Origin of the sequence: Shewanella sp. 10N.286.54.B9, assembly GCF_041468565.1 — a bacterium.
Taxonomy (GTDB): domain Bacteria; phylum Pseudomonadota; class Gammaproteobacteria; order Enterobacterales; family Shewanellaceae; genus Shewanella.
In genome coordinates this window covers 1-49,074 of the sequence record NZ_JBFRIY010000050.1, presented here as the reverse complement: position 1 = coordinate 49,074, position 49,074 = coordinate 1, and the positions used below count along the sequence as shown (strand labels likewise).

The 49,074-nt window shown below is 44.8% G+C and carries 36 protein-coding genes, 4 tRNA genes and 1 riboswitch; of the genes, 22 read left to right on the top strand and 18 right to left on the bottom strand.

Translation table 11 applies throughout. The annotated features are described in order from the left end of the window. The 11 genes from AB4135_RS17440 to AB4135_RS17390 all read left to right on the top strand — a co-directional run. Positions 1-3,204: choice-of-anchor K domain-containing protein (locus AB4135_RS17440; RefSeq protein ID WP_371994736.1), on the top strand; the 3,204-nt coding region annotated here is incomplete at its 5' end. Between the two features lie 89 nt (positions 3,205-3,293). After that, a complete protein-coding gene (locus AB4135_RS17435; protein ID WP_371994735.1) occupies positions 3,294-5,471 on the top strand; it encodes a type I secretion system permease/ATPase in 2,178 nt (725 codons plus the stop codon). After that, entirely contained in the window at positions 5,468-6,850 is a 1,383-nt protein-coding gene (locus AB4135_RS17430; RefSeq protein WP_371994734.1) for an HlyD family type I secretion periplasmic adaptor subunit, read from the top strand. Before AB4135_RS17435 ends, AB4135_RS17430 begins: the two co-directional genes overlap by 4 nt. 32 nt (positions 6,851-6,882) lie before the next feature. Beyond that, positions 6,883-8,292: a TolC family outer membrane protein gene (locus AB4135_RS17425; RefSeq protein ID WP_371994733.1), complete on the top strand. Its 1,410-nt coding sequence runs from the start codon at positions 6,883-6,885 to the stop codon at positions 8,290-8,292. Beyond that, positions 8,289-8,894, top strand: a complete 606-nt coding sequence (locus AB4135_RS17420) for an OmpA family protein (RefSeq protein ID WP_371994732.1) — start codon at positions 8,289-8,291, stop codon at positions 8,892-8,894. The genes AB4135_RS17425 and AB4135_RS17420 overlap by 4 nt, the downstream gene beginning before the upstream one ends. Positions 8,895-8,912: 18 nt before the next feature. After that, positions 8,913-9,626 carry a transglutaminase-like cysteine peptidase gene (locus AB4135_RS17415; RefSeq protein ID WP_220738537.1) on the top strand — a complete coding sequence of 238 codons (714 nt, stop codon included), beginning with the start codon at positions 8,913-8,915 and terminating at the stop codon, positions 9,624-9,626. 8 nt (positions 9,627-9,634) lie between these two features. Further along, positions 9,635-11,557, top strand: coding sequence for an EAL domain-containing protein (locus AB4135_RS17410; protein ID WP_371994731.1), 1,923 nt, complete (start codon positions 9,635-9,637; stop codon positions 11,555-11,557). Between the two features lie 409 nt (positions 11,558-11,966). Then, complete coding sequence (locus tag AB4135_RS17405; protein WP_371994730.1) at positions 11,967-12,839, top strand: MipA/OmpV family protein; 873 nt, start codon at positions 11,967-11,969, stop codon at positions 12,837-12,839. A gap of 7 nt (positions 12,840-12,846) precedes the next feature. Then, complete coding sequence (locus AB4135_RS17400; protein ID WP_371994729.1) at positions 12,847-13,236, top strand: DUF3019 domain-containing protein; 390 nt, start codon at positions 12,847-12,849, stop codon at positions 13,234-13,236. Between the two features lie 2 nt (positions 13,237-13,238). Further along, positions 13,239-13,934, top strand: coding sequence for a response regulator (locus AB4135_RS17395; RefSeq protein ID WP_371994728.1), 696 nt, complete (start codon positions 13,239-13,241; stop codon positions 13,932-13,934). A 35-nt stretch (positions 13,935-13,969) separates the two neighbouring features. Next, on the top strand, positions 13,970-15,253 hold the full coding sequence (locus AB4135_RS17390; protein WP_371994727.1) for an ATP-binding protein: 1,284 nt from the start codon (positions 13,970-13,972) through the stop codon (positions 15,251-15,253). A gap of 87 nt (positions 15,254-15,340) precedes the next feature. On the opposite strand, the gene AB4135_RS17385 is transcribed toward AB4135_RS17390, so the two are convergent. The 6 genes from AB4135_RS17385 to AB4135_RS17360 all read right to left on the bottom strand — a co-directional run bounded on the left by AB4135_RS17385 (position 15,341) and on the right by AB4135_RS17360 (position 17,613). Continuing rightward, the gene (locus tag AB4135_RS17385; protein ID WP_371994737.1) at positions 15,341-15,826 is read right to left on the bottom strand and encodes a CC0125/CC1285 family lipoprotein; all 486 of its coding nucleotides are present in this window, start codon (positions 15,824-15,826) and stop codon (positions 15,341-15,343) included. A 19-nt stretch (positions 15,827-15,845) separates the two neighbouring features. Continuing rightward, complete coding sequence (gene ompV / locus AB4135_RS17380; RefSeq protein ID WP_371994726.1) at positions 15,846-16,622, bottom strand: outer membrane protein OmpV; 777 nt, start codon at positions 16,620-16,622, stop codon at positions 15,846-15,848. A gap of 473 nt (positions 16,623-17,095) precedes the next feature. Beyond that, a tRNA-Pro gene (locus AB4135_RS17375) sits at positions 17,096-17,172 on the bottom strand. Between the two features lie 53 nt (positions 17,173-17,225). Next, positions 17,226-17,302 (bottom strand) — tRNA-Pro (locus tag AB4135_RS17370). Positions 17,303-17,420: 118 nt separating this feature from the next. Next, positions 17,421-17,496, bottom strand: a tRNA-His gene (locus tag AB4135_RS17365). 40 nt (positions 17,497-17,536) lie between these two features. Continuing rightward, positions 17,537-17,613, bottom strand: a tRNA-Arg gene (locus AB4135_RS17360). 215 nt (positions 17,614-17,828) lie between these two features. On the opposite strand from AB4135_RS17360, the gene AB4135_RS17355 reads away from it, so the two are divergent. Beyond that, positions 17,829-20,450, top strand: a complete 2,622-nt coding sequence (locus AB4135_RS17355; protein ID WP_371994725.1) for a diguanylate cyclase domain-containing protein — start codon at positions 17,829-17,831, stop codon at positions 20,448-20,450. Between the two features lie 36 nt (positions 20,451-20,486). Here AB4135_RS17355 and rep read toward each other — a convergent pair whose 3' ends face one another. Then, positions 20,487-22,499, bottom strand: a complete 2,013-nt coding sequence (gene rep, locus AB4135_RS17350) for a DNA helicase Rep (RefSeq protein WP_371994724.1) — start codon at positions 22,497-22,499, stop codon at positions 20,487-20,489. Positions 22,500-22,806: 307 nt separating this feature from the next. Between rep and AB4135_RS17345 the strand changes: the two genes are divergently transcribed. The 4 genes from AB4135_RS17345 (at position 22,807) to ubiK (ending at position 27,969) form a co-directional block, all read left to right on the top strand. Then, complete coding sequence (locus AB4135_RS17345) at positions 22,807-23,310, top strand: TetR/AcrR family transcriptional regulator (protein WP_371994723.1); 504 nt, start codon at positions 22,807-22,809, stop codon at positions 23,308-23,310. A gap of 15 nt (positions 23,311-23,325) precedes the next feature. Next, positions 23,326-24,444, top strand: a complete 1,119-nt coding sequence (locus AB4135_RS17340) for an efflux RND transporter periplasmic adaptor subunit (RefSeq protein WP_371994722.1) — start codon at positions 23,326-23,328, stop codon at positions 24,442-24,444. Between the two features lie 14 nt (positions 24,445-24,458). Then, entirely contained in the window at positions 24,459-27,539 is a 3,081-nt protein-coding gene (locus AB4135_RS17335; RefSeq protein WP_371994721.1) for a multidrug efflux RND transporter permease subunit, read from the top strand. Positions 27,540-27,714: 175 nt separating this feature from the next. Next, entirely contained in the window at positions 27,715-27,969 is a 255-nt protein-coding gene (gene ubiK, locus AB4135_RS17330; protein ID WP_248974853.1) for a ubiquinone biosynthesis accessory factor UbiK, read from the top strand. 62 nt (positions 27,970-28,031) lie between these two features. Here the strand turns inward: ubiK and AB4135_RS17325 are convergent, their stop codons facing one another. Further along, on the bottom strand, positions 28,032-28,883 hold the full coding sequence (locus AB4135_RS17325) for a DUF417 family protein (protein ID WP_371994720.1): 852 nt from the start codon (positions 28,881-28,883) through the stop codon (positions 28,032-28,034). Between the two features lie 207 nt (positions 28,884-29,090). Between AB4135_RS17325 and AB4135_RS17320 the strand changes: the two genes are divergently transcribed. From AB4135_RS17320 to AB4135_RS17310, 3 genes are all read left to right on the top strand, one after another. Continuing rightward, positions 29,091-29,873, top strand: a complete 783-nt coding sequence (locus AB4135_RS17320) for a phosphatase PAP2 family protein (protein WP_371994719.1) — start codon at positions 29,091-29,093, stop codon at positions 29,871-29,873. 81 nt (positions 29,874-29,954) lie between these two features. Further along, positions 29,955-30,440: an Lrp/AsnC family transcriptional regulator gene (locus AB4135_RS17315; RefSeq protein ID WP_371994718.1), complete on the top strand. Its 486-nt coding sequence runs from the start codon at positions 29,955-29,957 to the stop codon at positions 30,438-30,440. Positions 30,441-30,725: 285 nt separating this feature from the next. Further along, positions 30,726-32,084, top strand: a complete 1,359-nt coding sequence (locus AB4135_RS17310; protein ID WP_371994717.1) for a sodium-dependent transporter — start codon at positions 30,726-30,728, stop codon at positions 32,082-32,084. A gap of 538 nt (positions 32,085-32,622) precedes the next feature. Here AB4135_RS17310 and AB4135_RS17305 read toward each other — a convergent pair. The 7 genes from AB4135_RS17305 to ilvC all read right to left on the bottom strand — a co-directional run bounded on the left by AB4135_RS17305 (position 32,623) and on the right by ilvC (position 42,591). Beyond that, a complete protein-coding gene (locus tag AB4135_RS17305; protein ID WP_371994716.1) occupies positions 32,623-33,768 on the bottom strand; it encodes an alanine--glyoxylate aminotransferase family protein in 1,146 nt (381 codons plus the stop codon). A gap of 291 nt (positions 33,769-34,059) precedes the next feature. After that, complete coding sequence (gene ilvA, locus AB4135_RS17300) at positions 34,060-35,610, bottom strand: threonine ammonia-lyase, biosynthetic (RefSeq protein WP_371994715.1); 1,551 nt, start codon at positions 35,608-35,610, stop codon at positions 34,060-34,062. A 13-nt stretch (positions 35,611-35,623) separates the two neighbouring features. Then, positions 35,624-37,471: a dihydroxy-acid dehydratase gene (ilvD, locus tag AB4135_RS17295; RefSeq protein ID WP_371994714.1), complete on the bottom strand. Its 1,848-nt coding sequence runs from the start codon at positions 37,469-37,471 to the stop codon at positions 35,624-35,626. Positions 37,472-37,696: 225 nt separating this feature from the next. Beyond that, positions 37,697-38,626: a branched-chain amino acid transaminase gene (locus AB4135_RS17290; RefSeq protein ID WP_371994713.1), complete on the bottom strand. Its 930-nt coding sequence runs from the start codon at positions 38,624-38,626 to the stop codon at positions 37,697-37,699. Positions 38,627-38,630: 4 nt separating this feature from the next. Next, complete coding sequence (gene ilvM, locus AB4135_RS17285; RefSeq protein ID WP_371994712.1) at positions 38,631-38,897, bottom strand: acetolactate synthase 2 small subunit; 267 nt, start codon at positions 38,895-38,897, stop codon at positions 38,631-38,633. Then, the gene (ilvG, locus tag AB4135_RS17280; protein ID WP_371994711.1) at positions 38,894-40,567 is read right to left on the bottom strand and encodes an acetolactate synthase 2 catalytic subunit; all 1,674 of its coding nucleotides are present in this window, start codon (positions 40,565-40,567) and stop codon (positions 38,894-38,896) included. Before ilvG ends, ilvM begins: the two co-directional genes overlap by 4 nt. A gap of 542 nt (positions 40,568-41,109) precedes the next feature. Next, positions 41,110-42,591 carry a ketol-acid reductoisomerase gene (gene ilvC, locus AB4135_RS17275; RefSeq protein ID WP_371994710.1) on the bottom strand — a complete coding sequence of 494 codons (1,482 nt, stop codon included), beginning with the start codon at positions 42,589-42,591 and terminating at the stop codon, positions 41,110-41,112. A 202-nt stretch (positions 42,592-42,793) separates the two neighbouring features. On the opposite strand from ilvC, the gene ilvY reads away from it, so the two are divergent. Continuing rightward, a complete protein-coding gene (gene ilvY / locus AB4135_RS17270) occupies positions 42,794-43,666 on the top strand; it encodes an HTH-type transcriptional activator IlvY (protein ID WP_371994709.1) in 873 nt (290 codons plus the stop codon). On the opposite strand, the gene AB4135_RS17265 is transcribed toward ilvY, so the two are convergent. The 3 genes from AB4135_RS17265 to AB4135_RS17255 form a co-directional block, all read right to left on the bottom strand. Next, positions 43,659-44,615 carry a LysR family transcriptional regulator gene (locus tag AB4135_RS17265; RefSeq protein WP_371994708.1) on the bottom strand — a complete coding sequence of 319 codons (957 nt, stop codon included), beginning with the start codon at positions 44,613-44,615 and terminating at the stop codon, positions 43,659-43,661. The genes ilvY and AB4135_RS17265 overlap by 8 nt on opposite strands. Positions 44,616-44,705: 90 nt before the next feature. Further along, a complete protein-coding gene (locus AB4135_RS17260; protein ID WP_371994707.1) occupies positions 44,706-45,500 on the bottom strand; it encodes a DUF4824 family protein in 795 nt (264 codons plus the stop codon). Further along, positions 45,497-46,585 (bottom strand): DUF2157 domain-containing protein, encoded by a 1,089-nt coding sequence (locus tag AB4135_RS17255; RefSeq protein ID WP_371994706.1) that lies wholly within the window; start codon positions 46,583-46,585, stop codon positions 45,497-45,499. The genes AB4135_RS17260 and AB4135_RS17255 overlap by 4 nt, the downstream gene beginning before the upstream one ends. A gap of 181 nt (positions 46,586-46,766) precedes the next feature. Then, a riboswitch (Fluoride riboswitch) is annotated at positions 46,767-46,831 on the top strand. 116 nt (positions 46,832-46,947) lie between these two features. Here AB4135_RS17255 and AB4135_RS17250 point away from each other — a divergent pair. Further along, positions 46,948-47,640 (top strand): iron-sulfur cluster assembly scaffold protein, encoded by a 693-nt coding sequence (locus tag AB4135_RS17250; RefSeq protein ID WP_371994705.1) that lies wholly within the window; start codon positions 46,948-46,950, stop codon positions 47,638-47,640. 14 nt (positions 47,641-47,654) lie between these two features. Then, a complete protein-coding gene (locus AB4135_RS17245) occupies positions 47,655-48,641 on the top strand; it encodes a GGGtGRT protein (protein WP_371994704.1) in 987 nt (328 codons plus the stop codon). Positions 48,642-49,074 lie beyond the last annotated feature (433 nt).

Below are 49,074 nucleotides of genomic sequence, written 5' to 3'. Positions count from 1 at the left end.
GATACTGCCGATGTGACGCTGAATGTAGAAAATATAGATGACCCAGTTACTCTTGGAGCTCCAGCAACACTCACTGTTCACGAGTCAGCCCTGGCTACAGGCTCTGGTGGTGGACAATTTAAAGACGCCGGTTCGTTAACTGTTACTGCCAATGATGGCTTAGCAAGAATCGAAATAGGTAATACAAGCATTACACTAGCGATGCTTTTAGCGGCGTCTACAACACCAATTAATATTGCTGGTGATAACGGTACACTAACCATTACTGATTATAGCAATGGCATTCTTAGCTATACCTACACTCTTGATGCCAGGCAGGATCATGATCCTGCAGGGAATGGCAATGATGTCATTAATGATAATTTTGACATTACCGCATATGATAATGACGGTGATTCAGCCTCTATAACCTTACAAACCAACATCGTTGATGATCTTGCAGAAGCAAAAGATGATACAGACAGCGTTGAAGTATTAGTCGATAGCTTTTTAGTTGGTGGAGTTGAAGCTGTTTGGACTTCATCTACAGGAGGTGCCGACGTAGGCACATTTGATGGATTTAATGGCATAGACCCCGATGATTCAAACAATTACGGTGGCGGTAGTGACAATGACTCAGGGCATGATCAAATTCGCTGGGGTACCACTGATGGCAAACAGTCTGGTTATGGCTTTATCGATGATGATGCAACCTTAAACGGCGAAATTCAGTTAAACCAAGATATTACCCTTGGTACATTTACTCATTACAATTATACCGTTGATGGCGGCACAGCAATCACTGCGGCTACGATGACGATTACCTTTACTGTAACCGATGTTCACGGAGTAGCAACTGAAGTAACTTTAGAGATCCCATTCAGCCATAATGAGACTCCGAACAGTGACGATGCAGAAGCAAGTAAAGACATCATCGATATTGGAACACCACAAGTTACCTTTACCTATGAAGGTAACCTATACACAGTTCAAGTTGTCGGCTTTAGAGAGACAGATCAACCTAATGGAGAGGTCGTTACTCAAATTCGTACTGCGGAAGACCAATCAACTAGCTATGACGTGGTAGTCAGAATTGTAGAGGGTAGTAATTACGAACTACCTTCGACAACTGGCAATGTATTGACCAATGATATTACAGGTGCAGATACAGATATTACGGTTGTTGAAGTTGAGTCTGACTCCGGTTCTCTTGATGTAGGTGGTGCTTCAAGTACGACAATTGTAGGCTTATATGGCTCACTAACAATTAATAGCGACGGTAGCTATACCTATCAAGTTACGGCCAGCGCCAACCTTATCCCAGAGAATGCAGTAGAAGAGTTCGATTACACTATTGAAGATGCCGATGGTGATCAGTCTACAGCTACACTAACAATCAATGTTAATACTGTTGATGGTGACCTTTCACCAGTAAATCAACCTACCGTAACTCAAGATGACCGCTTGACTGTAGTTGAAGATAGTCCCCAATCAACAGGAAATGTTCTAACAGATGCAGTGACTGGAGATAGTGATCCTGATGATACGTTAACAATCGCAGGCTTTAGCATTAACGGAGCCGGTTACTCAGCAGGCACTACCATTATTCCGTTAGCTGAAGGCAGCTTCAGCTTAGATACTGATGGAACCTATACCTTCACTCCAACAGAAAACTGGAGTGGCACACTACCAACCATTACCTATACCACCAATACGGGAGCTACTGCAGATTTAGTCATTGAAGTTACAGCCAAAGCAGATGCGCCATTATTGGTGCAGAAAGGCTTCCAAAGTCTAGCTGCAATGAACTTTGAAGATGTGGAGTTAAATGGCTCAAGTTGGTCTGGTGGCATTGAAATTAATGCGGTTGAAGGTGCAAACACCATCGGTGTTTGGAATACAGCCAATAATGATGGCTTCGTCGAAGTGGGTCGCGAAGGGACTTATTTAGCAGGTGACTCTGGTAACCAGGTGATGGAAATTGAAGGTGATGATGGCGACAAAACACTATATACCGACATCGAGTGTGAGGCTGGTCGCTTTTACCAAGTAGGCTTCGATATTGCAGCCAGACTTAACAATGCTGATACCTCAGGAATGACAATATCATTAGCTCAAGTCGATGCTCAAGGTAATGTCATTGAGGGTACAGAGCAGCTACTGTATACCTTTGATCCTGAAGATAGTAACTGGTTACTCAATCAGGAAATCACCTTGCCAGTTGACACATCTGGAACCTATAGGCTCATATTCGAATCTCAAAATGATGACTCTGTAGGCGCTATTCTAGATAACCTCAGCTTTAAGGCTGTTGATAACCAAGGCTATGAAAATGATTTCGTTAAATTAAGTGAGATTGAAGCAAGCTTAGTTGACAGCAGCGAGACGCTAAATATAAGCCTGGCAGGTATTCCGAATGGATCCGAGCTAAAAGGACTATTACTCAATGGCTCAGCGATACAAGTAACCGTTAACGGTACAGTTAATCTAGATGGCTGGGATTTGAGCACGTTACAAGTTCAAGTTGCGAATTCTGGCACCTATGACTTGACAGTCACAGCAACCTCAACCGAGGCAAACAATGGTGATGTTGCCACCTCTACGGTTCCATTTGAACTCATTATTTTGGATGACCCAGATGCAATTAATGGTGCACCAGGACCTGACGGCGTAGCCCCACTAAATGTAGAGTTTGAAGCTTTTGAACAACTATCCGCTTTAAAAGCACCGAATGCACGGATTGCGAGTAATGAATCCGAGGATGATAATGTTCAATTTGCTACATCTGAAAGTGATTCAATGATCGCTGGCTTAGGTGGTGATACCTTTGTATGGGCTGAAGATGCTATTGCAGGCACCGACAGTACAGACCACATTAGCAACTTAAATATTGAAGAAGACAAGCTGGATCTGAGTGATATTTTGCAAGGTGATGACATTGATGAAATCAGTCAGTATATCAATTTCACCGATGATAATGGTTCTACAAGCATTAATATCGATACCGATCAAAATGGCAGCTTTGATCAACACATAGTGTTAGACGGTGTTGATCTTATTTCTCAATTTGGTAGTAATTCAGAAGAGATCATTAGTGGATTACTCGGAGATAACGGTGAAGGCCCTCTCATAGTAAGTAACAGCCAGGGTGATACACTCATTATTGACTCTAACGAACAGTCTCCTAATGACTTAGATAATAATGGTGTACTTAATTCACTATAGTAGCTAAGACGAAGTATGAGGGGTGTGGCAAATATCCCCCTCATGTCCGATACTAAAGAATAATAAAATCTTAAGGATAAGTCCCCAAGGTGCCAGCTTCAGCTTCTAAGAAAACTGATCAGTGGACGATATCGGCTTCTCAACGAGTTGTCGTCGATCCTCTGTTAGACAGTTTAGTTTTGCTTACTGAATATTTCGGTAGCCCCTGCTCTAGCGACTCTCTAGCCGCAGGCCTTCCTATGCAAGGCCATGTATTAACGCCTGAGTTATTGCCACAAGCAGCAGCTCGAGCAGGGTTAGCGGCTAAGCTTTCTCGTAAAGGTTTAAATGAGATCACCCCAATACTGCTACCCAGCATATTGTTACTTAAGGATAAGAAGGCTTGCCTGCTTAGAGAGCTTGATATTGAGCAAGATAAAGCGATTATTCAGCTACCAGAAACAGGTGGTGAACAGACATTATCGATTGAAGAGCTAGAGGCCATTTATGTCGGTTACCTGTTTCTTGTTAAGCAAGAATATCGTGGCGATATGGGCTTTGATGTCCACCTGCACGAGAATAAATCTCATTGGTTACTGCAGACACTTAAAGATTCTGCACCTATCTACCGAGATGCTTTAATTGCTTCGGTTTTAGTTAACCTTTTTGCACTGGTATCACCGCTGTTCATCATGAATGTATACGACAAAGTCGTGCCAAACCTGGCATTCGACTCGTTGTGGGTATTAGCCATTGGCGCAGGCATCGCTTATATATTTGATCTGATAATGCGCCAGTTACGCAGCTATTTAATTGATGTAGCTGGAAAGAAAGTTGATATTATTGTCTCATCAAAACTGTTCGCCAAAGCCGTTGGTATTCCATTAGAAAAACGCTCCCCAAGTGTTGGCGGAATGGCAAAACAACTGGGAGAGTTCGATAGCATAAGAGATATTCTCACCTCAGCAACCATCACCACCTTAGTGGATCTTCCTTTTGCACTATTTTTCTTGACCATCATCTATTTAGTCGCAGGTGATCTAGCACTTATTCCATTAGTCGGCAGCTTCATCATTATTGGTTATACCCTGATTATGCAGCCAAAATTAAAAGCTGCTATTGAAGAAACTAATAAGTTCTCAGGCTTGAAACATGGTCACCTTATTGAATCGCTATCTTCACTTGAATCAATAAAATCAAGTGGTGCAGAAGGACTTGTACAGAAAAGCTGGCAACAGATGATTGGTCATACGGCGAACTGGCAGCTAAAGGCAAAAAAAATCTCCACCTCTGTGACTAATGTCGCCACATTTGTCGTACAAACATCAGTGATTTTTGTGGTTATTCTAGGGGTTTACCGTGTTGCCGACAATGCTATTTCTATGGGTGGGATCATCGCAGCCGTTATCTTATCTAGCCGTGCTATCTCTCCAATGGCGCAATTAGCTGGACTCATGACCCGCGGCAACCAAACTGCCAGTGCACTGCGTCAGCTAAATGAGATCATGACCCAAGAAGACGAATTTGAAAATAAAGGTCACCTTGTCAGTCGTCAGCGCCTGCGCGGACAGATAAACGCTCATACTTTAGGCTTTAGTTATTCGAACTCTGAGCGCCCAATACTGCATCCAATGTCATTAAAAATTGAGCCCGGTGAGCGGGTTGCCATCATTGGTCGTAATGGTTCAGGCAAAAGTACTTTAGCTAAAATTTTAGTAGGCCTTTTTCAGCCGAGTAAAGGCAGCATCACTTACGACGGTCTCGATTCAGCTCAAATACACCCTAGTGATCTGAGACGTAACTTTGGTTACCTACCACAAGATATCACCCTGTTTCATGGCAGCATTCGCGACAACATCCTTTTTGGAACTCGCCAAGTGACCGAGCATCAACTGATAAGAGCAGTCCAGCTATCAGGCGTTAACTTGTTTACCAACTTAGAATCTGAAGGGCTCGACCAACAAGTAGGTGAAGGTGGACGAGAGTTATCACGTGGTCAACGACAGACCATAGCATTAGCCCGAGCCACTTTGAATGACCCACCAGTACTGCTGATGGATGAACCCACTGCCAGTTTAGATGCTAGAGCTGAAAAACAGTTTATCCAAGCGATGCACAATGTCAGCCGAGACCGAACGCTACTGCTCATTACTCACAAAATGCACCTACTTAATCTAGTCGATCGCATTATTGTATTAGATCGTGGCCACATTGTTGCTGATGGTGCAAAAGCTGACGTGCTTAAGAAACTGAATGAAGGGCTACTTGCAGGAGTGCCCAATAAATGAGTAAACACCTCACTTCACAAGACTTAGAGATGGTTGATGATGTCTATGGCGCGATGATGACTGACGCGCCAGCCAGTCACCGATTAACCATTTGGGCACTTACAGCTCTGGCTTTCACCTTTTTAATTTGGGCCTATTTTGCAGAGTTAGACCAAGTAACGACGGGGATGGGTAAAGTCATTCCCTCTTCGCAAATACAGGTTATACAGAGTTTAGATGGCGGTATATTGCAAGACATGTACGTGCAAGAAGGTTTAATTGTAACAAAAGGCCAGCCCCTTGCACGTATTGATGCAACTCGCTTTCAATCTGACTTTGCGCAACAGGAGCAAGAGGTAAATAGCCTGCTTGCCAATGTTATTCGACTAAAGACAGAACTGAACAGTATTACTATTTCCAGTATCGGTTCTGATTGGCGTGAACAGGTAAAAATATTGCCTCAAGCGTTAGTCTTTCCTCAGTTATTAGAAACCAATGAGCCAGAGCTAACCAAGAGACAACGCGAAGAATACCTAGGCCGTATTGATAACCTCAGTAACCAGCTCGCGATCCAAGCTAGACAGATCCAGCAACGTAACCAAGAGATCCAAGAACTAGCCTCAAAAATTAGAACACTTACTACTAGTTTCCAGTTGGTATCTAGAGAGCTAGAGCTTACAAGACCACTTGCAGACAAAGGAATTGTGCCTGAGGTTGAGCTGCTTAAATTGCAACGTGTGGTCAATGACATTCAAGGTGAACTCTCCTCCTTAAGGTTATTAAGACCAAAAGTAAAATCAACCATGGATGAAGCGATATTAAAACGTCGTGAATCTGTACTGATTTTTGCCGCTGATACTCGCGCCCAGTTAAATGAAATGCAAACTAAATTGTCACGTATGAATGAAGCACAAGTGGGCGCCCAAGATAAGGTCAGTAAAGCAGAAATTGTCTCACCGGTTAACGGCACCATTAAGTCAGTGCACATCAACACGCTTGGCGGTGTTGTGCAGCCCGGTGTCGATATCATTGAGATCGTTCCATCAGAAGACAAACTACTGATCGAAACCAAGATTGTTCCAAAGGACATTGCCTTTCTACATCCTGGGCTACCAGCAGTAGTCAAAGTCACCGCTTATGACTTTACTCGTTATGGTGGGCTAGACGGCGTTGTAGAGCACATTAGTGCCGATACAACCCAAGATGAAGAGGGTAATAGTTTCTATATTGTAAAAGTTAGAACGGAGTTTTCTAGCTTAACAAAGGACGATGGCACGGAAATGCCTATCATACCAGGGATGTTGACCTCGGTTGATGTAATTACTGGGCAGAGATCCGTTTTAGAGTACATACTTAATCCAATATTACGGGCTAAAGATACCGCGCTCCGAGAGCGTTGAAGCCCAATAAAAAACGACCTGGAGGGGTTAACATGGACACCAGCACAATACGGCAGGTAAAACGTAGTGCAATTGCACTCGCCGTTGGCGCGCTGATATTACCAGCAGCGGCTTATAGCCAAACGTTGGAACAAGCAGTAGCGCACACATTAGATACGAACCCTGAAATACGGATCGCATTTAACCGCTTTAAAGCGCGCGAAGAGCAAGTCAACCAAGCAGTAGCCGGTTATATGCCGACGGTAGATATCTCAGGAGGCTATGGTTGGGAACAAACCAATAGCCCATCGACTCGTCGTCGTGCAGGACAAGGCGAAGTCGATTCTGACGGCGTGATTGAGCTAGAAAGAGGCGAAGCAGGTTTTAGTATCAAGCAGATGCTTTTTGACGGTTTTTATACCAGCAGTGAAGTTGATAGATATAGCTTTGAAGCGAGTGCAGAGCAGTGGGCACTATTTGCTGCCGCCGAAGATATGGCACTGGACGTTGTTAAGGTTTACACCAATTATATTCGCAGTGAGCAAGTACTGACATTGGCCGAGAAAAACCTTGAAAGCCATAAAGATATTTATGATCAAATTAAACAGAGAACCGATTCAGGCTTAGGTTCGACCGCAGATCTATCACAGATCACCGGCCGTCTAGCCCGCGCTAACGCCAATGTTATCTCTGCGCGTAATAATTTCTACGATGCCAAGTCGCAGTTTGTTCGTATCGTAGAGCAACAACCAGAAGATATGATTGTACCTGTACCCGATGCCGATATGTTACCTGTCGACTTACAAACCAGTGTCATGATGGCGCAAGAGAATCATCCTATTTTGAAGTCGGCTTCAAGTGATATTTTTGCTGCCGAGAATGAACGAGAATCTGCCCAATCAAATTACTATCCCAAGTTTACCTTAGAGCTAGATGGTAACTGGAATAATGATATTGATGGTGAAGATGGCGCTGGTGCATTTCAAAATGTAGGCGGTCACAACAACGATCTAGTCGCTATGATCAGGGTTAAATATAACCTGTTTGCAGGTGGTCGTGATTTAGCTCGAGAAAAAGAAGCTGCCTACAAAATAGGTGAAGCGAAAGAGATCCGTCAGCGAGCTCATAGACAAGTGGTTGAAGGTGTCAATCTAGCTTGGAATGCATACGAGTTGCTTACCCCGCAAAAGATGTACATTCGTGATCATGTCATTGCAGCAAAAGACACTCAAGTTGCTTATAGTCAACAGTTCAATTTAGGCCAACGTACATTGCTGGATCTGCTAGATACAGAAAATGAGCTATTTGAAGCACGAAAAGACTACTTAGAATCTGAGTACGATGAAATAGTGTCCCAGTATCGTGTTCTTAATGCCACTGGACAGTTGCTCGACTCATTAAGAGTCACACGTCCAGATGTATGGCAAGGTGAGCGTGATTACGAAGGAGGAGTACCGCAATGAGAACCCTAATTATATTATTGAGTTTCGCTATATTAGGTGGCTGCTCAATGCGTGACACCGTATCAATGGATACACCAACGAAGCAGGTGCATGACTTAAATGACATCGACCATGATGGTGTAATTGTAGCCAGAGAACGCTGCACAGAAACTGAACTCGGAGCGACGATCGATAACTACGGTTGCGGTAAAATCAAACCGATTAACGAGCGTCAAGAGCTAAAGATTTTGTTTGCTAATGACTCTTACTACATCGATCCTGTGTATTATACCCAAGTCGAAATTATCGCTACTTTCATGCAAAAATTTCCCAACACACAAGCCGTGATTGAAGGGCACTGTAGTAAGACGGGTAGCCACGAGCACAATCAAGAGTTATCACAAAACAGAGCCAACGCAGTAAGTGCACTGCTTAGCGAACGCTTTGATATTGAATCGTCTCGATTAAGTGCTGTAGGATATAGTTTTGATCGCCCAATCGATCCCACTCATACCGCAGCAGCACATAAGGTGAACCGTAGAGTTATCGCAGAGCTAACTGGTGATGACACCACCGCTGATATGAAATGGCATATATATACTGTAGATGAAGTGACTAAGTAGGAGACTCTCTAACGTCATATGAATGGCAGGCTTTATAAATTACAAAAATTAAAAAAAGTCTGCCAATTCACTTTGACTGGATTGGCTTTGTCTGTGTCCTCACTTTATCTGGATGCAGACCCAATACCGCAGTTAGACGAAGCCCACATAACCCAAACCATAGAGTCTCAATATGGAGAACGGGCGGGAAAACGCATTAGGGCTTGGTTTAAAATAATTGATGAAGCTAAGGGGCTACAAGATAGCGATAAAATATTAATGGTTAATAATTTTTTTAACCTTTTTCATTTTGTCGACGATATAAAACTTTGGGGAAATAAGAATTATTGGGCAACACCAATGGAATTTATTGGTGTTAGTGGTGGCGATTGCGAAGACTTTTCTATCGCAAAGTATTTCACGTTGCTGCAGCTTGGCGTTTCAGAAGACAAATTACGTATTACCATGGTTAAGGCGACGAGTGTTAACCAATACCATATGGTGCTTGCGTATTATGAAACTCCCTCCTCTATTCCTCTCGTTTTAGATAACCTTGATAAATCTATAAAACCAGCAACTCAGCGTAAAGATCTTATACCGGTATACAGTTTTAACGGTCGACAATTGTGGCTAAATAAAGAAAAAGGACGAGGCGTTCTAGCAGGCTCTTCATCGAAACTTGCGAAATGGAATGACCTAAAGCATCGTTTAGGTGTTGAACGACTAAAGCAACCTAAACTAAAACTGGAGTAGTTAACAAGATGACACTGTTTCGACAGATATACACACTTCTGTTTGCACTGTTTTTACTAGTAGTAGCGAGTTTAGGTTATGTGCAATTTACCGAGACCCAAAGCTTTCTAACTAAGCAGATGGAGTCTGACCTCAACAATACCAGTAACTCTCTCGGTATAATGCTGGTACCTGATTTAGAGGCTGGCGACATCGTCGGTGCAGAAACCTTAATTAATGTAATCTTTGAAGGTGGCTATTACCAAGAAGTAAAACTAACTTGGTTGGTTGATGGCAAACAACAGGTTTGGCAAAACCCACTCACTATCGAAGGTGTGCCGCAATGGTTTATTGACCTTGATCTGTTTGACACCATTCGCCGTGAAAGCACCATTACAACGGGTTGGATCCAACTTGCTAGACTTGAAATAACTGCTCACCCAGGTTTTGGCTACCATGAACTATGGCGCACAATGACTAACGCGATTATGGTTTTCTCAGTACTATTTTTAATCGCTATTATCCTCGCTCGCGTCGGCTTAACTTGGATTTTAAGACCACTGCATGATATTGCAGAACATGCCAAGGAGATTGCTAATAGAAAGTTTGGTCCAGATATGACTGTACCCAAGACCCGAGAGTTAAAGTCGGTGGTACAAGCTTTCAATAGCATGTCAGCTCAACTTAAGCAGATTTTCAGTTCTCTCGATGAAGAGGTTGGTGAGCTCAGAAAGAAAAACCTTGTTGACCAAGTATCTACTCTACCTAATCGCCAATATATGATGGGCAGGCTCAGCGGCTGGCTAAGTGAACCTAAAAATGGTGCACTGATCATGGCCAAAATGGATTGGTTGGAAGAGGTGCACAGTAAGTACGGTTATCAAGTTCGAGATGAGACCATCAAACTGTTATCACAGAAGATGAAGCAACATTTAGATGGCGTTAGCACTTCTGTCATTGCGCGCATCGCAGCCTATGAGTTTGCATTCTTGATTACGAGCTCAGAGCATGAGCAGACCAGTAAATACCTACAAACTCTTATCCGCACCATTAACCAAGAGATCTCTAAAGCAGGCTGTAAGCCTAACGAAGGGTTTGCACTTGGTATTGCCGAGCGTAAGGGGCAAATGACGGTAAGTGACATTTTAGCTCAGGCTGATAATGCGCTACAAAAATCATTGCAAGAAAACAAAGTCTTCCATTGGTTTGAGACCAGTGAAAAGCAGTTGTTCACCCGTGAGCAATGGCGCGAACATTTAAGCAGCGCAATTAGTGCTGGTAAATTTAAGTTCAAATGGCAACCAATATTGCTTAATGACAATGACGCCGTATTACAAAGAGAGCTCTATTGTCAGCTCGAAATAGGTGAAAAGAAGATATTTGCTGGTCAATTCATGCCCTACATTGAGCTATTGTCTTTAGGAAGCTTGCTCGATAAGTGCTTAATAGACACCATCAGCACCAGAGCACTGCTGGATCGAAACTTCGAACCTATCGCGATTAACCTGACTTTCGAGAGTATTAACGATACAGAGTTCCACCAGTGGCTTAATAAGTTACTGCGTTCATCAGCTTTAAGAGAACGCATCTGTTTTGATATCCCAGAAGCTGCTGTATATAGCAGCCCAGAAGCCTGTGAAGCTCTGTGTACCATCATTAGAGATAACGGTGCACATTTTGGCATTGATCATTTTGGTCGTCAGTTTGGCTCAATGAGCTACTTACAGAACTTACGACCAAGTTACGTCAAACTCGACCAGTCTTTCGCCTATTATGATGAAAGTGAGCATAGTAGTGAATTGTGCCGTGCGCTGATTAACGTGGCTAAAGGGTTAGATATTGAGGTGATAGTCACCGGTATTGAGGAGAGGGCTCAACTAGAACGCTTTGTGCCTTTAAAAACCAACGCCTATATGGGCTATGTTTCGCCACCTGTGGATATAGAGCTATAGCAAGAACAGCTTAAGTCAATCCATAAAGGCCTCATTAGAGGCCTTTTTTGTGAGAAATAGCCAGCCTTCAGCACAACACAATCGACCACAAACAGATAAATATGAAGTCGAAACATGACTCATGTACAATTCAAGCAACACTTGTAAATAAACAACATTAAGAAGCTGGGTTATTGCTTTTGTTTGCAACAAGGCTTAACTTTTTAGCTAAATGACTTTTGATACGGCAAACACACCATACATTATGCTATTCGGTCACGAACAGAAATGGTGACACAGATACTCACCAATAATCACGTAAAGAGTGTTTTTAAATAGTTGCGTAAAATCAATCTAATGGAATAATATTTTGTTCATTCTTTCAAAGGTTTCTAACTCTTATTGCTCTCTCAATAAGCCAGCAAATGTTATGAACACTGACCTTTGCTCCCTATTTCGATATATTCTCAGAACGCTTACGTTGGTTTTTATATTATCTCCTACGCTAGCCTCTGCCTCTGACATCGCAAGCAGTGTAGCGGGCGGAGTTGATAACCGACTGACTAACGGTGGCTATTTTGAGTTAGGAGCCAGCGTTTATGGTGTCAACAAGGTTGATATTCGACAAACGGAGCACCAAGCGATACAACCCTCGTTATTAATCAGTGGTATGTATCAATATAATGGTCTTTTTGTTGAAATGGTTCATCAATCTCAAGATGGTATCAACCTAGGCTACAACTTTTGGAACTCTGAAAACTGGTCACTAGATCTACTCTTCGCCAATCTAAAAAGTTCATGGTCACGCCCTGAAGGCATTGATCCCGCAACACTCAATGAGGCCGATCGTAACGCCTACCTGATGTCTGAAGAGTCGATTTATGTTGGAGCTGGTTTTCGCGCCACTCGCTATTGGGATGACCACTACGTATTCCAATATAGAATAGTGAGCGACTATTACGATGACCAAGGGATACAGAGCTCTGCACGATTAGGAAAGTCTTGGCAAATACGCAACTGGAACTTTCACGCATTAGGCAGCGTTGAATACTCATCTGCAACATTGAACCAGCACCTTTTTGGTGTAAGCAGTGATGAGGCAACAGCACTCTTTCCACAATACCAACCTGAGAGTTCATTTAGTTACGGGGTAGAACTCGGCGTCGCCTACCCAATTAGCGAAAGCTTTGTATTTCGAGCGATGTATCGTATCAATATGCTCTCAGACGAAGTCACCAATAGTCCTTTTAATGAGGCTGATCACGTGTCGTTTTTTAACGCATCAATCAGCTATGTATTTTAGGTGGCTTATGAATAGATTTTATTCCTGGTTGCCGCTAATCTTATTTGCAGCCCCGTCGATAGCCTCAGAGCATAAACAACCTATCACTTTCACTGCAACACCAGAGCAATGTGTTGCTTTGCACAAAGGACAGATTTGCTATCAAGATGTATTATTTCAATGGCAAACACCGGCTATTGGTCGCTTTTGCCTAATGTTGTCACCAAGTCAGCAACCATTAATCTGTTGGGATGGAAAAACGCTACAACAATTTAAATACAGCTTCGAAAGTGACTCAACCACTATATTCAAGTTAGTAAATCAAGATGACTTAAATGCTGTTGCTGAGGTAAAGGTTGTCGTCACTTGGGTTTACAAAGCCCCAAAGCAAAGTCCATCTGGCTGGAGATTATTTTAATAATGGCTAATGTGAAACACATATTGGTTGTCGAAGATGATAGCTCTCTGGCTGAGTGGATAAGTGATTACCTACTCGACCATGGATATAGTATTACTGTCGCAAATCAGGGCGATTATGCGCTAGCAATGATCGCAGAAGAGCGACCTGATTTAGTGCTCTTAGATGTCATGCTGCCCGTTAAAAATGGCTTTGACGTCTGTAAAGAAGCTCGGGCTTTCTATACGGGGCCAATTCTATTTATGACCGCTTGTGTTGAAGATGGTGATGAAATTCAGGGGCTAGAGGTGGGCGCTGATGATTACCTGACTAAACCTATTCGACCACAAGTCATGCTTGCTCGAATCAAAGCCTTACTGCGCCGCGCGACTGACGATAATATAAAACAACAACTGGTATTCGACTCTTTAATCCTAAATGCAGCGGCTAAATCTGTCACCATTGACCAGCAAGTCTTAGATCTAAATGCAAATGAGTTTGATGTTTTATGGTTACTGGCTCTGAAGGTTGGCACAGTCGTTAGCCGTACCGATTTAATTGCCGAGCTCAGAGGCATTGAATATGACGGCTTTGATCGCTCTATCGATATCCGCATATCACGTCTACGTAAAAAACTACATGAGGCCAAAAACCAGCCCTATAAGATCAAGACTATTAGGGGTAAGGGTTATCTATTTTGCCGTGAAGATGAATCATAGCTATCGATATACAGTTCTATAACTAGGTCATATCAATGAAAAAACTAATCATTTCTCTCATCCTGGTAGTGCTTGCCTCCATTATCAGTTTAGGCTGGTCAATTAGTGAATTTGCTACATTACAAAACCCTGATACTGATAGCACTAGCACTAACGAACAGTTAGCCGCATTAAAATTAGTAGGCGTTACACTATCACGCACACTTGCTAACGACGAAGCTAATCAACAAGGATTTGTCGACAATTGGAATCAACATAACCAACAGCAGATGTCACTCACCCCAAAGGTTGAATTTATACTGCCACCCTCATTAAAACTACAGTTTAATAATGAAAAGGCCCTAGCGCTGGAGTCTGACGAAGGTATATCACTGCACTACCTAATACCTGATACTGGCCAAGTGCTCAATATCAAAACCCAACTCACATCACCTGAAGAAAAAAGCTTTGACCTCAATAAGCTTTATACCATGTTGTTTTATATTGGTGTCGTGGCGATATTATTAGTATGGGTATCTCCGCTTATCAGGCAATTATTAACCCTAAGCAAAACAACTCAAGCATTTGGCATGGGTGAGTTACAACAGCGAATTGACGTCAAAAAAACCTCCTATATCGCAACCATCGAAACAGAATTTAACCGTATGGCTGATCGTATTCAGCAACTAATTGATGACAATAAACTATTAAGTAGAGCTGTATCTCACGACCTAAAAACACCTATAGCGCGTTTGCGTTTCGGCATTGAAGCACTTGAAGAAACTCAAAATGAGCAACTGCGGGTTAAGTATTTTAAGCGACTAAATCGCGATATTGATGCAATGGAGGAATTAGTTGCAACACTATTGAACTATGCACGCCTTGACCAAGCGAATATTCAGCCTGAATTGCAATCTGTAGAACTTAATGCCTGGTTAGAAAGGAAACTAGTTGGACACGCCGACAATCGCTTACAACTTGAATATATTCCCGCATCACAATCTATAATGATCAATACAGATCCTAAATATCTATCAATGCAAGTTGCCAACTTGCTCAGCAATGCAGCACGCTTTGGTCAGTCAAAAATTAAGGTTCGATTAGAACTTACCGACAACGCGACTTGGCTGCACGTTGAAGATGATGGCCAAGGAATCGCCGAAACTGAAACCGAACAAGTGGTTAAGCCTTTTGTCCGAGGGCAGCAGAGTCGAGGCAATGCGGGCCACGGTATGGGACTCGCCATCGTCAAACGCATTGGAGATTGGATGGGATCAGAACTTGTTATTGGCCGCTCAATTGAGTTAGGTGGGGCAAAAATGTCACTCAAATTTAAATGATTAGCCTTAGCTAGCACGGATGCTTTTACAAATACTAAAAACGCCCTCATTGAGGACGTTTCCATATGAACCTACGATAATCGCTATTTAACTGTCAGTAGAGACGTTGCTTAAAATGTAATGAGTATCATAGATACGTGCCCCAGAGTTCGCAGGGTGCTGTTTAAGCCCTGTGACCTCAACAACCGTAGATGTCTCTTTATCAATGGTAGAACTACCCCACAGAATATCACTAGTGGTAGTGCCTGCACCAAATTGGCCAACCGAATCTCGGTTAGTTTGCTCATTGGTAAAGGTAAAATAAGGGTAACCTGCTTTTTGGCACAACTCTGCAGATTTCAACATGACATACTTACGTGTCAGCGCCCTATCGGTATTAGTATTGCCCACAAAGCTTATTTGCCAGCTATCAGCGGCAATTTGCATCGTTTCAAACCCTTTACCGAAGGTCCAAAAACTCTTCTCGGTATCATAAGGAGTTGCACAAGCCGTTAGGACGACCGCCAATGCGATGCCGACAGATAGGTTCTGTAATGTTTGTTTTCTTTGTGATAGTTTTTTCAATAATGTCATCATCTTTCCCCCTAGGATATTAGAAACTGTAGTTAACACCTAAGGTTGTTACCCATTGGTTTTTACTATCAATCAGCGGCGAGTCAGCCATGTCAGATCCTAAACGTGAATAACCTGTTGCTTGAGTAATATCTAAGTGCTCACTAATCGGAACCACCATCGCATAGCCGACTTTATAAGCGAATGCACCATCAGCCTGATATACAGGACGTTGTGCAGTAGCGTCAGATTTCGACACACCAGCGTAGTAATTAACGTAGTCTTTGCTAAAGTAATGCACCCCAGCGTAAGGCACAAAATCTGCAAAACCGATATTCATAGGCTGATAGTAAGTAACATCCGCTTGGAAGCCATCATAAACGCCCGTTACGTCATGCTGAAACTTAGTTGATAGCGTGCCTTGTCCTAAGTGAATATCGGCATTTAAGCCCAGATCACCACTAATTTTACGATCCTTCATACCTTTTAATATATCGGCATCATCTGCATCAAAAGCTGGGTTGGCAGTCGCAAAAACACTGAAGTTTACCGTGCTATCGTTTGAGCCAAAGAAGCGGTAATTCACACCGGCAAGATCAGCATTAAAGTCCTCACCGTGATAACCACCATTTAAATAAAAACCCGTTTTATGATCTTGGCCTTTGTAAAACTCACTGCCAGTAGCAGCACCAGCGCCAGCAAAAAACTGCCCTTGATGGCTATATATGTTGCCGTTGCGAATATAGGTATTACCGCCCTCTGCGAATGCGGCATTAGACAATAAGATAGCTGAGATAGCGAAATAGATTTTATTCATGGAGTTAGTCCTTTTACATCGTTCAAATGATAGTGAGCTCACTATATTTGATGTCGATTTAGGACTCTGTATCCAAATGTATCCTGAGAAACAATCTGCAGATACATCCTTGAGAAGCTGCTCCCCAGTAAGGTAACCAGTCGTTAAAGTGGGACGCTTTTCTTTTTTAATCCAAACGGAAAACCTCTTGATTTCTCAAGAGGTTTTCGAAAGTGGCCAGTCGTTAATGTTGGATTCAAATACTTTCTTTATAACGAACTAACAGAAAAGCCCTTCGATTACTCGAAGGGCTTAATGCAAAGTGGTCGGTCGTTAAAGCTGGATTCGAATCTCTTTTCCTCGCTAAAACGAAAAAAGCCTCTTGATTACTTTAGCGGCATATCGAAACCGGTCGGTCGTTAAAGCTGGATTCGAATCTCTTTTTTTATCCAAACGAAAAAAGCCTCTTGATTTCTCAAGAGGCTTTTCGAAAGTGGTCGGTGATAGAGGATTCGAACCTCTGACCCTCTGGTCCCAAACCAGATGCGCTACCGGGCTGCGCTAATCACCGTAAACTCTTTTTTTAAATTGCTAAATACCGAGTAAACTCACTATTTATTAATGTGGTCGGTGATAGAGGATTCGAACCTCTGACCCTCTGGTCCCAAACCAGATGCGCTACCGGGCTGCGCTAATCACCGAGTCTAAATTAGATATTTAAAGAGGGTCACCCTCTGCTTCGCTTCTTATCACAATCCTGATGCGTTACCAGGATGCGCTAATCACCGAGCTTTTTACTTTAAAACTTCACAAGGAAAATGGGGTGACTGATGGGGCTCGAACCCACGACAACCGGAATCACAATCCGGGGCTCTACCAACTGAGCTACAATCACCACTGCTTATTTCCTACTAACAAAACTTTCGTTTCCAATCTGGTGCACCCAGAAGGATTCGAACCCTCGGCCTCACCCTCCGGAGGGGTGCGCTCTATCCAGCTGAGCTATGGGTGCCTGCCTTGTTAGCGCCGCATATAATATGGATAAATAGCCCCCCCGTCTACACTTGATTTGCTTTTTTTTACCTGTTTGCTCAAGAATTGAGTGATTAGTATGCTTTTAAAGCATCGCTGTACAAAATAAAGCCTTGGATATAAAGATTTTTCATGTTATTTATATTGATTAGCTCAATTCCAGATCAGAATAAAAATAGCGCTTGGCGGAAATGCATGTTTAGGGAAGAAACATCGCAGTCGACAGAAACTGTGAAATTAAATAAAAGGATTGCACGCTTAAAAGTATTGGCTCAAAAATACAAGCGCGCAGAAGTCACCCAAAATGCTTTGTTAGATATTTCTAACTTCGCAGCAAGCGTCAGCACACCTGAAGAGTTCTATTCATCTCTGCATCAATCACTCAAGAAGCTAATTCCTGCTGACAATTTTTTTATCGCAACGCTTAACCCAACGACAGAAAGAATTGAAGTTCCTTTTTTCGAAGATGAAAAAGATCTCCACCCTGAAGATTGCTACCCAGAAGAAGACCTATCCGACATGCTCTATAGTGGCTTAACCGGATATGTACTTAAAACAGAGCAGGCGTTAATTTGTAATAACGATACCTACACAGAGCTGGTCGCCTCGGGCGTCATTGTTCCACGGGGCAGTGATTGTCATCAATGGGTTGGTGTGCCAATTAAAAGTGTAGAAAACACCACTGGTGTGCTTGTGGTGCAAAGCTATCACCCCGATACCTATTACGGTGATATGGAATTAGAACTAATGACATTCATTAGCCACCACATATCAGCGGTGATTGAACGTCTGCAATATCAAGAACAACTCGAACTTGCCATCGAGACTCGCACTAAAGAGCTGAGTATTGCTTATAACAAGCTAAAACTTGAAGTCTATGAAAGACGAAGAGCCGAACGATTACAAAAATCTCTGTTTGAGATTGCCGATCTTGCGACTTCAAACATTGATAACCTTGAGTTTTACGAAGAGCTTCATCGGGTTATTAGCCATTTAATTCCAATTAATAATTGTTTTATCTCATTGCTTAATGACGAACGGGATTCACTAAGTTTCCCCTACTTTGTTTCGCAGTTTGATCTACCATCACCTAAACCACGGGCTATCAGCGATGGCTTAACCGAGTATATTTTACTTAATCAAAAGCCGAGACTATTAGAGCGCAGTGATATCGATGCCCTTATTCAGTCTGGTGAGCTTTACTGTGAAGCACCTGAGTTAAACGACACTCAGGAGATCAATCAGTGGATAGGCTTACCACTATTCATTCACGGTGAAGTTAGAGGTTCGCTAACGATTTACAGCTATAGTTATAGCCAAAACTATCAAGAAAAAGACCTCGAACTATTGACGTTTGTATCGCAACATATTGCGACTGCTATAGAGAAAAAACTGTCGGCTGAATCATTACAAATTAGCTACGAACAACTTGAAGAAAAGATTAATGAGCGAACTCAAACGTTGGCTTGTGTCAACGGTGATCTTGAAAAAGAGATAAGCCAACGTAAGCGTATCGAGCGTCAATTAGTCCATGATGCCAAGCATGATAACCTCACTGGTTTACCAAATCGTGCCATGTTTATGGAACGCTTATCGCAATCAATTAAGCATGTTCGCCGCCATACTCTCGACAAGTTCGCCGTACTGTTTATCGATATGGATAGGTTTAAACTACTTAACGATACCTTAGGTCACCTAGAAGGCGACCGCTTTCTTATCGAAACAGCAAAACGTCTTAAACTGTGTATTCGCAATAATGACATGTTAGCCCGTTTAGGCGGTGATGAGTTTGTGATTTTACTCGATTCTGTTGGTAGCCAAAAAGATGCTGAAGATGTCGCAGAGCGGGTATTACTTGAGTTATCACGGCCCTATACATTGGCCAATCAGCAACTCAACTCTAGCGCAAGCATAGGTCTCGCCATGAGCGGGCAAAACAATTCAGATACCAGCGAATCAATTCTGCGCAATGCTGACAACGCAATGTATCAAGCAAAATCTAAAGGTAAAGGCTGCTACGTACTCTTTGATCAAGGCAGTAATAAACAGCATGTGCAGGAGCTTGAGCTAGAAAACGAGCTTAAAGTTGCACTAGAGAACGGCGATCTACAGTTGAGTTACCTGCCCATTATGGAGCTAGATTCCGAGAGGGTCATTGCATTTGAACCAAGGCTTTTTTGGCAGCACCCAACCTTAGGCAAAGTAAAGCAAATACAGCTCAACAACATTGCAGAGCATTGCAATATGCTTATTGAGCTTGATAACTACATGTTGGCAATGATTAACGACGGCTTTCATTCGTTAGAGCAGCGCTTTGGGGTGGACTTCCACATACAAGTATCGATATCCAGTCAGCATTTGAACCATAAACATGCACTCAGAGCGCTAAAGAATAAGGTAAAGCAGTGTCACTTTGATCTAACCAAGCTAACGCTATTTTTCAACGAAAAAGAGTTTGTCCAAAACGCCAATAACCATATCAATGCTTTTGAACAGCTCAATGGTCTCAACGTGCAACTCGGTATCGATGGTTACGGCAGTGCCCATAGCGCGATAAGCAGCTTAACCTTCTTACCCATTCAGTCGTTAAAGCTAGACTCTAGTTACGCCACTCATCTTGAGAGTGAGCAACACTTAAAGCTCATCAAGGCATATTACAGTGCAGCTAGAGCATTAGAACTGGAAATATTTGCAGTAGGGGTTGCAACTAAAGTGCATTGCCAAGTGCTATCGGATATAGGGTTTGAAAAGGGACAAGGAATAGCACTTGGAAAAGTGTTTGAACTCGATAATACCAGCAGTCAAGTTTGTGCATAACGCAGCAGTTTATTCGCTGCTGCGTCTGCGCATTAACTACTTCTTAAACATATCTCTCAGGTTTGCAATATTGGCCTTACCTGACTGCTGACGCTGTTCTGCACTTTGGGCTGGCTTTCTATTTTCCCAAATCAAGTCATCTTGCGGCAACTCCATTAAGAAACGACTTGGCTCACAACGAATAGTCTCACCAAACTGACGTCGTTCACGGCAGATAACAAACCATAACTCTTTTTGTGCTCGGGTGATCCCTACGTAAGCTAAGCGACGCTCTTCATCAACATTATCTTCATCAATGCTACTTTGGTGTGGCAAAATTCGCTCTTCAGCCCCCACCATAAACACGTAAGGGAACTCCAACCCTTTTGATGCATGCAGTGTCATTAGTTGTACTTGATCACCGCCCTCGTCTTCACTATTGCGTTCCATCATGTCACGCAGCGTTAGCCTAGCGACCACTTCAGGTAGCGTCATCCCTTCATCAAGCTCATCACCTTCAAGCATCTCTGTTACCCAACGATAAAGCTCAGAGATATTCTTCATCCGCATCTCTGCGGCTTTAGCACTGGTGCTAGTCTCGTATAGGTAATCTTCGTAATTTATATTACGGATCAACTGCTTGACAGCTTCTACTGGATCGCCGCGCTCAGCACAATCCCCCGTCTCCACCACAAAGCGGCCAAACTTATACAACGAAGCCATAGCCGCTGGCGGCAGTTCATGGTTAAGGTCTGCTTCAAAAATAGCGGCAAACATCGAAATCTGTTTCTTATTGGAGAAGTTACCTAAGCGCTCTAATGTGGCAGGACCGATCCCTCGCTTCGGCAAGTTAACTATCCGTAAAAAAGCATTATCGTCGTCAGGATTCACCACCAAACGCAGGTAAGCCATGATATCTTTGATCTCTGCACGACCAAAAAATGAGGTGCCACCACTGAGCTTGTAGGGAATACGGTTAGTCATCAACGCTCGCTCAAGTAAACGAGACTGATGGTTACCCCGATACAAAATGGCGTAGTCACCATATTGTGTTCGACCAACAAACTTATGCCGGATCATCTCCGCGACGACTCGCTCAGCTTCCTGCTCCTCATTGGCAGCTATCAGCACGCGAATAGGTTCACCATAAGCCAGCTCACTAAACAGGGCTTTTTCATAAACATGCGGGTTATTAGCAATTAAGATATTGGCCGCACGCAAAATGCGCTGACTAGAGCGATAGTTCTGCTCCAGCTTAATCAGTTTCAATTTAGGGAAATCTTTACCAAGTAACACCAAGTTCTGCGGTTTAGCACCACGCCAGGAGTAGATAGACTGATCATCATCACCTACCACGGTAAAACGCGCTCGATCTCCCACCAGCAGTTTAACCATCTCATACTGACTGGTATTGGTATCTTGGTACTCATCCACCAGCATATATTGGATGCGAGTTTGCCAGCGCGTTCTGACCTCTTCATTTTGCCTAAGCAGTAATGTCGGCAATAAAATAAGATCATCAAAATCAAGCGCATTGTAGGCTTTCATATGTTGCGCGTAACGATGATACAACACAGCAAACAGCTGCTGCTGTTCATCTTTGGCAATTTTTGATGCTTGCGCAGGGATCACCAAATCACCTTTCCAATTAGAAATGGTGGTGGCTAGCAATCGCAGCAAGTCCTTGTCTTCATCCAGCTCATCAAGAGTCAATTCTTTAAGCAACGCCAAGGTATCTTGATCATCAAACAGTGAAAAACCAGGCTTTAAGCCCACCACTTTATGTTCGCGCTTAATAATCTCTAATCCAAGAGTATGAAAGGTTGAGATCCACAGACCACGGGCTTCTTTGCGCCCCATAGACTGCGACACACGCTCTTTCATCTCACGTGCTGCCTTATTGGTAAACGTCACCGCAGCAATATTGCGCGCCTTATAGCCACACTTTTCCACCAGATAAGCGATCTTATTAATAATCACTCTGGTTTTGCCACTACCTGCACCAGCAAGCACTAAACAGGGACCACTAACATAGTGAACCGCGTCATTTTGTCCGGGATTGAGCTTCATCTGTACTTAACAACCAAGATATTAAAAGGAAGGCACTAAAAAACGAATGATAGCAGAAAGCCAATAGCTAACGAAAAGTTATCAGAAAAATCCTCTGACGATAGACTATATTTAAAAACAAACTTATACCATTACAGTGTAAAGAGCCGCCTCGTCCACGATTATTTCTTGCTTATCCACAAAGTGAACACTACACTAATGAATGAACGTTCATTCATTATATATCGTATTTATGTCAAACAAACGTGATTTAATTTTAAGAGCCTCTGAAAAGATTATCGCCACGGGCGGGATTCAAGGACTTTCTATGCAGCAAGTAGCGAACGAAGCTGGCGTTGCTGCAGGCACTATCTACCGCTACTTTAAAGACAAAAATGAGCTCATTATAGAGCTTAGAAAAGATGTCTTAGCTCAAGTCGCGGCACATTTATTGGCAGACCACCAGCAAGGGACTTTAGAGCAACGCTTCAAGCGGATCTGGCTCAGGATGCATTACTTTGGCAGAGAGCGTTCACCGACCAATTTAAGCTATGAGCAATATGCACATCTACCCGAGAGCAATACCGATGAGATCCGTCATCTAGAGTTCACTCTGTTTGCGCCGCTGCATCAGTTATTTGAAGAGGGTAAAGCTCTAGGTATTATGCAGCCTCTGAACTCGCGCGCCCTCTATGCACTATCTATGGAGCCAGCTATGGCACTCGCTCGCACCACACGACGCGGACTCATTCAGTATGAAACTCATGAGATCGAACTAGTTTGCGACCTATGCTGGAAATCAACTTTACTCCCAACTCAATCTACTCACTAAAGGAGCTGTCAGGACATGAAAAAATGGACCCTGGTAATGTTAGTTATCGCTGTGTTGGCATTTGGATCTGTCATCGGATTCAATCTATTTGTTAAAGGCAAGATTGCCGATGCGATTGCCAATATGCCGGAAGCTATTGCTCCGGTAACCGCAATGACTGTTGCGCCCGATTCATGGCAACCCACAATTAACGCCATTGGTTTTGTTGAGCCAAACCAAGGTGTCACCATCTCTAATGAATTGGCAGGCGTAGTATCTGCCATTAAATTTGAGAATGGTAGCGCTGTCGAGACCGGTCAGATGCTGATTGAGCTGGATTCAAAGGTAGAGAAAGCTAACTTAAAGAGTAAGCAGGTACAGCTACCTGCAGCAGAGGCTGACTTTAAACGCCTTAGCAAACTCTATAAGCAAAACTCAGTGTCTAAACAAGATCTTGATAACAGTGAATCAAAATACCTCGCGTTAGTGGCCGATAGCGAAAGCTTAAGCGCCACCATTGGCCGCCGCGAAATCAAAGCACCTTTCGCTGGTTTAGTCGGTATTCGAAATGTGAACTTAGGTGAATACCTGCAAACGGGTACAGAGATTGTGCGCCTAGAAGATATCAGTACCATGAAGATCCGTTTTACCATTCCTCAAACACAGCTGCCACGAATTGCTAAAGGGCAGTCTGTACATGTGTATGTTGATGCCTACCCCACAGAACCTTTTGAAGGGGTGATCTCTGCAATTGAACCTGCTGTTTTCTACCAAAGTGGATTGATTCAAGTGCAAGCACAAATTCCAAATACTGATTTAAAATTACGTAGCGGCATGTTTGCCAAAGTTGATATTCAGCTACCAGAGCTTACTGAACAAACCGTACTGCCACAAACAGCCATCAGCTTTACCCTTTACGGTAATTCGATTTATGTCATTGAGGACAAAGTTGAAGATGGTGAAACGATCAAGCGAGTTAAGCAGATCAACGTTAATGTGCTTGAGCGTGGTATCAACAATGCGCTTGTTACTGGCGACATTAAAGCCGGCGATATGATCGTGACTTCAGGCCAGGTGCGCTTGAGTAACGGCAGTAAGGTGAGTGTCAGCGACAATGATGCGCTAACGCCTCCAGCCACACTGCCACAGCTATAAGCGGAGATAGAGCTATGCGCTTTACTGACATTTTTATCCGCAGGCCCGTGCTGGCTGCATCCATTAGCTTTCTCATTCTGCTACTCGGCTTTTACTCACTTAATAGCATGCAGGTTCGAGAGTATCCAGAAATGACCAACACCGTAGTCACGGTAACTACCAGTTACTACGGTGCTGACTCTAACTTAATCCAAGGCTTTATCACTCAACCGCTTGAACAAGCGTTAGCCCAAGCTGACAACGTTGACTTTATGACCTCAGACAGTTTTCTGGGTAGCTCAAAAATCACTGTCTATATGAAGCTCAACACCGACCCCAACGGCGCCTTGGCAGATATCTTAGCCAAGGTAAATTCAGTGCGTTCACAACTGCCAAAAGAGGCGGAAGACCCAACAGTAGATATGTCGACGGGTTCGCAAACCTCGGTGCTGTATATCTCTTTTTTTAGCGACCAAATTAACTCAAGCCAAATTACCGACTACCTTGAACGTGTCGTTAAACCTGAGTTATTTACCATTGATGGTGTTGCTAAAGTAAACCTCTATGGCGGTATTAAATACGCTATGCGCATCTGGCTAGATCCAGCGCGCATGGGCGCCTTTAATCTATCTTCTACCGATGTCATGAATGTACTGCAAGCGAATAACTACCAATCGGCAGTGGGCCAAGCAAATAACACCTTCACCCTATTTAACGGCACCGCAGATACTCAAGTCGCGACTGTGGCAGAGCTAGAAAAACTGGTTGTTGGCAGTAAAGATGGTTTAGTTATCCGTCTCGGTGACATTGCTAATGTCAGCCTAGAAAAAAGTCACGACGTATACCGCGCGCTAGCCGATGGCCAAGAGGCGGTTGTCGTTGCCTTAGATGTTACACCAACGGCTAACCCACTGGTGGTGGCTGCAGATGCCCGCAATATGATGCCTGACATCACACGTAACTTGCCGGTGTCGATGAAAGCGCGTGTGTTGTACGATTCGTCACTAGCGATTGACGAGTCCATCAATGAAGTCATAAAAACCATTGGTGAAGCAGCACTAATTGTAATTGTGGTGATCACGCTATTTTTGGGCTCATTTAGAGCGGTGATCATTCCGATTGTCACCATTCCACTGTCACTCATTGGTGTGGCCGTCATCATGCAGATGTTCGGATTTACTCTTAACCTGATGACACTACTGGCAATGGTACTTGCCATTGGTCTTGTGGTGGATGATGCCATCGTAGTGGTGGAAAACGTCGACCGACATATCAAGCTAGGTGAAACACCTTTCAGAGCAGCAATTATCGGTACTCGAGAAATTGCAGTGCCAGTGATCTCAATGACCATTACCCTTGCAGCAGTGTATGCGCCAATCGCATTAATGGGCGGTATTACTGGCTCACTGTTTAAAGAGTTTGCCCTAACGCTCGCCGGAGCCGTATTTATCTCCGGTATTGTGGCGCTGACGCTATCACCGATGATGTGCTCTAAAATATTGAAAGCTCACTCACAGCCAAATCGATTTGAGCGAGGTGTTGAGCGCTTTCTCAATGGCTTAACCACGCGCTACAACCGTATGTTAACCGCAGTGCTAAACCATCGCCCTGTGATGGTAGCATTCGCAGTAATCGTGTTTGCATCACTACCGGTAATGTTCAGCTTTATTCCGTCAGAGCTGGCGCCTAATGAAGATAAAAGCGTGGTGATGATGATGGGTACTGCGCCATCAAGCGCTAACCTAGATTACATTCAATCTAATATGGCACTGGTTACCGACATGATCAGCGCTCAACCAGAAGCGGCGGCATCTCTTGCTTTTGTTGGTGTTCCTAATGCTAACCAAGCCTTTGGTATCGCGCCTTTAGTGCCTTGGAGTGAACGTGATAAGAGCCAAAAAGAGATGCAAAAATTGCTTGGTGACAAAGTTAAGACCGTGCCTGGAATGGCGGTTACTACCTTCCAAATGCCAGAGTTACCAGGCGCTTCTAGCGGATTACCTATCCAATTTGTAATAACCAGTTCAGCTTCGTTTGAGAGCCTATTCCAAATTGGTAGTGGTGTACTTGAAAAGGTGCAGCAAAGTCCACTATTTGTCTACTCAGAGATAAACCTTAAATTTGACTCCGGCACCATGAAAATCCATATCAAGCGTGACTTAGCCGGTACTTATGGCGTCACTATGCAAGATATTGGCATGACACTAACCACCATGATGAGTGATGGTTACGTCAATCGTATCAACCTTGATGGCCGCTCTTATGAGGTGATCCCGCAGGTAGATCGTAAATACCGTGCTAACCCTGAGTCACTTGATGGTTACTATGTTACCGCAGCAGATGGCCGCTCCATTCCGTTATCGAGCTTGGTCGATATAGAGATGATCTCAGAGCCGCGCTCGCTGCCACACTTTAACCAGATGAATGCGATAACAGTGGGCGGCGTTGCCACTCCAGGGGTCGCCATTGGTGATGCAATTGCCTTCTTGCAGAACATTGGCGATAACGAACTGCCTAAAGGTTACAGCTATGACTTCTTAGGTGAAGCACGTCAATATGTCACTGAAGGTTCAGCCCTGTATGCCACCTTTGCACTGGCATTGGCGATTATCTTCTTAGTGCTAGCCAGCCAGTTCGAAAGTCTTAGAGATCCATTAGTGATTTTAGTCTCGGTACCTCTGGCGATAAGTGGTGCATTAATCGCGCTAGGCTGGACCCATGTAATGGGGTTATCGTCGATGAACATCTACACTCAAGTCGGCTTGATCACCTTGGTGGGTCTTATCACTAAACACGGGATCTTAATGTGTGAAGTGGCGAAAGAGGAGCAACTGCATAATGGCTTAAGCAAAGTAGATGCTATTAAACATGCGGCAACCATACGTTTGCGTCCTATTTTGATGACCACTGCCGCAATGATCGCCGGCCTGATACCGCTACTATTTGCAGTAGGCGCTGGTGCGGTAGCACGCTTTAATATTGGACTTGTGATTGTATCGGGCTTAGCCATTGGTACCATTTTTACCCTGTTCGTATTGCCTGTTATCTATACCTACCTTGCCGAGAGACATGAACCTCTACCGGTATTTGATGAGGAATTGCAACCTCATACATAGCGTATTGCCAGCACAATCAAGACCCACGCTTATTTAGCTTAAAAACTAGATCTACGTGGGTCTTTTGTTTTAAGGGTTAGTCACCCGTCAACTTGACAGCGATTATTTTGGCAATCGCTAGCCCCTAAGGTACAATCAATACATATTGAAACAGGCACCTTAGCGGATACTAAAGATGATCAACCCAAAGAAAATCGAAGATGTAGCAAAGCAGCTTAGTGATAACCTACCTGCAGGACTCAAGCAGTTTGCCGGTGAGTTTGAAGAGCGTAGCAAGCAGGTTCTACAAAATCAGTTACAGAAGCTAGATGTCGTTTCTCGCGAAGAGTTTGAAGTACAGCAACATGTATTGATTAAAACCCGCGAAAAGCTAGAAGCACTGCAAGCTCAAGTCGATGCACTTGAAGCAAAGCTTAACGCTGAAGACTAGTTTTCAGTTACACAATAAAAAAGCACCTTCACAGGTGCTTTTTTATTGGCTCATTGACCAGCCTACGTCTTGATTGCATCATGCTTGGCAAACAAGATGACACAACAAGCCAGTAGTGCTAAATCTTTAACAATGAACTGACCACTGCCCGTGAGTACTGGAAAGCCTAAGCTGGTCTCATAGCCCGGCAAAGTGATAACAAAAGTCTGCGTTGCCGCAAACGTCAGTGCCGCGATATTCAAACCAAAAACATAAGCTTTACCAGACCAAGGTGCCAGTAAAATACCTATCACTGCCAACAGTTCAACCACGCCGATAAAGTAGGATCCATGCAATACGCTAAACAGTGAATAGATCCAGCTAAATAGCGGACTAGTACTCATCAATCCTTCAATACCGTCAGCCTCTATTTGAGTGAACTTCATGCCGCCAATCCACACCATGACCAGTAAAATCCCAGCCAACGCTAACTTAACCGCCAGCTTATTAATCCTTGTATGACCGCTATAGTGAGAAGCGATAAATAGCGATACAGCAACTACTCCTAAGTACTTTATTAACCCCTGCCCAGCGCCAATGGCGGGAAAGCCCCCTAAGGCATCAATCCAAACAGGGTGGGTGAACATCATCAACAACGGCACCGTTGCCAAGCCCGCATAAACATAGATGATAATCTGGCTCCAACGATAACTTGGCACAATAAGCGCAGCTAAAGTGACAAGCTGCATAACGCCTAATACAGCAGACAACCAAGGAAGATCAGGCAAGTTAACAGCCTGCAGTTGTTTAGCAAAATAACTAACATCGTCAGCAGTGAAGCGAGTTACCGCGGTAAGTAGCAAAAAACTACCCAATAACCAACGCGATATAAATACGCTGTTGGCAACAACTATGGATTTAAGCGACGTAAACATTAAGCGGTTCCTATTCTCATTCAATACTGGTTTCAGCAATAGACCTGCACTTTGCCAAAAGCCTTTCAAACATTTTGCACTTCAGTTAAACAAGATTAATTTACACTTCATGCTGTTGGGCTAGCATAGTGCGCTATCAAGGATTAATCTTGCCGTGCTCAAACCTACATGACTGCACCGCCACCATCTTGCTTATCGAGGCTGCTATTGAACCGTTTACACCGAAACATTAAAGCCAGTACCAAACTCATGTTGATTGGCTGGTGCGTATTACTGGCTATCCCCGCGTGCTTATATGCGTTTTCAGTAACCATGTTCCCTCGTATTGAACTTGATGCAGCTTTCGCACAACTACTTTACTGGATAACCAGCACAGGCACTGCACCGTACGGTATAGCCACCGGTATTGTTATTCTTATCGCTTGTTACCAATCACTAAACAGAGCCGAATTTTTAAGGCTTGTAATGGCGGTTTCCATCGCCATGGCAACCACGTTAAGTTTGAATCATTTCCTCAAGCCATACTTTGCCGAACCTAGACCCAATGCCGCACTGATGGCGCAAGAGTCACTGCTTAATACCAATGAGTTTTATCAACATAACAAGGCCGACAAGCGTGAGTTGTTAACTAAATCCATTGAGCAGCTCGAACTTAGCCGCAGTGATATCAACCTAAGCCCTGCAATCAAAGGCCATTGGCAGCACGAAGTGGGTTACGCTTTCCCTTCAGGTCACACGCTTTTCGCGGTCACGCTGGCACTCGTTGTTAGCTTTTATCTGCTGTTGGCCGGGCACACTTTATTGCCATTGCTGCTATTGAGTTGGGCTATCAGCATGGGGTTAAGTCGCATGTGGTTAGGCATGCACTGGTCACAAGATGTACTTGCGTCAACAGTCATTGGTGGCCTAATCGCATTGACTAGTATTGCCGTGATACAAAAGGTCATATTAAGTAGGCTCTGGCTGCAGAAACTATCGACAAACAACTAGTGAAACAGCACAACACCTTGAACTTCAATAGAATTTAGGTATCCTCCCTAGGACATTACTTAAATTCTAAGAGAGATCCCAATGGCTGAGCTTCAACTAGACAAGATTGATCTGCATATTCTTAAGCTGGTGCAGCAACATGGAAAGTTGTCGAATCAAGAGCTAGCCGAAAAAGTGGGTCTCTCCCCTTCACCGTGTTCTCGCAGGGTAAAAGCACTGGAAGAAGCGGGCTATATAGCGGGTTATGCCACCTTGCTAAGTCCGGCACATTTTGACTTAGCATTAACTGCATATATCCACGTTCGCCTTGAAAAACACTCCAGCGAAACACTGGAAAACTTCGAAGCAACGGTCGCTTCATACGATGAAGTGCAAGAGTGCTGCCTGCTAACAGGTAGCGATGCCGATTACCAACTCAAAGTGCTAGTAAAAGATATGCCAGCATTCAAAGTATTCCTACTCGACAAACTAACCACCAATGAAAAAATCGCCGGTGTGCACTCAAGCTTTGTGCTAAAACAGGTTAAAAACCAAACTCAAATTCCATTACCTCAGTCTGCAGATTAACAAGTCTCAGTTAACAGCATTCTCCTCTGTTGCGACTATAATCTGTGGATTCGGTCGCACTTTGCTAACTAATTCAAAAATGATTAAATTGCGTAGCGCTGATGCCAAACATTTTTCAGCGCATAATAGTCTCGAAAAAACTGGCAATAGCAACTATAAATCTTAATTGAATGCCTTTTAAAGCGCTTTATTATCGTTACTTAAGTATTTACCGAATAGTTTTTGCGTTGACCTATTGAGTTAAAGCTCTATTATGCGCGCTCTTTCAATGGTTCGAGATTAGGTATGAGTACAGTAAAACAGGGGCACTTCAGTTCTAGAATTGGCTTCATCATGGCTGCAGCAGGCAGCGCAGTTGGTGTGGGTAATATCTGGGGATTTCCAACCCAAGCAGCCACCCACGGTGGCGGCGCATTTCTACTGGTATACCTTTTCCTGATCCTACTACTCGGCTACCCTATGCTATTAGCAGAATTGATGATAGGTCGCCATGGTCAAACAAACCCTGCTGACGCTATGGCCAAAGTTGCCACTAGCCCAATAGCTAAAAAAATCGGTAAATCCATCGGCTTTATCTCGATCATCACCGCCACGTTAATCTGTACCTTCTACAGTATTCTATCCGGCTGGTTTGTTAGCTTTGCGCTAGCACCTGTGGCGCAGGTCACTGGTCAGAGTGATATTGCAGCCTGGCTAATGGACTTCTCACTATCGCGCAACCTTGTATTTACGCTTATCTTTATCGCCATGGTAATTTTGGTGATCCGCCAAGGCGTACAGCAAGGGATTGAGCGCTGGTCAAAACGCCTTATGCCGATGCTACTAATCATCTTAGTTGCGGGCGTAGGTTATATTTTAACTCAGCCTGGAGCCATGCAAGGTCTTGAAGTACTGCTGGTTCCTGACTTTAGCCGCATCTTTGAGGCCGAGGTATTAGTTGGCGCCCTAGGACAAACCTTCTTCTCACTCACCATAGGAACCGGTGCCATGATGGTTTACGGCGCTTATTTGAGTCAAAAGGAAGATCTAGGCAAACTGACCGCTTATGTCACCTTAACCGATACCAGTGTCGCCTTTCTCGCGGCATTAATGGTGATACCTGCCATGTATGTTGCTCAACATAATGGTGTGCACATTTTTGCAGAAGACGGCAGTCTGCTCAATTCAGACACCTTAGTGTTTACTGTATTGCCAGCACTTTTTGAGACCTTAGGCGGCGTCAGTCAATACTTACTCGCTATCATCTTTTTCATGTTAATGACTATCGCAGGACTTACCTCAGCTATCTCGATTGTTGAAGTTCCTACCAGTTATATTGTTGAGAAGACTAACTTAAGTCGCGACAAAGCCACTTTACTTGTTGGCGCAGTCATTGCGATTTTATCTATGGTGGTGGTATTTAACTTCAGCGCGCTGTTTGGCTTTATGATCACCATGACCACTGAGCGAGCTCAACCCTTGATCGCCTTAGGCATTGCTATCTTCTTGGGCTGGGTGTGGAACCGCAATAAGTTAATCAGTTCCATTGCTGCCCAGGATGACGTTAAAGCCGACAGCTTGTTCTGGAAGCTATGGCCAGTGTATGTGAAGTTTGTTTGCCCGCTATTGATTATCGTGATTATCATGCAGTTGTTTAGCAAATAACGATTGCGCATTGTTTCAATGGTTCCCCGCTATATGCGGGGATTTTTGTTTGCCGATACTATGGAGTTCATAAAGCTAGATTCTTTAGCGCTGTTAAAAGGTGAAATGATGAGCCACTTTGATATAAGCTAGATACCTATACGGGCATTATGTTTAGCAAAGGCTTAGTAAATGGAAATGACATTCATATATCTATTAATCATTCTTAGCGTGTTGTTCATTCTAAATAGTATTGCCACTTATATTGTTTGGAATACCCATTTTGAAGTTAAACAAAGGCGAATATATCAAACTCTATTCATATGGTTAGTGCCGATAATTGGGGCTACTATGGCTATTTATATCAATCGAGAAGACTACTTCACTAAAAAGCAGCAAGCTCAAGTTGGTAATAACCCAAATATCACGGATTCCCAGGCAATCGGCTTCGGGAGTCACACCGGCGGTGGACGGTAATATCGACACATGAACAGGCCGCTCATTAATCCTGAGCGGCCTGTTATATTCTTGCTAGTTTAAGATGCAGCTGCAAACCTGTTTAAGCAGGCTGAACCAATACTTCATCCAAGGCTTTAATGCACAACGCGACGTTTTCACGGCGGGCGGCATAGCCCATCAAGCCGATTCGCCATGCTTTGCCAGCTAAGGCTCCAAGCCCTGCGCCAATCTCCAAATTGTAGTTTTCAAGTAGCTGTTTACGTACTTTGGCATCATCGATCCCTTCAGGAATATACACCGCATTTAGCTGCGGTAATCTATCCGCTTCAGCCACTACAAATTTAAGCCCAAGGCGCTGAAGACCATGGCGCAATACCTGATGCATATCCGCATGACGTTGCCATGCATGCTCTAGCCCTTCAAGCGACAACAAACGCAGCGATTCATGCAGCGCATACAGTGCATTTACTGGCGCAGTATGGTGATAGCTACGTTTACCGCCGCTCTCGCCCGTCCAGTAGCCCATCACCAGTGTTTGATCGAGGAACCAACTCTGCACTAGCGTCTTACGCGCTTTCATCTTGTCAACGGCTTTGGGTGAGAATGACACTGGTGACAAACCAGGTACACAAGAGAGACATTTCTGACTGCCAGAATAGATAGCATCAATGCCCCACTCATCAACTCTAAGCTCTACACCACCCAGTGAGGTGACGGCATCCACAATCGATAAACAACCGTGCTGCTTAGCTAGCGCACATAGAGCTTTAGCATCTGACAATGCACCTGTTGAGGTCTCTGCATGCACAAAGGCAAGGAATTTAGCATCTGGGTTTTCAGCTAATGCATTGGCAACATCATCGACAGAGACAGCTTCGCCCCACTCGTTATCGACCATTACCGCTACGCCGCCGACACGTTCGACGTTCTGGCGCATACGCTCACCGAACACACCATTGCGGCAGACAATCACTTTTTCGCCCGGCTCAACGAGATTCACGAAACAGGTTTCCATACCAGCACTGCCTGGCGCTGACACTGCTAATGTCATCTCATTTTTGGTTTGAAATGCATATTGGATCAGAGATTTTAGTTCATCCATCATGCCTACAAATAGTGGATCTAGATGACCAATAGTCGGCTTTGCCTGGGCTGCGAGTACCTCTGGGTAAACGTCTGAAGGCCCCGGTCCCATCAGCACTCTGCGCGGTGGATTAAACGGTTCGATATAGGGTGCTATTAACATTACATTTCCTTAGAAACAAATACTTTGCTGTAGTTAAGACTGAACTGCCGATTGATTTGTCCTAAACAAAAGCCTGTTGCTGGCTAGAGTATGGCTATCAATATTATTGTTATTTGGTATAAGACCATATTACAAAACAAGCAGTAAAACTATAGTCAAACAGTCTTAAGTGGCAGAATTAAGGGGATATTTGTCTACTCGAAAATGATTAAGCTGTGAATGAGGTTGATTAAGTCTTACCCAGTAGTAACACATATAAAAAAGGACGCTCATGCGTCCTTTCGTTGGTTATCAATCACGATTATCTAGAAACAGCTTATAAGCTGGACTGTTCGTTTCCTCTTGATAGATAAAGCCAAGCTCAGTCAAAAACTGCTGAAAAGCAAGGTTATCGCACTCAGGCACTTCAAAGCCAGCTAACACTCTGCCGTAAGCGGCACCATGATTGCGGTAATGGAATAAGCTGATATTCCATTTACTCTGCAAGGTGGTTAGAAACTTAAACAGAGCGCCAGGATGTTCGGGGAACTCAAAACTAAACAAGCGCTCCTCTAACGGCTCAGGCGGGTGACCGCCAACCATATAACGCACATGCAATTTAGCTGTTTCATCTTGCGACAGATCTTGCACCCCAAAACCTTCAGACTCAAGGTTAGCTATGATCTCATCAACTTCTGTTTGTCCCTCTGATAAACGAATACCAGCAAACACCACTGCTTTATCTCTGCTGCTAAAGCGATAGTTAAACTCTGTCATTGCTCGCTTACCCAGCAGCTCGCAAAAACGTAGGAAGATCCCCGGACGCTCTGGCACTTTAACCGCCAAAATAGCCTCTTTTTGCTCACCCAGTTCGCAACGCTCCGACACATAACGCAAACCATGAAAGTTAACGTTAGCACCGCTTAGAATCGCGGCAACCTTCTCGCCGCTACCATTATTGCCCACGTACTTTTTAAGGCCCGCCAGCGACAATGCCCCCGAAGGTTCGGCAATGGCGCGAGTATCCTCAAAAATATCTTTAACTGCGGCACAAATTTCATCTGAGGTAACCGTAATCACATCATCAACATATTCACGAGCGAGCCTGAAAGGTTCAGCGCCTATCTGCTTAACCGCAACGCCATCAGCAAATAGACCCACTTGTGGCAGCACCACACGTTCATCGGCATCGAGCGCCGCCTTTAAACATGCTGAGTCTTCGGGCTCTACACCGATGATTTTAACTTGGGGCATCACCGCTTTGTAATAGGCGGCAATCCCCGCGATTAAACCGCCGCCACCCACAGGCACAAACACCACTTCCAGATCACGCTGTTGCTGCACCATCTCTTGTGCCACCGTGCCTTGGCCGGCAATCACCGCTTCATCATCAAACGGTGCCACATACACCCGCCCTTCTGTCTTAGATAGGTTTTGTGCATAAGCATTAGCTTGATCAAACGCTTGGCCATGCAATACCACTTCGCCGCCTAAGCGCCTTACTGCATCAACTTTAATGTCGGGGGTGGTTTCAGGCATCACAATAACCGCGCTTATACCACGAGCGGCAGCTGACATGGCCACCCCTTGCGCGTGGTTACCCGCAGAGGCACACACCACTCCACACTCACACTCTTCTTTGCTCAGTTCGGCAATCTTATTGTAAGCGCCGCGCAGCTTAAAAGAGTGCACAGGCTGCAGATCTTCACGCTTTAAAAATACCTGACAACCTATACGTGCCGACAGCTTATTAAGGCTAGCAAGCGGGGTTACCTTCGCTACATCATAAACAGAAGACAGTAAGATCTTCTGTAAATAATAGTGGGCCAGATCCAGTTGTGATTGTGATGCTAACGCCAACATAAACTACCTCTTTTTAGCCCAGTTTACTGGTATCGCGCACTGCACCTTTATCGGCACTGGTGGCAAGTAACGCATAAGCTTTAAGTGCCATCGACACCTGTCTAACACGTCCAAGTGGCTTCCAAGCATCTTTGCCGAGTGCTTCCATCGCAGTGCGACGCGCAGCCAACTCAACATCACTAATAGCCAACTTGATAGAACGTGCAGGAATGTCTATCTCAATTCTGTCACCGGTTTTAACCAAGGCGATAGTGCCGCCCGCTGCCGCTTCTGGCGAAACGTGACCAATCGATAAACCTGACGTACCACCAGAGAAACGACCATCGGTAATCAGCGCACATTTAGTGCCTAAACCACGCGATTTAAGGTAGCTGGTTGGGTATAGCATCTCTTGCATACCAGGGCCGCCTTTCGGGCCTTCGTAACGAATAACCACTACGTCACCTTCTACGACTTCGCCACCTAAAATACCAGCAACGGCATCGTCTTGACTCTCATACACCCGAGCACTACCGATAAAGGTATGGTTTTCCTCTTCGACACCCGCTGTTTTTACAATACAACCATTGAGCGCGACGTTACCTGACAGAACGGCAAGGCCACCCTCTTGGCTGAAAGCAAATTCACGAGTACGGATACAGCCTGCTTCACGGTCGACATCAACGCTATCCCAGCGGCAACTTTGGCTAAAGGCTTTGGTGGTTGGAATTCCAGCAGGGCCAGCTGAGAAGAACTTATGTACCGCTGCATCTTTACTTTGGGCAATATCATATTTAGCCAATACTTCAGCCAAGTTACTACCAGCCACATGATAGGCGTCGTTATGTAACAGCCCAGCTCTATCAAGCTCGCCCAAAATACCCATCACGCCACCAGCCCGGTGTACATCTTCCATATGGTATTTTGGCGTCGAAGGTGCAACTTTACACAGATGCGGCACCAGACGAGACAAGCGATCAATATCGTCCATGGTGAAATCAACTTCAGCTTCAATTGCTGCTGCAATTAGATGCAGTACCGTGTTACTTGAACCGCCCATAGCGATATCAAGCGTCATGGCATTTTCAAACGCATTAAAGTTAGCGATGTTACGCGGCAGTGCAGACTCATCATCGTCACGGTAGTAACGAGTAGCCAAGTCCATAATGCGACGACCCGCTTCTAAGAACAGTTCGCGACGATCAGCATGAGTCGCGAGCATTGAGCCATTACCTGGCAGTGATAAACCAAGGGCTTCAGTTAAACAGTTCATTGAATTAGCGGTGAACATGCCAGAGCATGAGCCACATGTTGGACAAGCACTACGTTCAATCTGTTCACTGTCAGCATCTGATACGCGATCATCAGCGCCAGCGACCATGGCATCGACTAAATCGAGCTTGATAATCTTATCAGACAGCTTAGTCTTGCCCGCTTCCATCGGTCCGCCAGAGACAAAAATCACTGGAATATTCAGTCTTAAAGCAGCCATCAGCATGCCAGGAGTGATCTTGTCACAGTTAGAGATACATACCAGCGCATCGGCGCAGTGCGCATTAACCATGTACTCAACACTGTCAGCAATTAGCTCACGTGATGGCAGGCTGTAGAGCATACCACCATGCCCCATAGCGATACCGTCATCAACCGCAATGGTATTAAACTCTTTGGCGATACCGCCCGCTTCTTCAATTGCGCCCGCCACGAGTGAGCCCATATCTTTAAGATGAACATGACCCGGTACAAACTGGGTAAATGAGTTAGAGATAGCAATAATTGGCTTACCAAAGTCATTGTCTTTTACACCGGTAGCACGCCAAAGCGCACGCGCTCCCGCCATGTTACGACCTTCGGTACTGGTTGCTGAACGTAATTTTGGCATTGCTTTAATCCTTGTTTAGAGAAGGTTATAGGTGCAAAACACCTGATTGTTACCTTCTATTTTTCAATTCATTGGCCTGAGATATCGTTCTCAGTTTTTATGTTTGACGTTAATCTTTTTCAGCTTTGATGTAGGTCGGTATTTATGCCGACAAACTATCGAGCAACCCCTTTTGTCGACGGGCTGAAGCCCGACCTACAAAACAAAATTTATTGCGCGAAGCGGTTAGCTTTTTAAAGGCTCCAGCCAACCCCATTTATCTTCGGTCTCGCCATTGAATAGACCAAAGAAACTCTGCTGAATCTGCTTGGTGATCTCACCTCGTTTACCACAACCGACATCGATTCTATCAACGCTGCGCACTGGTACTAGCTCGGCCGCTGTACCAGTCATAAATATTTCGTCAGCCAAGTAAAGGAACTCACGCGACATGTTCTCCTCTACGACTTCAAAACCTTTATCACGCGCCAAGGTGATAATCGTATCGCGAGTTAATCCCATCAGAATAGCCGCTGTGGCCGGTGGTGTGTAGATCTTATTTTTCTTGATCACAAAAATATTGGCGCCAGCCGCTTCACTGACTAAACCATTGGTATCAAGTGCAATACCTTCATCAAAACCATTACGCTTAGCTTCGGTAGAAACCTGTAGCGATGACAAGTAGTTTCCACCCGCCTTAGCACCAGTGGGAATGGTATTTGGCGCTAAACGATTCCATGATGTAACCGCAACATCAACACCCGCGTCCATGCTATCTTCACCTAGATAAGCACCCCATGGGAAGCCCGCAATCATGACATCGCACTGAGCATCTTTGGGAGGCGTAATGCCCATTCCAACATCACCATAAAACGCCAGCGGTCGAATATAAGCACTGCTTAACCCGTTACCCAATACCGCATCGCTACATGCTTGCATCACTTCATCAAAGCTATATGGGATGGGCATACGGTAGATTTTGGCGGAATCAAATAAACGCTGCACATGTTCAGTTAAACGAAAACCTGCAGGCCCATTTGGCGTGTCGTAAACGCGGATCCCTTCAAATACTGATGTACCGTAATGCAGCGCATGAGACATGACATGAACCTTAGCATCACCCCAAGGCATCATTTCACCATTGAACCAGATTAACTCAGCTGTTTTAGCGGCCATATTCTTATCCCTTTGCAGATTCGGTTGTCATGTTTGTTTGACCTGCCAACACTTGGCAGTCAAGTACATCAATTAGTTTATTTATTTGATTAGTGAGTAACTCAATGGCTCGGTCACTCTGCAGCGACATATCGATGCTGCTGGTGTTATTGTCATTGAGCTGCATCACTAAATTGGTAATGTTAAAACCACGATGGCGGACGACACGTAACACGCGCTCTAACACTTCTGGTCGCTGCTGCACATTGATTGCGATTGCGTAATTGCTCATGTTTGCTTCTCCATCTCATCCATCATGTCTTGATTTGACGCACCCGGTGGTACTAACGGCCATACGTTGTGTGCATCATCTATCGATACATGCAATAAGAACGGCCCCTCACTGTTGAGCATTTCATCTAAGCCTGCTTCGACTTCGCTGGCTTGGGTAATGTTTCGACCTGGAATATCAAAGGCTGATGCCATTTTGACAAAATCAGGATTATCCGACAGATCCGTTTCGCTGTAACGCTCTTCAAAGAATAGCTGCTGCCACTGCTTAACCATGCCAAGTTTTTGGTTGTCCACCAGCAGTATTTTAACTGGCAAACGCTTACGTTTAATGGTGGTAAGCTCCTGCACATTCATCATGAATGAACCGTCACCCGACACCGCAACCACTGCCGCATTTGGACGAGCAACTTTAGCGCCAATCGCCGCAGGTAAACCAAAGCCCATAGTGCCAAGTCCGGCGCTTGAAAGATGATCTTCTGGGCGTCTAAAGTACATGTGCTGGGCAACCCACATTTGGTGCTGACCCACATCACAGGCAACGACGCTATCTTGTGGTAATTTTTGTGCCAAACGGTTCAGCATCGCGGGCGCATAAATAAGCTCACCTGGACGGTCGTAACGCCATTGATGCTGTACTTTTAATGCGGCGACTTCTGCTTGCCAATCCGCTATCTGCATTGGTTGGCTTAGTGCAGGTAGGATCTGGCGCAAATCGCCTGCTATTGCTACCTCAGGCATTCTCAATTTACCTAGCTCAGCGGCGTCAATATCTAGGTGCAGTACTTTGGCATTCTCAGCAAATGATGCTAAACGCCCAGTGACCCGATCATCAAAACGTGCACCAACAACAATCAACAAATCGCATTGCTGCACCGCCAAATTTGCCGCTTTTGAGCCATGCATACCAAGCATCCCCAAGTAACCTGGAGTCTCATAGCTGATAGCGCCAAGCCCTTTTAATGTCGCTACCGACGGAATACTGGTTGCCGCTATAAATTGTCTCAATGGCTCAACAGCACTGGCCATGCCGACCCCGCCGCCCACATACAGCATAGGCTGCTTAGATTCTGCCAGCAGTGCTTTTGCTGCATCTATTTGGCTAGGAGTATGTTCTGGTTCTGGCAGTGCTGCTTGCAATGGCGTCTTGTACTCCATCAACGCGATTTGAATATCTTTCGGGATATCAACCAATACAGGGCCTGGACGACCCGAAGCTGCAATTTCAAAGGCTTGATATAGCGTCGGCACTAGCTCTTCAACGCTAGTGACCATAAAGCTGTGTTTGGTGCAAGACAGTGACATACCGAGCACATCTATCTCTTGAAACGCATCAGTGCCGATAACGGCGGTTGAAACCTGACCTGTGATTGCCACGACAGGCACTGAATCGAGCAATGCATCTGCCAGTGAGGTGATAAGGTTGGTCGCTCCAGGGCCTGAGGTGGCAAAGCAAACTCCCGTTTTGCCACTTGCTCTGGCGTAGCCAACTGCGGCAAATGCTGCGCCTTGTTCGTGACGGCTTAACAGATGCTCTACCGGGCTACCATAGAGGGCATCGTAAATAGGCATAATAGCGCCACCAGGGTAACCAAACACTGTGGTCACGCCATGCGCGGCTATCGCTTTTATTACTGCGTCGGCGCCCCGTATCATCTGCCCTTGTTCCATCTGCTCTTGCTCCACTACTCAATGTTTCGATAACTCGGTTATTAATGACGACGCTCAATTATTTTGGTCGGCCCTTAAACGAAAAAACCCCCGTTCCTTTCGGAGCGGGGGTTGTTTGCAATCTTAAACCTAATTAGGTGTGTCGATTTAGCATGCGCTGCCCCCGCTGTGATTTAATAATCACCACGGTAATAATCACAATAATAATTTGGGCAGCTTGGTTAAACATACGCGACTTGTATTCCTAATAAGGTGTTTGCTTAAATTCGGTATCGGTCTTTATCAATCAGACCACCATTAAGATTTACCACAAAGCGAATAAAAAACACAATGAAAACTTTTGCATCATTAATAACATTCAAGCATTAGCCTCAAAGTTAGCGCTAGCAACTCGGTGTAATAATAACTGACTGCCGCCTCTCTTTATTGTCACTAAGGTGTTAATCGTTAATGTTTTATTGAAAACTTTATCTGTGCTCTTAATGGGAGATATTTAGGCCTTGCCTGCAACGATTAAAAGCCACAGGCAAGTCACAAATAAATTAGCCTTCTTCGACGATACGTTGCATTTCGGTCATATAACCACGAAGCTCTGCACCGATAAACTCAACGGCAGTACCGCGGATCTCTTCGTTAACTTCGATAAGACGCACGTTATCAACGCCATTGCCGCTATCTTTCAAGCCGCCACCAAGGAACTCAGGCGACATGTTGGCAACATAGTCACGTAACATTGGCACTGCAGCGTGATTAAATAGGTAACAACCGTACTCAGCAGTATCCGAGATAACCACGTTCATTTCGTACAGACGCTTACGCGCAATGGTGTTAGCAATTAGCGGCGTTTCATGCAGTGACTCATAGTAAGCTGACTCTTCAACGATACCAGCAGCAACCATAGTGTCGAACGCAAGCTCAACACCAGCTTTGATCATCGCAACTAAGAAGATGCCTTTGTCAAAGTAAGTCTGCTCGTCAATCTGCTCATCAGTTTGCGGCGCATTTTCGAAAGCAGTTTCGTTAGTTTCGCTGCGCCACTTCAGTAGGTTCGCATCATCGTTCGCCCAGTCTTCCATCATGGTTTTAGAGAACTCGCCACCGATGATGTCATCCATGTGCTTTTCAAATAGTGGACGAAGAATCGTTTTCAACTCTTCAGCCATCTCAAAAGCTTTGATTTTAGCTGGGTTAGACAGTCTATCCATCATGTGGGTAATACCGCCGTGCTTAAGCGCTTCGGTAGTGGTTTCCCAGCCTTGCTGAATAAGCTTAGCCGCATAGCCTGGCTCAACGCCGTCGGCAACCATTTTCTCGTAACCCAAAATGGCACCAGTTTGCAGCATGCCACAAAGAATAGTTTGCTCACCCATCAAGTCAGACTTAACTTCAGCGATGAAAGATGAGTGCAATACACCAGCACGGTCGCCACCGGTTGCGCTTGCATATGCCTTAGCAATATCGAAACCTTCGCCTTTAGGATCGTTTTCTGGGTGAACAGCAATCAGTGTTGGTACACCAAAGCCACGCTTGTACTCTTCGCGTACTTCAGTACCTGGGCACTTAGGTGCAACCATGATGACAGTGATATCTGGACGAACCTGCATACCCTCTTCAACAATGTTAAAGCCGTGCGAGTAAGACAATGTCGCACCTTGCTTCATCAATGGCATAACCGTGTTTACAGCGTTAGTGTGCTGCTTATCAGGTGTTAGGTTTAATACCAAATCAGCATCAGGAATTAGCTCTTCGATAGTGCCTACGCGGAAACCGTTGCCAGTTGCTTTCTGGTAAGATTCACGTTTCTCGTTAATCGCTTGCTCACGTAGTGCAAAAGAGATGTTCAAGCCTGAGTCACGCATGTTCAAACCTTGGTTTAAACCTTGTGCACCACAACCAAGGATGACAATATTCCAACCCTTGATATGATTACAGCCTTCACTGAACTCACTGCGATCCATAAAGCGGCATTGAGCCAGCTGTTCTAGTTGTTGACGCAAATTCAGAGAGTTAAAATAGTTAGCCATCTGATATACCACCTTGATTCTGGATATTTAAACGGGCTTGCTCAAGCGCGAGCTAAGCTGTGATTGAGATCACTATAGCGCAAGCTTTTCATTGCTTAAAATGATATATTCGGAACATGACGTTGCGTTTTGTGCAACATAGGTATTCGATGCCGACCTAACAGTTACTCACTGTGAATGCTACTGACAGAGGATGAAAAATTTGGATATTCGCACCATCAAACTCTATTTACATCTGTCTGATAGTTTGCATTTTGCTCGCACCGCCCAAGCGATGCATGTGAGTCCGTCAACACTGAGCCGGGCCATGCAAAGGTTGGAAGAAGAAGTGGGTGCCCAGCTATTTCAGCGTGATAATCGCAGTGTCACTTTAACCAGTGCCGGCATTGAATATCGCCACTTTGCCGAGCTGACACTCGACCATTGGAGCAAACTGAAAACCAAAATCGACCCTAAGCAAGACTTGCTCAGAGGACGGCTTAATCTATATTGCTCGGTCACCGCAGCTTATAGTCACCTACCCGGTTTGCTCGACCGCTTTAGGCGTGAACATCCATTAGTTGAAATCGCCCTAACCACAGGTGATGCCGCTAATGCGGTTAATGAAATTCGTAATAACCGCGCTGATATTGCGATTGCCGCGCTGCCAGATCCCTTTCCTGAAAATCTGCATTTTGCCAAAATAGACGACGTGCCATTGTCGATTATCGCACCGACTTTTCGCTGCCAAGTACAAGAGTTACTAACCGAATCTTACATCCCTTGGGACAGGCTACCCTTTATCGTGCCGGAGCATGGCCCCGGGCGTAAACGTATCGATAACTGGTTTAAAGCACTGGGTCTTACGCCTAATATCTATGCCCAAGTCTCTGGCCAAGAGGCGATAACCTCTATGGTGGCACTGGGGTGTGGCGTGAGCATTACCCCAGAAGTGGTGATTAATAACAGCCCAGTACGAGACCGCATTCAATTGCTGGCCTCGCCAATTGCTATCCCGCCGTTTGAGCTAGGTTGTTGCTGTAGAGAAAAGCGGGTGCAAGAACCCGTAATCAGTGCATTTTTAGAAGCTATCTAGCTGAGAGCTTGTCATCATTGCTTGAATGAGCACGCACACCATCAATCATTAGATTACGCAGCCAGCTATGACTTGGGTCTAAATTAAAGTGCTTGTGCCAAACCAGCACATAAGCGCCAGGTTCAACATGCACAGGCACATCCAGACAAACTAAATCATGGCCGGGTAGCATGTGCATCACGTATTTTTTCGGCGCGCATAAGATCAAATCACTGTGGTGACACAGATCTAAAGCACTATTAAAGTCTGTCATATTAACCGCAATATCACGCTGAAGATGCTCTAGTCGTAGTACATCATCCAGTAGCCAATGCTCCAAACCACCGAAGGTCACTTGCAGGTGACGATACTTTAAAAAGGTATCGAGATCCCAATGCTCGTTAAGTAGCGAATGTCCTTGCCGCACAAGACAAACTGGATAATCACGGATAAGCTCTGCGTAACCTAGCTCGTCGGGGAGGTTATTCATGTGCAGTAAAGAGCGCTTATCCCACTCACGGCAGATGATCCCTAGATCAATTTCGCAGCGCAACAGTTTATCCATACTGTCAGTCGCCCAAGTTTGGCTATTAATGCTCACCTGTGGCGCCTGATTGAGTAAAGTGGGTACAAAGTGCGGAAAGACTAATGAGTAAGATGTTTCAACTAAATGCATACGAAAGCGGCGCTGACTATCGGCAGGCTCAAAGCTATTAGGCCGGGTGAACTGGTCAAGTCGTTGTAATACTTCACGCAGTTCAGGCGCTAACTGCAGTGCCCTAGGGGTAGCTTTTAAGCCATAAGCGGTGCGCTCAAACAGTTGATCATCAAAGGTCTCTCGCAGCTTATTTAACTGCTTGCTCACCGCTGACTGACTCAAGTGTAATCTCGATGCAGCTGCTGTTACACTTTGCTCTTCAAGCAGTACCTCTAACACTCGCAATAAATTGAAATCTAGCTGTTTCACCAATTACCTTCTCACCCACTAACACTGACTTGGCCTATGATAGTTTTTTTCAGAGGTTAGTGGGTCAGTTTTTGTAAATTAAACTAAGCACCATTAGTCTGCCGTCACAGCAACTATCCACGGCTCTAAACGGCTGCCCCATTTCACTTCAACCCTATAGCGCGGTGCAGTAATATCTCGATAGCCCAATCTCGATAAGCCTTTAAGCGGCTTGGTATCAGCCAGCGGTACCATAATATGATTGACCAGCAATTGATTCAAAGACAAACCATAACTATCGCTATTTTGATGGTAATAAGGCTTAGTAAGCCCTTTGACAAAGATCATATTGTCTTGGCCTGCAAACTCCGTGGCAAGCGATTGATAGTCTGCAGCAGCTTTGACAAAAAACAACCTGCTATTGGTTAGCTTCTCTTTTTCCAAAAAGTCGAAAGCATCATCTTTTAAACGAGTATTATCTTCATTCGGCTGTGCATTATAAGTGGCGAGCGCTTTGTGGTAACGCTGTTCAGCCTTAACCACTTCAGCATCATGCAGAGCACCATCAAACTCCAGAGCCCAATATAGCGGTTGCGACTGCACGCCATAATAGCCTTCATCGGGTAATTCAAACCCGAGGGCTAGCACTTGCTCTTTGCTTAAACGGCTCTCTTTAGCATTGTAAGGCTGATAAGCCTCGTCCTCAGCCGAAGGGGAGCGCCATACAATCTGCAAAGACAACCCCGAGTTCTCTTGTTGCGCGCTACTGTTATAGGGAAGCTGCAACTCTCTTTCGGTTAAAGTGACTGCTGCAGCGACCTCATTCAGCCTGTTGTATGCCACGCCTGCAAGTGCCACAAGATTGCTGCCAATCAACAGCAACAACCCCATCCATAAGTACTTTTTCATAATGCGCCTCCTTGGCTAGGGTTATATAAACTACTTGAACGAATGCGCTTAAACACCATCAGCGCTAACAATGCAGACAAGCCCAGAATGAAGAAGAATATGTATTTCGGCATCCACTGCCACCACCAATCAAAGAACTTGGTATAGAGGAACAAGATAAAGAACACGTTGCCAGTATTCGTGACCGCCCCCCATTGGCGCTTAACCCCGAGCCAAATAGCAGCGGCTGAAATGACAAAGCCACTGACTTGGTAGACACCTTCAACGACTTCAGCGTCCCAATCTAAATAACTAATATCACCCCAATTCGATAAGATCAGCATTGGCAAGAACAGCATGATCATCGCCGTCACCCTATAGATGGACTCAAAGCCAGTGAACGCTCTTTGCGAGATAAACTGCGGCAAGATGAAGATAATCAAGCTGGGCACAAAAAAGTTCTCAGGTCTTTCACCAAAGCTTATCCAATACATGCCCGACCAACTGCCCAGTTTCATGGCAATAAAGCCACTGAGACTAACAATACCGAAGAACAGCAGTAAGCGCGCATTACAGGCGTAAGCTAATAAAAAGGCAAATGCAGACCAAACAGCAAACGCATTGGGCGACGGGGTAATATTAAAGATCTGCCCCAACATCGACAGATTAAGCACAAAGCAGGCAAGGCTGACCAACGCTGCTATCTTGGAGTAATAGGCACTCTGTTCAGCTTGTGCAAGCTTTAACGACAACATTAACAGTAACACCGGTGCCACCACTAAAATGGCGACTTGTAGTGGCGTGCTAATGTAACCCCAGAACTGGTAGAACAGAAAAAATAGACTGGTAGCCATTGCTAGCGCACCTAGCATTGAGGCGATTTTCATCCCTAACGATAATTGCTTTGAGCGATGATTAATATCAACATCAAAGCTAGCCGTTAAACCATTTAATAACTGCTGATGATAACGATCAAGCTCACTTTTCTGCTCAACTGATAACGTCACGACATCGTCACGCTCTAACTGTTGCAACTCTTGCTGAAACCCATGAACTTGATCAACGCGTTGCTGCGCATCAACGGCTGAAAGCGACTTTTCTTCCATGTTTAGTTCTCCTTAATCACTATTTATATTGCCGTAATCAAAGATAAATACAATAGAAAGCAGCAATCACACGCCTCTGCATCGATCCCATTGACTAAAAACAAAGATTGATCAAAATGCGACCACGGTCACTAATCCGCTTACTCGCGTCATCTATACTTTAGCGAAAGGTTGATTAGTCAACTTTGCAGGTGATGGAGTGCCACCGACTTAACCGCCAATTTGGCTGATGACTCCTACAGAATCGAAAACAGGTTAGCCTGAGATGACAACAATTATTGTCAGCGTATTTCTGTGGGACATGCCCAATCAGTCACTATCTCCGCTTTCTTGTTTTCCTAGCATCTAATTAGGAAAACACTATGCAATACTCTTCAGAAATTCAATCTATGTGCCCGATTCAGCGGGGCGATTTACATGCGTCAGCGCCAATCCCCATTGAAGGGTATATGCTCAATCCCAAGGATGTTATCGCCATTTCAGGCTTGAGTCATGGCGTGGGAGCCTGCGCGCCACAACAAGGCGCCGCTAAACTGACTTTAAACGTCAAACAAGGGATCATCGAAGAAGCGCTAATCGAAACCATCGGCTGCTCAGGCATGACCCATTCCGCCGCAATGGCCGCAGAAATCATCACCGGCAAGACCATACTCGAAGCACTTAATACCGACTTAGTGTGCGACGCCATTAACGTGGCGATGCGTGAGATCTTCCTGCAGTTTGTTTATGGCCGCACGCAATCGGCATTTTCAGAAGATGGCCTTGAGATAGGTGCTGCGCTGGAGGATTTAGGCAAAACCCAACGCAGCCAAGTCGGCACGAGCTACTCCACTAACGCCAAAGGTGTGCGCTATATGGAGTTAGCAGAAGGTTATGTCACTCAGATCGCACTCGACGGCGACGGTGAGGTTATTGGTTATCGCTACCTCAACTTAGGCAAAATGATGGCACTGATGAATGAGGGCACTGCGCCAGATACCGCCGCAACCGAAGCCACCGGCACTTATGGCCGTTTTAATGATGCCGTAACCACTGTCAACCCACGTCAAGCCTAATAGAGGAGCTAGCAATGAACACTCAAATCGAAACCTTACTTAATGAAATGCAACTAAGCTCTATTGCAGAGGCCAATGAATTTTGCCTGCAGCGCGGTATCGACGCTCCCCAAATGGTCTTAGACACTCAACCTATCGCCTTTGACAATGCTTGCGATGCCTACACGTTAGGTACCGCGTTAGCACTACATAGAGCCTTGGCGACCAAGGATAATTCAGCCACACTGGCTGCCAGCAACATTGGTGAGGCACTGCAGGCATTTTGTAAGACCGGTAGTGTCGCCGCCCAGCGCCAAGTAGGCTTAGGTCATGGCGCATTAGCGGCCAGATTGCTGAGCGAACAGACTCAATGTTTCTGCTTTTTAGCCGGACATGAATCTTTTGCCGCCGCCGAAGGCGCGATAAAAATTGCCCTCAACGCCAACAAATCTCGCCAGTCACCACTAACAGTCATTCTCAACGGCTTAGGCAAAGATGCCGCCTACCTCATATCACGTATTAATGGTTTTACCTATGTACGCACCCAATTTGATTACCAAACAGGTCAGCTGCATGAAGTGAATCGCAAACGCTTCTCCGACAGCCAGCGCGGTGAAATCTTATGCTTTGGCGCCGATGATGTACGTGAGGGCGTTGCCATCATGCATTATGCCGATGTGGACGTGAGCATTACCGGTAACTCCACTAACCCCACCCGCTTTCAGCATCCAGTCGCAGGTATTTATAAATCTGAGCGTATTAACCAAGCTAAGCCCTATTTCTCAGTTGCATCAGGCGGCGGCACAGGACGCACGTTACACCCAGATAATGTTGCCGCTGGCCCCGCCTCGTACGGTATGACCGACACCATGGGTCGGATGCACGCCGACGCGCAGTTTGCTGGTAGCTCATCAGTACCCGCCCATGTGGCGATGATGGGCTTTATCGGCATGGGTAATAACCCTATGGTCGGCGCAAGTGTGGCCTTGGCTGTTGCTGTAGAGCAACAGTTGCATTGCTAAGTATGGCTAACGCTTAGAGTTAGTATCTTTTGTCGGGTTTGTGGTATTCAATTGGGTTATTGGGATGACTTAACAAAGGTGGTTCCAATGGCTTTATTAAACGTTTACTGAATTAAATGTGATCTGATTTTTAATCTCAGGCGTATTGACCGATAAGTTTGCATTAGTGTGGTGTTATAACCCCAAATTAGCAGCGTCAGTTGCTAGCCACACTAATGATGGCTTACCAATCTCCAGATACCTTTCCCCTCGAGCCTCTGTTCGAGGGATTTTTTTGCCTCCCAGAAAGTAGTTGTGAGCGAGGTGATTATAAAGCTGCATCAGGTGCAGTGGCTCCAATGGCCTGCGGTCAGTGCATGTGCAGATACTGCTGAGGCACGCTGTACGCCATCCATGGCCGCTCTGCTGTTTCATCCCTGAAACCGAAGGCCTC

Bases quoted from the DNA above. Each gene is read 5' to 3' on its own strand.
- AB4135_RS17420 (WP_371994732.1), top strand. From the start codon at position 8,289: ATGAGAACCCTAATTATATTATTGAGTTTCGCTATATTAGGTGGCTGC.
- rep (WP_371994724.1), bottom strand. From the start codon at position 22,499: ATGAAGCTCAATCCCGGACAAAATGACGCGGTTCACTATGTTAGTGGT.
- AB4135_RS17395 (WP_371994728.1), top strand. From the start codon at position 13,239: ATGGCTAATGTGAAACACATATTGGTTGTCGAAGATGATAGCTCTCTG.
- ilvC (WP_371994710.1), bottom strand. From the start codon at position 42,591: ATGGCTAACTATTTTAACTCTCTGAATTTGCGTCAACAACTAGAACAG.
- AB4135_RS17425 (WP_371994733.1), top strand. From the start codon at position 6,883: ATGGACACCAGCACAATACGGCAGGTAAAACGTAGTGCAATTGCACTC.
- AB4135_RS17310 (WP_371994717.1), top strand. From the start codon at position 30,726: ATGAGTACAGTAAAACAGGGGCACTTCAGTTCTAGAATTGGCTTCATC.
- AB4135_RS17255 (WP_371994706.1), bottom strand. From the start codon at position 46,585: ATGGAAGAAAAGTCGCTTTCAGCCGTTGATGCGCAGCAACGCGTTGAT.
- AB4135_RS17345 (WP_371994723.1), top strand. From the start codon at position 22,807: ATGCAGCAAGTAGCGAACGAAGCTGGCGTTGCTGCAGGCACTATCTAC.
- AB4135_RS17305 (WP_371994716.1), bottom strand. From the start codon at position 33,768: ATGTTAATAGCACCCTATATCGAACCGTTTAATCCACCGCGCAGAGTG.
- AB4135_RS17355 (WP_371994725.1), top strand. From the start codon at position 17,829: ATGTTTAGGGAAGAAACATCGCAGTCGACAGAAACTGTGAAATTAAAT.
- AB4135_RS17325 (WP_371994720.1), bottom strand. From the start codon at position 28,883: ATGTTTACGTCGCTTAAATCCATAGTTGTTGCCAACAGCGTATTTATA.
- ilvG (WP_371994711.1), bottom strand. From the start codon at position 40,567: ATGGAACAAGGGCAGATGATACGGGGCGCCGACGCAGTAATAAAAGCG.
- AB4135_RS17405 (WP_371994730.1), top strand. From the start codon at position 11,967: ATGAACACTGACCTTTGCTCCCTATTTCGATATATTCTCAGAACGCTT.
- AB4135_RS17290 (WP_371994713.1), bottom strand. From the start codon at position 38,626: ATGGCCGCTAAAACAGCTGAGTTAATCTGGTTCAATGGTGAAATGATG.
- ilvA (WP_371994715.1), bottom strand. From the start codon at position 35,610: ATGTTGGCGTTAGCATCACAATCACAACTGGATCTGGCCCACTATTAT.
- AB4135_RS17340 (WP_371994722.1), top strand. From the start codon at position 23,326: ATGAAAAAATGGACCCTGGTAATGTTAGTTATCGCTGTGTTGGCATTT.
- AB4135_RS17335 (WP_371994721.1), top strand. From the start codon at position 24,459: ATGCGCTTTACTGACATTTTTATCCGCAGGCCCGTGCTGGCTGCATCC.
- AB4135_RS17430 (WP_371994734.1), top strand. From the start codon at position 5,468: ATGAGTAAACACCTCACTTCACAAGACTTAGAGATGGTTGATGATGTC.
- ubiK (WP_248974853.1), top strand. From the start codon at position 27,715: ATGATCAACCCAAAGAAAATCGAAGATGTAGCAAAGCAGCTTAGTGAT.
- ilvM (WP_371994712.1), bottom strand. From the start codon at position 38,897: ATGAGCAATTACGCAATCGCAATCAATGTGCAGCAGCGACCAGAAGTG.
- AB4135_RS17410 (WP_371994731.1), top strand. From the start codon at position 9,635: ATGACACTGTTTCGACAGATATACACACTTCTGTTTGCACTGTTTTTA.
- AB4135_RS17385 (WP_371994737.1), bottom strand. From the start codon at position 15,826: ATGACATTATTGAAAAAACTATCACAAAGAAAACAAACATTACAGAAC.
- AB4135_RS17315 (WP_371994718.1), top strand. From the start codon at position 29,955: ATGGCTGAGCTTCAACTAGACAAGATTGATCTGCATATTCTTAAGCTG.
- AB4135_RS17400 (WP_371994729.1), top strand. From the start codon at position 12,847: ATGAATAGATTTTATTCCTGGTTGCCGCTAATCTTATTTGCAGCCCCG.
- AB4135_RS17260 (WP_371994707.1), bottom strand. From the start codon at position 45,500: ATGAAAAAGTACTTATGGATGGGGTTGTTGCTGTTGATTGGCAGCAAT.
- AB4135_RS17415 (WP_220738537.1), top strand. From the start codon at position 8,913: ATGAATGGCAGGCTTTATAAATTACAAAAATTAAAAAAAGTCTGCCAA.
- ilvD (WP_371994714.1), bottom strand. From the start codon at position 37,471: ATGCCAAAATTACGTTCAGCAACCAGTACCGAAGGTCGTAACATGGCG.
- ompV (WP_371994726.1), bottom strand. From the start codon at position 16,622: ATGAATAAAATCTATTTCGCTATCTCAGCTATCTTATTGTCTAATGCC.
- AB4135_RS17390 (WP_371994727.1), top strand. From the start codon at position 13,970: ATGAAAAAACTAATCATTTCTCTCATCCTGGTAGTGCTTGCCTCCATT.
- AB4135_RS17250 (WP_371994705.1), top strand. From the start codon at position 46,948: ATGCAATACTCTTCAGAAATTCAATCTATGTGCCCGATTCAGCGGGGC.
- AB4135_RS17245 (WP_371994704.1), top strand. From the start codon at position 47,655: ATGAACACTCAAATCGAAACCTTACTTAATGAAATGCAACTAAGCTCT.